The sequence below is a fragment of the Pseudomonas sp. NPDC087639 genome (assembly GCF_044743385.1).
GTDB lineage: Bacteria > Pseudomonadota > Gammaproteobacteria > Pseudomonadales > Pseudomonadaceae > Aquipseudomonas.
Genome location: NZ_JBIUWI010000004.1, coordinates 87111 through 144781 on the forward strand (window position 1 = coordinate 87111; position 57671 = coordinate 144781).

A 57671-nucleotide genomic window follows, 5' to 3' on the forward strand; every position below is an offset into this window, starting at 1 on the left:
CACAGTCAACCTCTCTGCATGGCTTGTTACAGAGCGTCTGTTATGATCTGTGCGACTGAACGTTTCAAACCAACAGGAGTGTCGCCATGCGCGAACAGGATTACGCAGTTAATAACGGCGTGCAGGCTGAGCAGCTAGAGGTTAGCCGCGTCCTGCGCAACACATATGGTCTACTCGCTCTCACCCTCGCATTCAGCGGCGTGATGGCGTTCGTTGCCCAGCAGATGCGTGTTGGCTACCCGAACATTTTCGTGGTGCTGATCGGCTTCTACGGGCTGTTCTTCCTCACCAACAAACTCCGTGATTCCGCGTGGGGCCTGGTGTCGGCGTTTGCCCTGACCGGTTTCATGGGTTTCCTGCTCGGCCCGATACTCAACCGTTACCTGGGCATGCAGGGCGGCGCTGAAGTGGTCAGCTCGGCGTTCGCGATGACTGCACTGGTGTTTGGTGGTCTGTCGGCCTACGTGCTGATTACCCGCAAGGACATGAGCTTCCTCGGTGGTTTCATCACCGCCGGTTTCTTCGTCCTGCTGGGTGCAACGCTGGCGAGCTTTTTCTTCCAGGTCAGCGGCCTGCAACTGGCGATCAGCGCAGGTTTCGTGCTGTTCTCGTCCGTCTGCATCCTGTTCCAGACCAGCGCCATCATCCACGGCGGCGAGCGTAACTACATCATGGCGACCATCAGCCTGTATGTATCGATCTACAACCTGTTCGTCAGCTTGTTGCAGATCTTCGGCATCATGAGCCGCGACGACTGATTACACTCGTTGAAACAACAAAAAACCCGCCTAGGCGGGTTTTTTGTTGGCTGCAGAAAAGGCTATCAATTGATGACGATACTGCCATCGGCCTTTTGCTTGTAGATTGTATAAGGCAACAGCAACGTGTCGAGTACCCCTGAAAATGCAGCATCTACCAGTACGCCGGGTGTCGCGTTGTTGTAATTGAACGCATCGACATCATCCGGACGCTCTGCGTGGAGCAAACAGAAGTCATAGGTCACGCCGCTGTAGATTCGCGGAACAGCGCCGCAGTGGGATTTTTTCTCTTTCAGATAGGCCGCGGCGTCTTGATCGCTGCGAACGACTGTCTGCACCGTCCCGCAACCAACGAGCATCAACGCCGCCAGAATTACTGCCTGAATCTTCATACCGCGAATCCTTCGCTGGAAAAACGTCAATCTAAGCCGAATTTGCAGAAAAAGCACCTAAGCCATCGGTGGCAAGCGGCGTTTGACCGGGGTCTTCTTGACTATTGCTGTATTGGTTTCGGCCAAGGTATTGAGGCGGTCGAGCAGGGTGTCCAGTTGTTCCATCGAGCGCACGTGCAGACGGGCGATAAAGCAGTCCTCGCCAGTGACCTTGTCGCACTCGGTGAACTCGGGAATCGACTGAATCTGACGCTCGACTTCCTGCAGTTGCCCCGGTAGCGGTCTTACCCGGACGATCGCCTGCAATTGATAGCCGAAGCACTTGGGATCGATCTCGACGGTGTAGCCCTTGAGCACGCCGCGCTCCTCCAGCCTGCGCAAACGCTCGGCCACGCTGGGCGATGACAGCCCGCTGATCTGCGCCAGCGCCTTGAGCGAACGCCGCGAATCCTCCATCAATGCGCTGATGAGGATCTGGTCGATATCGTCGGTCATGAACAAACTCCCGCATTAGGCGATTGGTGAGAACTACCCCCGATAAAAAAGGCAGAAAGTGAGTTTAGCCTGCTTTATGCGCTGGAGTGGCCCTGTGGCGGCTTGGCATACTTTTGCCACAAACACAGGAGAATAATGATGGACAACACACTGCGTCGCGGGTCATTTGAAATGACCGCTGCCATGCTCATATCCGGGACGATCGGCTGGTTCGTGCTGGTGTCCGGGCAACCGGTGCTGGATGTGGTGTTCTGGCGCTGCGTGTTCGGTGCCGGCACCTTGTTATTGATCTGCGCAGCATTCGGCTTTCTGCGCCCAGGCATTCTGACTCGCACGACATTTTTGCTGGCCGTGCTCAGCGGCGTGGCGATTGTCGGTAACTGGGTGCTGTTGTTCGCCTCGTACTCTCGGGCCTCGATTGCCATTGGTACAGCCGTATACAACGTGCAGCCGTTCATGCTGGTCGGATTGGCGGCGCTGTTTCTCGGCGAGAAGATCACTGTGCAGAAGCTGTTCTGGCTGGCGATTTCTTTCATGGGGATGCTGGCGATCGTCAGCGCCCATGGCCAGCAAGGCGAGGGCGGTAACGACTATCTGGTGGGGATTGCCTTGGCGTTGGGCGCGGCGTTTCTCTATGCGATTGCGGCGTTGATCATCAAACGACTGACCGGCACGCCACCGCACTTGATCGCACTGATTCAGGTCTGCACCGGTGTGCTGTTGCTCGCACCGTTCGCACACTTTTCTGCACTGCCGCAGGCACCGAGTGCATGGGCCAGTCTGATTACGTTGGGCATTGTTCATACCGGCCTGATGTACGTGCTGCTGTACGGCGCGATCCAGAAGCTGCCGACGGCATTGACTGGCGCACTGTCCTTCATCTACCCGATTGCCGCGATTTTCGTCGACTGGTTTGCCTTCGGTCATCGCCTGGAAATCCTGCAATGGGTTGGCGTTGCGGCGATTCTGCTGGCGGCGGCCGGCATGCAACAGGGCTGGGGCTTCAAGGCGCGGCGGCAGGCCGCGCAGTAAGCCTCAGATGTTCCAGCGCGGGGCGGTTTTCGCCAGGCACTGGCGCATCTCGCCGATGTTCGCGGCGAGTTGCCGGGTCAACAAACGATAGCCATCGAGCGCGCTGTAGACCGGTGCGTCAAGGCTGGTCTCCTGCAACTCCACTGGCCGATCCAATCGCTGTGCCGCGCCGGATTTCAGGGCGCGGGCCATGCCGATCAACTGCACGCGAATGACCCGATGTTCAGCTTTTAGCGCCGATTGCAGATGAGCCATGGCCTCTGGGTCGTTGGCGTCGGGGCGGGTGTTGCCGAGGATCTCCAGGGTGCTGATGCACATGCGCAGGTTGCGCTGGATGGCATCGAGTTCGGTCATGGAGATTTTCACTTCCTTGGACACCGATGGCATCAGCGAACGCAATTGCACCATCACTGCGCCCAAACGGCTCATCAATTTAAGATGCTCGTCAGCGCTGACCGGTTGGCCGCTGATGATCCGTCCGTACACCGTGGCGCAGTCGCGCAAGGCATCGGCCAGGTTGTAGCGCCACGAGTACACCGCGTACAACGGCAGGGCGAAGGAAAAAGCCAATGCCAGCGCGATACCGATCAGGATGTCGACCCCACGCCACAAGCCATCGGTGATTGGGTTGTCGCCGTGCCCGGCAACAATGAATACGGTGATCGCCGAGAGCAGCGCGGTATAGCCGCCCTTGCCGATCGCGTGATACGAGAAAAAGCCGCAGACCACGGCCATGGCGAAGTAGGTCAGCCACGGCATGCCGAGCCAGGCCTGCTGCGCCACCAGCAATAATCCGACGCCGGCACCGATCAAGGTGCCGGTAGCGCGTTCGGCGGCTTTTTTGCCGATGTTGCCGTGGTGCTGCAAACCGCCGATTACTACCAGCATGGTCACCGACGCCCATTCACCGTGGGGTAGATTGATGCCGGTGGTCAGCAAAATCGTCGCCAGCAACCCCAATGCCACCCGCACCGCGTGGATCAATCGGGCGTGGCGGTAGCGACGGTATGGGTCCAGCAGCGGACGCAGGATTCGGCGCAACAACGGAGGCAATCTGTGGGTGCTGAACGTACTCAGTGCAAGGCCCTCGTCAGAAGATGTAGTCGGTGGTCAGGAAGCTCGAATCGCGTCCGCGAATGATCTCGCTGATCAGATCCTTGTTGCTGTCCTGGAACTTGGTCGCCACCAGCGTGCGGATCGAAAACACCCGCAACGCATCGTGTACCGACAGCGTGCCTTCGGCGGAATTCTTGCGACCGTTGAACGGGTACGTGTCAGGGCCGCGCTGGCATTGAGCGTTTAGGTTAATCCGGCCGACCTGGTTGGCAAAGGTGTCGACCAGTCGGCCGACCGCCACCGGGTTGGTACCGAAGATGCTCAACTGTTGGCCGAAGTCCGATTCCAGCACGTAATCGATCACGGTATCGAGGTGACGGTACGGCACGATAGGCACGACCGGGCCGAACTGTTCTTCCTGATAGACGCGCATTTGCGGATTCACCGGGTACAGCACCGCCGGATAGAAGAACGACTCGCGGGATTCACCGCCATTCGGGTTGACCACCTCGGCGCCCTTGCTGCGCGCGTCCGCCACCAGACCGTGCAGATAATCGACCTTGCCCGATTCCGGCAGTGGCGTCAGCGATACACCGCTGTCCCACGGCATGCCCGGTTTGAGCGTGGCCAGTTTGGCGTTGAATTTTTCGATGAAGCTTTCAACGATATCTTCATGGACGAAGAGGATCTTCAGCGCGGTGCAGCGCTGGCCGTTGAACGACAGCGAACCGGTGACGGCTTCGCTGACGGCGTTGTCCAGATCGACTTCCGGCAGGACGATGCCGGGGTTCTTCGCGTCCAGACCCAGCGCGGCACGCAAGCGGTGCGGTTTTGGGTGCAGCTTCTTCAAGTCGCTGGCGGCCTTGTTGGTGCCGATGAACGCGAAAATGTCGATCTTGCCGCTGGCCATCAGCGCGCTGACGGTTTCACGTCCGCTGCCGTAGATGACGTTGATGACGCCGGTCGGGAAGCTGTCACGGAACGCTTCGAGCAACGGGCGGATCAGCAGCACGCCGAGCTTGGCCGGTTTGAACACCACGGTGTTGCCCATGATCAGCGCCGGGATCAGCGTGGTGAAGGTTTCGTTCAGCGGATAGTTGTAAGGCCCCATGCACAGCGCAACGCCGAGCGGCACGCGGCGGATTTGGCCGAGCGTGTCCTGCTCCAACTCGAAACGGCTGGAGCGGCGGTCGAGTTCCTTGAGGGCGTTGATGGTGTCGACGATGTAATCGCAGGTGCGGTCGAACTCTTTTTCCGAGTCCTTTAGGTTTTTGCCGATTTCCCACATCAGCAGCTTCACCACAGCGTCGCGTTGCTGACGCATGCGGCCAAGGAAGGCTTCGACGTGCTGGATGCGCTCGGCAACGCGCATGGTCGGCCACAGGCCCTGGCCACGGTCATAGGCGCGAACGGCGGCGTCGAGGGCGGTGAGGGCGGTATCGGCATCGAGTAGCGGCGTGCTGCCGAGAATCACTTGTTCGTCGCCATTTTCACCGTGCAGATAAACCGGGCTGCGTACAGTGGCGAGCGGGCCGTCCCAGCGGCGCAACTGGCCGTCGACGAGGTATTCGCGTTGCTCGACCTGAGCGCCTGGGCGGTATTTTTCCGGGATGTCGCTGACAGAAGGGAACAGGTTGCCAAGGATGTTTGCTGTGGTCATGTCGCTACCCCGTGATTGGAAATCGTATGCAGGTTGAAAACAGAAACCTGTGGGAGCGAGCCTGCTCGCGAAAGCGGTGTGTCATTCACTGGAAGGTTGACTGATGAAACGCTTTCGCGAGCAGGCTCGCTCCCACATTGAAAGAAGGGGATGTCTTGGAATTGTGCTTCAAGCCTAGACCTCTTTAGACCCGCTTGTGAACCCCAACTGTCCCCGTTTGCCCCCCTCACTGTCCCGCAATGCCCTCAACCCGCTGCGTTCGCTGCCTTAAGGTGTGATCACAACAATAAGCCGCACCCCACGCGAGGATCGTTATGCGGGCAATCCGATTCACTTTACTGCTGGCTGTGGTCGCTGCGATGGCGGGCTGTGGCGACGAAGCAAAACCGTCAGTGACATCCAGCAGCGCCACACCCTCCGACTCGGCACTGGCACAGATCTACACCAACAGTTGCCAGCTCTGTCACGCCAATCCGGCGGCCAACGCACCGCTCACTGGCGATCGCAAAGCCTGGGCGCCGCGCATCCAGCAGGGTGTGGACACGCTGCTCGACCACACCATTAACGGCTACAACGGCATGCCGCCGATGGGCCAGTGCGTCGAGTGCTCGCAAGAGCAGTTCCTGCAATTGATCGGCTTCATGGCCGACCAGCCTCTCCCTCAATAAGGTGCGCGCATGACGATGGATCTGACACGGCGTCAGTTATTGCAACGGGCAAGCATCGTCGGCGCGTTCAGCGCGCTGGCGAGCAACCCGGCCCTGGGTCAATTGATGCGCGCGCCACGGCTGATTCCCTGGCGCAACTGGTCGGGCGCGCAGAGTTGCCTGCCGGCAGCACGGTTGGCGCCGAAAAATCTGGATGAGCTGACGACGGTGATTCGTCAGGCCCAAGGCAAAGTTCGTCCGGTCGGTTCGGCACATTCCTTCAGCGCCTTGGTGCCCACCGACGGCACATTGTTGTCGCTGAGCTACTTCAACGGTTTGCTCGACCACGACCCGAAAACCCTGCAAGCCGAATTCGCCGCCGGCACGCCGATGTCGCGCATGGGCGTGCCGCTCAAAGACGTCGGCCAGGCCCTGCAAAACATGGCCGATATCGACTACCAGACCCTCGCAGGAGCGATTGCCACCTCGACCCACGGCACCGGCAAAAACTTCCAGTCCTACTCGGCCCATGTTTGCGGTCTGCAAATGGTCACTGCCAATGGTGAGGTGCTCGACTGCGACAGTCAGCGCCACCCTGAGGTGTTCAACGCCGCTCGCGTCTCCCTGGGTGCACTCGGCGTGGCAACGAAAATCCGCCTGAAAAACCGTCCGGCCTATCGCCTGCGTGAAACCCAATGGATCGCCAAGACCGAAGAACTGCTCGAAGACCTCGATAAGAACACCCGGGAAAACCAGCACTGGGAAATGCTCGTCGTCACCCATTCCGACTACGCCTTGTCCATCGCTCTCAACGAAACCACTGACCCGGCGACGCCGCCGATCAGCCCTGAAGAGGAGGGCGGCAACGAGTTCGTCAACCTGATCGAGAAGATCGACAAGTACGGCAGCGACTTTCCCGACCTGCGCCGGACAATGCTCAACAGCCTGCGGCATCTGGCGAGTTTCGATGACCGGGTGGGCGACTCGTTCGACATCTACGCCAACGTGCGCACGGTGCGGTTCAACGAGATGGAATACTCCGTGCCCACCGAACACGGCCCGGCCTGCCTGCGCGAAATCCTCAAGTTGATTCAGGACAAGGACCTGCGCACCTGGTTTCCCATCGAGTACCGCTACGTCAAGGCTGACGACATTCCGTTGAGCATGTTCGAGGGGCGCGATAGTTGTTCGATCTCGGTGCATCAGCACTATCAGATGGACCATCACAACCTATTCGCTGCCATCGAGCCGATCTTCTGGAAGTACAACGGCCGGCCACACTGGGGCAAATTGCACACGCTCAATGCGCGAACGTTGCAGCCGCTGTATCCACGCTGGCGCGAGTTTGTCGAGGTGCGCCAGGCGCTTGATCCGAGCGGCAAGTTTTTGAATGCGCATCTGTCGTCGATTCTGGGGGTTAGCTGATGGCGGTCAATCGACGTAATTTTCTGCTTGGCACGCTGGGTGTCGGCGCTTTACTGGTGGGCGTTGGTGCCTGGCTGAGACCGGGGGATCGCGGCGGGCCGTACAGCGAATACTTCCAGGCACTGAACCGTGAACTGAAGGAAAAAGGCCCGATGCGCCCGGTGCTGCTGATCGATCTGGATCGCCTCGATCACAATATTGATGTGGTGATGCAGTCGGTGAGACGCGGTGGCAAGCAACTGAGATTGGTGGAAAAGTCGCTGCCGTCGCCGGGGTTGCTCAGTTACATCGCCCAAAAAGCAGGAACGCAGAACTTGATGTCATTTCATCAGCCGTTTCTCAACCACGATGCCGTGAAGTTTCCGCAATCCGACATCTTGCTCGGCAAGCCGCTGCCGGTGCGCTCGGCTGAACTGTTCTACCAAACCCACAAAGGCCCGTTTGATCCGGCGAAGCAACTGCAATGGCTGCTCGACAGCCCTGGACGTTTGCAGCAATACCTCGCACTGGCGAAGGGGTTGGGCACGCGGATGCGCATCAACATCGAACTCGATGTGGGCCTGCATCGTGGCGGAGTGAGTGACGTTGAAGCGCTAGGGCAGATGCTCACACTGATCAGCGCCAACCCGCAGCATCTGGAGTTTGCCGGGTTCATGGGCTACGACCCTTTCGTGGGCATGGGCGTGCCGGGGATTCTCGGTTCGCATGAAGAGTTGTTCGCCAAGGTCATGGTGATCTATCAGCGCTGCGTCGATTTCACCCGCCAGCAGTTTCCGCAGTTGTGGCACGACGGCTTGTGCCTGAACACCGCCGGCAGCCCAAGTTATCGCATTCATGAAAGTGAAAGGCTGAGCACGGAAGTGTCGGTGGGCACAGCGATGCTCAAGCCGACGCATTACGACTTGCCATCGCTGGTCGATCATGTGCCCGCCACCTACATCGCCACGCCCGTTTTGAAAAGCACGGGCGCGGTGAACATCCCGGCGCTGGATGACAAGTCGAAGCTGTTTTCGTGGTGGGATACGAACCAGCGCCAGACCTTTTTCATTTACGGCGGTAACTGGATGGCCGAGTTCGAATCGCCGCCGGGTCTGCAAAGCAACAGTGTCTACGGGCGCAGTTCCAATCAGGAGATGGTCAATGGCTCGAATGCCGTGGGTCTGACCGTGGAAGATCAAGTCTTCCTGCGCCCGACCCAGACCGAAGCGGTGCTGCTGCAATTCGGTGATTTGCTGGCTGTGCGCGGCGGCAAGATCGTCGACACCTGGCCGGTCTATACCTGACCCCAACCCACCGTAAATCTCCCTGTGGGAGCGAGCCTGCTCGCGAAAGCGTCCTGTCAGTCACCATCTACTTGACTGGCACACCGTATTCGCGAGCAGGCTCGCTCCCACAGGTTTAGTGTCGTCTGTTAAATCTCGAGCAATCCTGTAATGAAGCTTTTATGACAAAAGTTCGGTAGCACATCGCCAGTCCGGTCATGCCTATGTAACGCGCTTGAGGGGCCCGACAGGGCGCTTTTCACAAGCCGAGGCGGGACGCCGGGAGTGAGGCAGTGGGGACTATGGAACGCTACTCGAAAGTGGGCATGCAGGAACTCGATCAACGTCTGTCGAAGATCGTCGAAGCCGCGCGCAAGAAGCCGGTTTCGGTGTATCGCTACGGCGCGCCGTGGGTCTGGATCGTCTCGCAGGATGACTGGCAGGGCGCCTTGAAAGAGGTCTCCAGCTACATTCCGCCAGGTCATTCGCTGGTCTTGCTACGCCCGCAGATCGACGATTTGCTCGACGCCCATCGCGACCTTCTGCACGACCTCAATGCCGAGCCCGGCCGGCTGATCCCCGCGCAAACGGTCATGCACATCCTGCTCCTGCAACTGCTGTATTCGGTGCCCAGCGAGCAGCAGCTCTATGAACAGCTCAGTTACAACCTGCTGTTTCGCTGGTTCGTCGGCCTTGGTCTGCAACAGAAAGTCTGGAGCTTCAACGCCCTCAGTCGCGACATCGCCACGCTGCTCAACAACCCGCGTGCGGTGCAACTCATTCAGAAAATCATCGGCGAAGTGTTCTGCGGTGCCTTGCTGCAAATGCCCGAGTTCTCGTTGAACTTCGCGCTATTGCACACATGGCTCGGTAAACACGCCTGCGCTTCGACAGCCAGCAACTGACGCAACACACAAGGCGCGCAACAGCGCCAACAGGTCATCGCGAATTCAGGGGGTAGTGTGGAACAGATTTTTACGTCACGGCTGGCGCTGTGGGGCTGGCTGCTGGTGACGGCGGGCGTGCAGCCGGCGCTGGCCGAAGAGGCCGCCGAAACCACCGCCGCGCAGCGTCTGGTCGACGTCAACGAATACTTCGTGCGTGGTAACACCGTGCTCGATGCTCGGGCGATCGAAGAGGCGGTATACCCGTTTCTCGGCCCGCAAAAAGCCCTGAGCGATATCGAAGGCGCGCGCGACGCGTTGCAGAAGACCTATCAGGAGCGCGGCTATCAATCGGTGTTCGTCGAGTTACCGGAGCAAGCGGTGGCGGACGGTATCGTCTATCTGCAAGTCAGCGAAACCAAGGTCGGCCGCGTGCGCGTGGTGGGCGCCAAGCACTATTCGCCACTGGACATCCGCGACGAAGTCCCGGCGCTCAAGGAGGGCGAGGTCCCGGACTTTGCCAAGGTTCAGGGTGAACTGGCGCAACTCAACAAAACCCCGGGCCGCCAGGTCATGCCACTGGTTCGCGAAGGTCAGCGCCCCGGCACCATGGACGTCGACTTGCAGGTCGAAGACCAGAACCCGTGGACGGCCAGCGTCGGCCTCAACAACGACTACAGCGCCGACACCGAAAAACTGCGGGCCGTCACCAGCCTCGGCTACAACAACCTCTGGCAACTCGGCCACAGCATCTCGCTGACCTACTTCACTGCGCCGCAGGACACCGACAACGCCAAGGTCTGGTCCGGCTCGTATACCGCGCCGCTGACTGATCGCTGGAGCGTGCAGTTCTCCGGTTATCAGTCCGACAGCAACGTCGCCACCATCGGCGGCAGCAACGTGCTGGGCAAGGGGCATTCCTATGGGGTATCGGCGATCTACACATTGCCGTCCAGCGGCAGTTGGTCGAATTCGCTGTCAGCGGGCATCGACTTCAAGGACTTCGACGAACGCCTGACCCTGTCCGGCGAAAGCGACAAGGTGCCGCTGCAATACGCGCCGTTCACCTTCGCCTACAACGGCTATCGCTACACCGAAAAGAGCCAGCTCGGCCTCGGCCTGAGCCTGGTCGCGGCCACCCGCAGCCTCTTCGGTTATGGCAGCTCCGACGAAGACTTCGACTACAAACGCTACCGCGCCAACCCGAGTTTCGCCGTGCTCAAGGGCGACACCAGTTTCACCTGGACCTTCGCCAACGACTGGCAGAGCGCGAGCAAAGCGGCGTTCCAGTTGGCTTCGGGGCCGCTGGTTTCCAACGAGCAATTCTCCGCCGGCGGCGCGACCTCGGTGCGCGGCTATCTGGCCGCCGAACGCACGGCTGATGACGGTTACCTGCTGAGCCAGGAACTGCGCACGCCGTCGCTCGCCAAGTACACCGGCACCTGGATGCAGGATTGGCGCTTCTACGCCTTCGCCGAAGGCGCGCAACTGTACCTGCGCGACGAACTGCCGGATCAGGACGCCAATTTCGCCCTGGCCAGTGTCGGCCTCGGCACCCGCGCCAGCCTGAGCAAATGGCTGTCCGGCAGCCTCGACTGGGGCTATCCGCTACTCGAAGGGCCGAACACCTCGAAGCAGGAATCGCGCCTGCACTTCAACCTTCAAGCCACTTTCTAAAGGAGCACGTACATGCAGCGCCTCTTCCTTTCGTTGTTGATCTGCCTGGGCTTCGTGCTCCCGGCCACGGCTCAGGCCTGGTGGCAGGACGACTGGCATTACCGCAAACAGATCGCCGTCGACACCACGCCGCAGGGCGCGGCGATCAATCAGGCCCTCGGCCGCACCGCGCTGCTGGTGCGCCTGCACACCGGCAATTTCACCTTCGATGGCGTTAAAGAAGACGGTTCGGATCTGCGCTTTGTCGGCGCCGATGACAAGACCGTGCTCAATCACCAGATCGAAAGCTTCGATGCGCTTATGGGCATGGCGCTGATCTGGGTTGATTTACCGAATGTCGAGGGCGGTCAGCGTCAGGACATCTGGATGTATTACGGCAACCAAAAAGCCCCGGCCACCGGCAACGGTCAACTGACCTTCGACCCGAATTACACCGCGCTCTATCACTTCGACGGCGCCACCGGCACCCCGGCCAAAGACACCACCGCGTATGGCAACACCGCGCAAAGTGTGACCGGCGCGGCGATTGACGGCGTAGTGGGGCGTGCCTTGCAGTTCAGCGGTCAGCCATTGCTACTGCCGGCCAGCCCCTCGTTGCAACACAACGCCGGCAGCGCATTCACCTTCAGTGCCTGGCTGCGTCTGGATCAGGCTAATGGCGAGCAACTGATTCTGGCCCGCCGTGAAGGTGCCAACAGTCTGTTGGTCGGTGTGAATCAGGGCGTGCCGTTCGTGGAAATCGATGGCCAACGCGCAATCGCCACGCAGCCGCTGAATCCGGGTCAATGGCAACACGTCGCGCTGACCGCCGAAGGCTCGAAAGTCACGCTGTACATCAATGGTCGCGAAGGCACGACACTGGCGGTAGCGATGCCGGCGTTCAACTCGGTCATGGCCATCGGCGCGGACCTTTCCGCGGGCGCCTTCCAGCCATTCGTGGGCGCTGTCGACGAGCTGCGTCTGTCGAAAGTCGCGCGTGCTGCACCGCTGATTCTGGCCGACGCCACCTCGCAAGGCGCCGAGTCGAAACTGGTGGCCTACGGCGTTGATGAAGAACAGTCCGGTTATGGTTTCGGCAGCCTCGGTTTCCTGCTCAACGCGGTGCCAGTCGACGCTTGGGTGATCATCGCGGTGCTGGTGCTGATGATGTTCCAGTCGTGGATCATTATGCTGCGCAAGAACCGTACCCTCGGCCGCGTCAGCAAGGCCAACGAAGCCTTCCGCGAGCAGTTCGCCAAGGTTGGCACGCGTCTGGAGATGTTTGCCGATGACGCGCAGCTCGCTCAGCGTTTGCAGCATTCATCGCTGTGGCGCCTGTATCTGGTGGCGGTAAAAGAAATCCGTACCCGCCGCGAGCAGGGCGCCGACACCTCCTCGGTTTCAGCGGCGACCATCGAAGCGATCCGTTGCTCGATGGACGGCGTGCGAACCCGGGAAAACCAGGCCCTCAGCTCGAAACTTTCGACCCTGTCCAACGCCATCGCCGGCGGTCCTTACATCGGTCTGCTCGGCACCGTGCTGGGGATCATGGTGGTGTTCCTCGGCACGGCGATGGCCGGCGACGTCAACATCAATGCGATCGCTCCCGGCATGGCCGCCGCGCTGCTGGCCACTGCCATGGGCCTGTTCGTCGCGATCCCGGCGCTGTTTGGCTACAACCGTCTGATCACTCGCAACAAGGAAGTCAGCGCCGACATGCGCGTGTTCGTCGACGAGTTCATCACCCGTCTGGCCGAGATGCACGGCGAAAGCCAGTTCAGTGAGGCGTCGCATTCGCGCGGCCATCACGCCAACCATTCCGTACCGGCCTGAGGAGCATTGACATGGCGTCCGTAAATGCCTCCCACGACGATGAAGAAGATGCTGCGGTGGACAGCATCAACATCACCCCGCTGGTCGACGTGCTGATGGTTGTGTTGGTGATGTTCATCCTCACCGCCACCGCGCAGGTTTCCGGCATCCAGATCAATCTGCCCAAGGCCAGTGCATCGGTGTCGCTGTCGGAAGCCAAGACCAAGGCGATTTCGGTCAACGACGGCGGCCAGGTGTTCCTCGATGCCTACCCGGTGACGCTGGCCGAGCTGGAAGAGCGCCTGCGCATCGAGAAAGCACAGAGCCCGGACTTCCCGGTGATCGTGCGCGGTGACGCGACGGTGCAGTACCAGAAAGTCATCGAAGTGCTGGATCTGCTGCGCCGGCTCGAACTGTCCCAGGTCGGTCTTGTGACCGGCAAACCGAGTCAGGGCTGAGTCATGACCGCACAACTCCCGATCGAGCCGCTGCCGGTGAAAAAGTCGCCGATGCGCTTTGTGAAGTGGGGCGCCGGGCTATTGGTTGGCGCGCTCGCCGCATGGTTCCTGTGGCAGTGGGCCAACGACATGAGTGGCATCCGCCGCGAAGCGCCGAAGGTGCCGACGATCATTCCGTTGCCGCCACCGCCACCGCCGCCACCCGAGAAACCGCCGGAGCCGGAAACCCCGGTGGAAGAAAAAATCGTCGAACCGGAACCAACGCCCGAGCCGCAGGAGGTCAAGCCTGAAGAAGAGGCGCCGCCATCGCCAGCGGACGATCTGGCCAACCCGATGCAAATGGACGGCGATGCACAGTCGGGCAACGACGCCTTCAACATCGGTGCGGGCAAGGGCGGCGGTATGGCCGGCGCTGGAGGCGGGCGCGTGGGTAACGGCACTTACAGCCAGTTCCTTGCGTTCACCTTTCAGAAGCTGCTGCGCGAGAACCCGGAGCTGCGCAACCTCGCCTTCACCTTGCAGGCCGATGTGTGGCTGAGCAGCGTTGGCGAGATCACCCGGGTCGAGCTGATCAAGTCCAGCGGCAATCCCGAGATTGATACCCAGGTTTTGGCGGCGCTGCGCAATGCGCCGCACTTAAGCGAACGGCCACCGGCCTCCATGACTTTGCCTGTGCGCCTGTCCCTGCAAGGGCGGCGTCCGGGTTAACCGAATTCTTAAAGTTTTGCCAAAAGGAGTTGTGTGCAGATGATTTCCAACGTGAATCGATTGTCCCTGGCGGTCGGCATGGTCATCGCGACCCTGGTCGGTCAGGCCGTGGCAGCGCCTGCGCCCTCGGAGAACGCCACGATCAATCTGATCCGCTTGCTGGTCGAGCAGGGCATTTTGAAACAGGACAAGGCCGACGCGCTGATTGCTCAAGCGCAGAACGAAGCGGCGCAGGCCAAACAGGCTGCCGCAACCACGGCAGTGGCGGCAGGGCCTGTTGCCGCCCCAGGCGATGTGCGCGTGCAGTATGTACCAGCAGCGGTGCGCGACCAGATCCGCGATCAGGTCAAAGCCGAAGTCATGGCCACCGCCAAGCAGGAAAACTGGGCAGCGCCCAACACCTTCCCGGACTGGGCGTCGCGCATCAGCTTTGACGGCGACATTCGCCTGCGTAACGAGTCGCGCTATTACTCGGACAGCAACAGCAACGAAATCGTCGACTTTGCCAAACTCAACAACAACGGCCCGTACGACGTAAACCCCAACAGCAGCACCAGCCTGCCGCCGCTACTCAACACCCGCGAAGACCGCACCAACCAGTTCCGCATTCGTGCTCGGCTGGGCATGAAAGCGGTGATCTCGCCGGAATGGACTGCCGGCATCCGCATCGGCACCGGCTCCGACAACAACCCGGTATCGACCACGCAGAGCCTGGGCGGCGGTTTCGCCAAGAAAGACATCTGGCTCGATCAGGGTTACCTGAACTGGAAGCCGACGGACGAGTTGACCCTGACCGGTGGCCGCTTTGCCAACCCGTTCATGTCCACCGACATGCTCTATTCCCATGACCTCAACTTCGACGGCGTGGCGGCGATTTTCGATCACAAGCTCAACCGTGATTGGGGCGTGTTCGGCACCGTCGGCGCGTTCCCGGTGGATTACACCAACGACACCACCAGCAGCAATGGCTTCGACAAGGAAGAGAGCGACAACAAATGGCTATACGGCGCGCAGATCGGCGCCAAATGGGCGATCAACAGCAACAACCGCTTGAAGGGCGCACTGGCTTATTACCGGTTCGACGACATCGAAGGCCAGCGCTCCGGACCCTGCGAGCCGTGGGCCGGCGCACCGGGCTGCGACAGCGATGGCAGTCGCGCGGCGTTCATGCAGAAGGGCAACAGCGTGTTCCTGCTACGGGACATCACGCCGAACCCGCTTAACCCGACCACCACGCCGCAACCGCAATTCGTCGGTCTGGCGTCGGAGTTCAACCTGCTCGACTTGAACATGGTCTGGGATGCCGATCTGCCGCAAGACTTCAAACTGCGCAGCCAGGGCAACTACATCCACAACCTCAGCTACGACGAAGGCGACATGCGCAAGCGTTCCGCCGGGCAGATCGTCAACAACCTCGACAGCAACGGCGACATCGAAAGCGGTGCCAATGCATGGATGGTGCAGTTCACCCTCGGCAACGCGCTGGACCTGAAGAAGCAGGGCGACTGGAATATGTTCGCCGGCTACAAGTACATCCAGCCGGATGCCTTGCCGGACGGCTTTAACGACTCGTCGTTCCACCTCGGCGGCACCAATGCCAAGGGCTATTTCATCGGTGGTAATTACGGCTTGGCGAAGAACGTTTACGCCACCGGTCGCTGGATGAGCACCGAGGCAGTGTACGGCGCGCCTTTCGACATCGACGTCTTGCAGCTTGAGATCAACACGCGCTTCTAAGGCGCCGGGAGAACGATCATGCACGCACGAGTTTTACTGTTGGGGCTGAGTTTTTTCATCGCGCACGGGGCGAGCGCCGAAGGCATTGAAGAGCGCCTGCGCACCCAGTTGCGCAGCACTACCCAGCAGTTGCAGGCCCTGCAAAGTCAGCAGGCCCAGGCCAGCGCCGCGCAACTGGCGGCGCAGAATGAGGCCAAAGCCGCCCAGGCGCAAATCAAGCAATTGAGCGCCGAACTGGCCAAGGCCAAAGGCGTCGCCGAGCAACTCGCCGGGCAGCAGCAGAGCCTGCACAGCCAGGCTCAGGCGCAAGTGACGGCCAGTAACGAGCAAACCGGCAAGTTCAAAAAGGCCTATGACGAGCTGTTGGTCATGGCCCGTGCCAAAGAGGCAGAACGGTCTAAGCTTCAAGCGCAATTGGCTGAACGTGACACACAAGTGCAGCAATGTTCAGTCAAGAATCAGCAGATGTACGGCGTCGCGAAACAGATCCTCACTGCCTACGAAAACATCGACGTGGCCGAGGTGATGAAGATCCGCCAGCCCTTCGCGGGCAGCGCCCGGGTCAAGTTCGATGAACTGGCCCAGGGGTTGGGTGACGACCTCTACAAGACTCAATTCGACGCGCCGCAAGCCGCGCTCTTGCACTGATTAAAAAGCCTGATTTAAAAGACTGATAAACAAGGAAGAAACAATGACTCAATTGATCAGCCACGTTTCCCCGCAATCCCTGACCGACGTTCTGCAAGCCGCCGGTTATCGCGTCGACCAGACCGAACAGAACGGCATCGTTCAGTTGCTCAGCGCCAGCCAGGGCATCGGCTACGCCGTGCGCTTCGGCAACCCGGCGGCGGAGCAGGGTAGCTATGTCGATTTCACTTTCAGCTGTGCGCTGCGGGTGCAGGGTGAGTTGCCAGTCGGTGTGGCCGAGCAGTGGAACGCGACTCGACGTTTTGCCCGGTTGTCGTTGCAGGGCGAGTTTCTGGTGATGGAAATGGACGTGGTGCTGGCCGCCGGCGTCAGCAACGATCACCTGCGCGGCAATCTGGAATTGTGGGATCGCCTGTTGCAGGAGTTCATCGTTTACCTGCGTGACTTCAGTCAGGCCGCTCAAGCCTCTGCTGCAAAAGTGGCCGTCGCCGAGCAAGAGGAAGTCGCCCTGTGAAAAAGCCTGCCATGGTGATTGGCGCTGGAGCAGTGGCGCTGTTGGTGGTGGCCGTGGCGCTGGTGGTGCGACCGGGCAGTGACCCGGTCGCCGCCCAGCAATCGTCGCCGGTGGCGGCGGTTGCTACGGGGCCGGCGGTGGCGCGGTTGGGTAATCAGCAGGTGTCGCCGCAGGAATTGCAGACATTGCTGGCCACTGTCCCGCCAGAAACCCGTGAACAACTGCGCGGTAATCGTGAAGCGCTGGAGCGCTGGATTCGTACGCGTCTGGCCGAGAAAGCGGTGCTGGAACAGGCCGATGCGCAGGGGTGGGCACAGCGTCCGGACGTCGCGCGACAGACCCGTGCGGCGACTGAGCAGATTGTTTTTCGCGATTATTTGCGTTCGGTCAGCGAAGTGCCGGCGGATTACCCGAGTGCGGCCGATTTGCAGAAAGCCTATGACGCGGGCAAGGCGAACTGGCAGACCCCGGCTTTGTATCGGGTCAGCCAGATTTTCCTTGGAGTGAATGAACCGCAGAATTTTGAAGCAGTACGCAAACTGGCGGCGGAACTGAGCAAAAAGGCTCAGGCGACACCGGGGGATTTTGCGGCGCTGGCGACCCAGTATTCGCAGGATCGCGTGACGGCTGAACGTGGCGGCGATACCGGTCTGCAACCCTTGCAGCAACTGGTACCGGAAGTGCGCGGCGCGGTGGCGCGACTGAAGGTTGGTGCGGTTTCCGATCCGGTGCAAAGCGCGGCCGGGTTTCATGTGATCAAACTCACCGAGCAGCAACCGGCGCGTACCGCGACCCTCGATGAACTGCGCGATCAACTGACCCAGGCTTTACGAGCCCAGCGTCAGGAGCAGATTGCCCAGGCGTATCTGGACGGGATGCTCAATACCGCGACGTTGAGTATTGATGGGGCTGAACTCAATAAAGTCCTTGAGAGTAAACAATAGGCCCCGGCTAAACACATAACCCCTGTAGGAGTGAGCCTGCTCGCGATAGCGGTGTGTCAGGCAAAGAGTTGTCAGGTGTGCCGACCCCATCGCGAGCAGGCTCACTCCTACAGAGGATCTGCGCAACGACAAACAACAAAGATCGACAGGGAGTCATCGATGTCATTCACCGAACCCGCAGGACGACAGGGCAGCGCCGAATTTCGCTGGGCGCAGGACGAAAGTGAACCCTGGCTGGCGCAAGCCGCGATGATCGACACCGAAATCGCGCAATACTTTCTGGTCAGCGCCCGCTGCGGCTGCTTTATGCAAGCGGCGCGCAGCCTTAACGTGCGATCGACCCTGCTGCGCAAACAACTGGCGCAGTTGGAGCAAGAGCTTCAACATTCCCTGTTCAGCTTTCATGGCAGCGCCTTGAGCCTGACCCGCGAAGGCCAGCAACTTCAGGCAAAACTGGTTGCTCTGGCCAACGAACGCAAACTGCCAGTGGTCGAGCAACCGCTGATTCGCCTGGCGGTCGCCGAATCGATCCTGCACGACATCCTTGGCCGCGACCTGATTGCGCTGCTGCGGCGTAACGCCAGCGTGCGTCTGGAAATCATCGCCCTCGACAGCGAACTATCGCTGCGCGCCGTCAGCGCCGATGTCGTCCTGTGGCTGGCCCACGGCGAAACCCCGCATCCCGGCCCTACCTTCGCCACCAGCGAACCACAGCGACTCGCGAGCCTGGACTACCTGCCACACATCGCCAAACGCTACTCTCGCGTTACCGCGCGCCCCGAAAGCCCTGACGACCTCGCCGATTTCATGCTGGTGCAATGGCAACATGATCAGCAGATCGACAGTTTTCGCCCTTGGAACAATCTGGTCGAACAGCGCCTTGCCGGCGTGGTGCAGATGCAATCCTACGAGCTGATGCTGGAGATGATCCGGTGCAGTGCCTGCATTGGTTTGCTGCCGATGTACATGAGCCGCTATGACCGTGGACTGGTGGCGCTGCCAGGGTTGTTCGAGGAGCCGATGCGATTGCAGGCGTGGCTGGCGGTGAATGCCGATTCGCAACACATCGCCGAAGTACAAACCCTGCTCGACCTCATTCACCACACCTTCGACGAGCGCCAGGAATGGTTCCACCCAGGTTGATCGTTACCACGCAGAGCGCGGGAACGATCAAAGATCAAAAGATCGCAGCCTTTGGCAGCTCCAGTTTGAATGTGTCGGGTCGTGCGGTTTAGAGTGGTCGGCCACACATCGATCCAGGACGGATCTGCCATGCCCGACCACAACCCTGCCATTCATATCGAACGCTTCAACGAATCCCACGTCGAGGCCGTTACTGCGCTGTACAACGATCCAGCCGTGGCCCGCCAGGTGTTGCAGATGCCGTTTCAGTCCGTCGAGGTCTGGCGGCAACGCGTGATGGCGGATAACGAGCGGGCGGTGAAACTGGTGGCGCTGCATCAGGGCGAGGTGATCGGCCATTTGGGCCTGGAACATTATTCGCGGATTCGCCGCAGCCACGCCGGCAGCATCGGCATGGGCGTGGCGGTGGCCTGGCAGGGCAAAGGCGTGGGTTCAAAATTGCTGGCGGCGGCGCTGGACGTTGCCGACAACTGGATGAACCTGCACCGCGTCGAACTCACGGTATACGCCGATAACGAAGCGGCCATCGGCCTCTACCGCAAGTTCGGCTTCGAAAACGAAGGCCTGTTTCGCGACTACGCGGTACGCGACGGGCAATGGGTGGACACTCTGAGCATGGCCCGCCTGCGCCGCTCGCCTAAAGTCTGACTCCGTCGCCCAGCGCAAACGCCACCGCCGACTGCGCATGCAGTCCGGTGGTGTCGAGCAGGGGCAGGGCGCTGTGTTCGGGTTTCACCAGCATGCCGATTTCCGTGCAGCCGAGAATGATCGCCTGGGCGCCACGCGCGGTCAGTGATTCGATCACCTGCTGATAAATCTTGCGCGAAGCCTCACTGATCACCCCGACGCACAGTTCTTCGTAGATGATCCGATGCACGTCTTTGCGCTCGGCCTCGTCCGGCACCAACACCGTCAGGCCTTGGGCAATCAGGCGTTGCTTGAGGAAGTCCTGCTCCATGGTAAAGGCCGTGCCGAGTAGCCCGACGGTACGGGCGTCAATCGCCAAAGCCGCGTGCGCTGCCGGTTCGGCAATGTGCAGGAACGGAATGCTGATCGCCGCCTGAATCTGCTCCGCTACCTTATGCATCGTGTTGGTACACAGCACCACGCACTCCGCACCGCCGGCCTCAAGCCTGCGCGCCGCATCCACCAGAATCGCCGCCGCATCGTCCCAGCGCCCGGCGTGCTGGGCTTGTTCGACCGGGCCGAAATCGACGCTGTACATCAACACTTGTGCCGAGCGCAGTGGACCGAGACTGTCACGCACCTGTTGATTGATGAGTCGATAGTATTCGGCGCTGGACTCCCAGCTCATGCCGCCGATCAGGCCGATGGTGCGCATTGAAATTCCTCGGGAAATCGCCTGTATCAGTCGATTCAGGCGTGCCCCGAGTGTCCTTCGGTTCAATGACGGATGCCAGCGTCAAATCAACTGTATGGGTCAACTTTCACGCAGGTGTCTGGGTGCGGCCGTCCAGACGTTATTGGGCGATTGCCTGATCGGCTTCGACGTAGGCAAACGAGGCTTTACCGGTCTGGACTCCGGGAAGTGTGAGGCGAATGATCGGTACAACAACTTTCGGATTGGTCGAGTTATAGAAATCGCGCTGGTTGTATTGCGCATCTGCCAGTGCTTGAGGGTTGTTATTTGCAGGCAGATAGAAAAACGCCAGGATCGGTCTCGTGTCTGGATTCGCGGCACGCCAGGTTTTCACCAGTACATCGTTCCATTCGCCGAAGCCTGTTGCGCCGAGTAACGATTTGGCGCGCAACGACTGATAAAAGGCCGGGGCCGCGAGCGTGTTGCGTTCGTCCCTGACATCGAAATCGCATTGACGCCTGTTCTGGTCGCCAGGTGCCGCTTTCCAGGCATTTACGAACTGCTCGGCGGTGAAAATGCCCGCGTCCTGGCAATGTCCACTTTTCGGGTAGGACGGGTGGCTGATGCAGACAGCCGTTGAACTGCGATACCACAACCATGAATCCATTGGATAAGCGCACAGCACTTGCAGCTGCTCGGTATTGGCAGGCCTTTCAAGTACGGGATAAACAATGTAGCCATTGGTGTTGGGGCTGTTCCAGGCCAACTTGTTAAAGTTCGCATCAGCCCGCAGGTAGGAGAAATTCACGCCACCGTTCTGAATCGATTTCGGGCTGGGATCCCAGACCTTGTAGGTGTTCTGCGGATCCTTGATGGTGACCCTCAGCATCACGCCGGAACACAGGAACGCCGGTTGCGAATTCGATTTGTTGCAATTGGGAAACTGGCGACTGTACAGCGACTGGAGATAAGCGGCGGTAGCGGGGCCACTCAGTCTGCGAACCTCAGATCCAGTCTCGCTAATCACATCCAGTGGTTGTGCCAGGGTCTGCGAGCCCACCGCCAGCAGGGGGATGAGTAAAAACACGGTTAACTGACGCACGACGATCTCCTTGTCTGGTTGCGTGCTTACTTCTAACGCATCCAGCCTCGCCATGACTACTGTCATATCTGACAGGTAATCCCCTGAAAATCCTACCGTTCGTCGGCTCGGGCATGTGTGAGCTGATGATGCTCAACTGTAGGTTAAACGTACGTCGGTGCTTCGATCTGTCACTATCGACCATCGCAGGCTCTCTCCCGAGGAACGTACCCATGAACGACGTACAACAGCTGGGCGAAATGCTTCGTCACTATGCCGAGAGTGAGGCACACAAGAAGCAACTGTTCGAGACGCAATCGGCGGCGTGGGCTACACGGATTACCGAACTGTTCGGCCATATCCAGCAATGGCTGGCGCCGGTACAGGCACCGAATCTGCTGGAGGTGAGCCGTGAAGCGTATGTCGCCTTCGGGCCGAGCACGCCGGTCGAGACCTCGACCTTCAAGACAGAGAAACTAACAATCGTGATTGCCGGCAAACCCGTGGAGTTCGTGCCCGATGTGATGGGCAGCGCGGGGCAGATTTCGTTGGCGGTGATGGGCCTGACGGCGGCGCGGTATGGCAGCATTTCGCTGGTTGGATTGCCGGGCGGAGAGTGGCAGTGGCGCAAGACCAATGGCTTGAAGGATCCGGATACGTTTGTGTTTGATGCGGATTTTCTGGCGCAGCAGTTGCAAAGCCTGATTCCCCGAGATCGCACCTAGATTCCACGGCTTGCACAAACCTTGGTAGGAGCGAGCCTGCTCGCGATTGCGGTCATTCAGTCAATATCAACGGTGACTGGTGTACCGCTATCGCGAGCAGGCTCACTCCTGCAGACGGACGTTGGTGAAGCTACATTTCCAGGTTGATCCAGCCTTTTTTGGCCTCTTCCGGCGCCACCGCTTTTACGGTTTTCCCGGTCGCCAACTCAACCCGCCGCGCCACCTCCGGATCATCGGCAAACGGCACCATACTCGCGTCATCTAGGCTTTCCGCGGTTTGATGCCGCAAGCAGTACTCCACCGCCAGCCACAAAAACACCACGCCCAACACATTCAAGAAAACATCGAACATGACCGGCTCCCTGCCTCAGGCGATCTGCGCTTCGCTGTGCGCCAGTGCAACATCCGCCACCCGCACCGTACGCCAAACGTTGTAAGCCATCAGTAACATGCCGCTGAGGAAGAACACCCCACCGGCAAAGCGCACGATGAATCCCGGATGACTGGCTTGCAGTGCCTCGACAAACGAATACGTCAGCGTGCCGTCCTCGTTGATCGCCCGCCACATCAGGCCTTGGGTAATGCCGTTGACCCACATCGAAGCGATGTACAGGACGGTGCCAATGGTCGCCAGCCAGAAGTGCAGGTTGATCAGCGGCGTGCTGTACATCTGCTCGCGGCCGAAGACTTTCGGCACCATGTGATAAGTCGCGCCGAAAGTGATCATCGCCACCCAGCCCAATGCGCCTGCGTGAACGTGGCCGATGGTCCAGTCGGTGTAGTGGGACAGGGCGTTGACTGTTTTGATCGCCATCATCGGCCCTTCGAACGTCGACATGCCGTAGAAGGCCAGCGACAGCACCAGGAAGCGCAAAATCGGATCGGTGCGCAATTTATGCCAGGCACCCGACAGCGTCATCATGCCGTTGATCATCCCGCCCCAGCTCGGCGCCAGCAGGATCAGTGACATCGCCATGCCCAGCGACTGCGCCCAGTCCGGCAGTGCGGTGTAGTGCAAATGGTGCGGGCCGGCCCAGATGTACAGGGTGATCAGCGCCCAGAAATGCACGATCGACAACCGATACGAATACACCGGCCGATTGACCTGCTTTGGTACGAAGTAATACATCATTCCGAGGAAACCGGTGGTCAGGAAGAACCCCACCGCGTTGTGCCCGTACCACCACTGCACCATGGCGTCGGTGGCGCCGGAATACACCGGATACGACTTGAACCAGTCCACCGGGATCGACAGGTGATTGACCACATGCAGCATGGCGATCACCAGAATGAACGCGCCGAAGAACCAGTTGCCGACGTAGATGTGTTTGGTCTTGCGCTGCACCACCGTGGTGAAAAACACCACGGCGTAAGCGACCCAGACCACGGCCATCCACACCGCGCCGGAGAATTCGATCTCGGCGTATTCCTTGGTGGTGGTGTAGCCCATTGGCAGGGTGATCAGCATGATCACAATCACCGATTGCCAACCCCAGAAAGTGAACGCGGCGAGCTTGTCCGAATACAGCCGCACCTGGCAGGTGCGCTGCACCGCGTAGTAGCTGGCGGCGAATTGCGCGCTGCCGGCGAAACCGAAAATCACCAGGCTGGTGTGCAGCGGCCGCAAACGGCCGAAGGTGGTCCACGGCAGGTCCAGATTCATCTCTGGCCAAACCAGTTGCGAGGCGATCCATACCCCCATCGCCATCCCCACGACACCCCAGAAAACCGTCGCGATAACGAATTGACGGACGACCTTGTAGTTATAAGCCTGTCCGATTGTTGCTGTGCTCATGGTCAGTTCATCCACGGTTGCAAAGTCTTGCCAGGCCACCCGGTCTGGCACGAGCTCCACTGTAGGAATACCGCTGGAAACAAAACAGGCTCAGGAATCTTTCATTTGTGCGGATCAGATTGAAGTGCTGCCTGCGGCGTTCTGCCGCGTCCTGATATGGTTTTTATACATTCAGGTGAATCTGTTGCGTGCTGCGCTGCAAGGTCATAGTGCAGTTACAAAACTGTGGGAGCGAGCAGGCTCGCTCCCACAGAAAATTGATGAGGGCAGTAGCATGTATCAATACGACGATTACGACCGCGCACTGGTGTTCGAGCGCGTCGCGCAATTCCGCGATCAGGTCGAGCGCTTCATGGCGGGAGAGTTGAGTGAGGAGGAGTTCCTGCCGCTGCGTCTGCAAAACGGTCTGTACATGCAAAAGCACGCCTACATGCTGCGGGTGGCCATTCCCTACGGCACGCTGAACGCCGAACAGATGCGCACGCTGGCGAGCATCGCCAGCGACTACGACCGCGGATACGGCCACTTCACCACGCGGCAAAACATGCAGTTCAACTGGATTGAGCTGAGCGAGGTGCCGGACATCCTCGAACGCCTGGCCCAGGTCAACATGCATGCGATCCAGACCTCCGGCAACTGCGTACGCAACATCACCACTGAAGCGTTTGCCGGGGTCGCGGCGGACGAAATGATCGACCCGCGCCCGCTGGCAGAGATCCTGCGGCAATGGTCGACGATCAACCCTGAATTCCTGTTTCTGCCACGCAAATTCAAGATCGCCATCTGCTCGGCCAAGCAGGATCGGGCAGCGATCATGATGCACGACATCGGCCTCTATCTTTACCCCGGCCGCGATGGGCAAATGCTCCTGCGGGTGATCGTAGGTGGTGGCTTGGGGCGCACGCCGATCCTCGGTTTACAGATTCGCGAAGGTTTGCCGTGGCAGCACTTGTTGTCCTACGTCGAGTCGGTGTTGCGGGTCTACAACCGCCATGGCCGGCGCGACAACAAGTACAAGGCGCGGATCAAGATTTTGGTGAAGGCGCTGGGCATCGAGGCGTTCGCCAAGGAAGTCGAAGAGGAATGGCAACACCTCAAGGACGGCCCGGCGCAACTGACCGTCGACGAGTATCAACGGGTCGCCAGCGCTTTTGTGCCGCCGACCTATCGCACGCTGGCCGATACCGATCTGGACTTCGGCACGCACCTGGCCGAGAGCCCGGCGTTCGCCCGTTGGGTGGCGCGTAACGTGCAGCCGCATAAGGTGCAGGGTTACACCAGCGTCGTGCTGTCGACCAAACCGGGCCTGGCCGCGCCGCCGGGAGATGTCACCGGCTTGCAGATGCTTGCGGTCGCTGACTGGTCGGAGCGTTTCGGTTTCGGCGAGATTCGCATCGCCCATGAGCAGAACATCGTCCTGCCCGATGTGCCGAAAGCCGATCTATATGCGCTGTGGCAGTTGGCGTGTGAGCTGAATCTGGGGACGGCCAACGTCGGCTTGTTGACCGACATCATTGCCTGCCCTGGTGGGGATTTCTGCGCACTGGCCAATGCCAAGTCGATCCCGATCGCCCAGGCGATTCAGGCGCGCTTCGACAATCTCGATTACCTGCATGATCTGGGTGACATCAGCCTGAACATCTCCGGCTGCATGAACGCTTGCGGTCATCACCACATTGGCAATATCGGCATCCTCGGCGTCGACAAGAACGGCAGCGAGTGGTACCAGATCACCCTCGGTGGCGCGCAGGGCAAGCACAGCGCGCTGGGTAAAGTCATCGGCCCATCCTTCAGCGCCGCCGAAGTGCCGCAGGTGATCGAGCGGATCATCGGTACCTTCGTGCGCTATCGCGAGAGCGAGGAATTGTTTGTCGATACGTTGACACGTATCGGCCTGGAGCCGTTCAAGGAGCGGGTCTATCCGAAGGCGCTGGAGGTATCGGCATGAACAATCTGTTGCGACTTGAGCAGGGCGTGGCGCGGATTGAAAGGGATGATCCGTGGATGCTGGTGCGTGAGCCGTCGACGCCAAGGCCCGCAGGGTTGTTGATTCTGCCGCTCGCCCATTGGCTGGAATCGCCGTCCACCCACGCGGTGTGGCTGGGGCCGGACGATGAGGTTGAAAGCCTGATTCCGTGGCTGGCATCGCTGCCGCTGATCGCGCTGGACTTCCCGAGTTTTCGCGACGGCCGTGCCTACAGTCAGGCGTACCTGCTGCGCAGCCGTTTCGGTTGGGCAGGGGAGTTGCGCGCGATTGGCGATGTGTTGCGTGATCAACTCAGCCATATGCGCCAATGCGGTTTCGACAGTTTTGCCGTGCGCGAAGACAAGTCGGCCGAAGATGCACTCAAAGGACTGGCGGGGATGAGCGTGCTGTATGGGCGCTCGGTGATCGAGCCAAGGCCGTTATTCCGCCGCCGCTAACCCTTTGCCAGTGCAGGGGAAACCCTTAGAGCGCCGACGAATCGGGGATTTTTCCTTGGGTCGATGCTGGCCTTTTGGTAGAGTCGCCGTCGCCAGCGGGTTTTCGGCTGGCCGATGGAACCGAAGAAGGGAGTCTGATCAGTGAGTCCGGGCAAGAAAATCCTGGGCCTCACCGCGTTGCTTTTGATGCTGACGCTGTGGGCCAGTTACTTTTATGTATTCAAGGAAAACCGCGACGGCCAACTTGGCGGGGCCGGCCAAAGCACTGCGTGGTGCGGCACTCCGCCGACCAACGAAGCGGCGTTGCTGGGCAAGGATCAACTGACCTTGCGTGTCACCAACAACCTGCGCGGCGAGTTCATGCTCAGCGGTTCGCTGGTGGTGTCCGAACGCACCTTCAACCGTTATGACCTGAGCCGCAACGAATTGCGCCTGCGTCTGGAACCGTTGCAGTGGTCCTATGGCGTCACGCCAATCTTCCTCGAGCAGGTCAAGGTTCAGCCACTGAGCCGCAATCTCTCGGCCACCAACAAAAGTGCCTACGCCGACCTTGAGCCTCGCCCGATCGGCGTTCAGGGCCAAGTCGCCGAGTTTCCGTTCGACACTTACCGCTATGGCTACAAACCGGTGCTCTATTACCTCAAGGGCAGCGAGCGCATCGACCTGCGCTTCAAGAACATCACCACGCTGATGGAGATGTCCAACACCTTCACACCGATCCAGAAGTACAACCGCGTCGATTACATCAACGAGAAAACCTCGATGATCCGCGACGAAGACTACAAGGCCTACGGCCCGCACGAATGCGCGTTCAGCGTCGAGCGCAAGGGGTCGTTCAAGGTCGTCGTGTTGTTGACGCTGCTGGTGCTGTGCCTGCCGTTGATGCTGGTGTTCTATCGCGAAGAGCCGGGGATCGACTTCCTTGCCACTTTGATGGGCGTTGCGCTGGTCCGAGTGCTGTTGATCGGGCCGGTGGAGGACTTCCGGCTGTACAACATCGACTTCCTGTTTGGTGCGGCGATTTTGTTGGTTGGGACGGTGTCGTTGTACAAGGCAATGCGCGCCAATACCCGGCGCGAGATAAAGCTTCGTAGTGGCGAGACGTCTTCCTGGTAAACCACTTACCCTGTAAGAGCTGCCGTAGGCTGCGATCTTTTGATCTTGGTCTTTGCAATCAAAAGATCGCAGCCTGCGGCAGCTCCTGCACGGGGCACCGCAGGTAGCGGAGCAGGAATTATTTCAACGCCGGATCGCCCCCCAGTCATCCTCTTCCTCCCCCGTAACAGCACCTGCGCCTTCGGCCGTTGTGATGCGCCGCCCAGCCTTGGGTGAAGATTATGTTTTGCCATCGCAAATGCTCAGGTTTTAGCTATACCTGTAACTCCCCCCTACGCAATAAACCCAGGCCTTCTGACAGGAGTTACAGCATGAAGCCAGCAGTAATGATGGGCACACTGTGCATTGCCACTCTCGCACTGGTGGGTTGTTCCAGCAAAACCGTTGCTCCCGATGAGTATTCCGGGTTTCTCAAGGACTACAGCCAACTCAAGGAGGCCAAGTCACCCTCCGGTGCTGAGGTAATGCGTTGGATCGACCCCAAAGCCGACATCAATAAATTCACCAGCGTCTATATCGAACCGACCCAGCTCTATCCACAGCCGCAACCGACCACAAAGATTCCACAGCAGACTCTCAACGGCATCACCAGCTACTACGATCAGGCACTCAAACGTGAAATCGGCAAGTCTTTGCCATTGGCCAACGGGCCAGGCCCCGGTGTGATGGTGGTGCGTGCGGCGATCACCGCCGTCAGCAGCAAGACCGAAGGCCTCAAACCCTATGAAGTGATCCCTGTTGCGCTGCTGGCTGCGGCTGTCAGCACAGCCAGCGGCATTCGTGATCAGGAAACCACCCTGGCCACCGAGGCGGTGTTCCTTGATGGCGGCAACAACAAAGTGGTTGCTCAGGTAGTACGCAAAGGCACCGGCAAGCCGCTGGCAAACGAATCGCAGGTGATGAAGGCTGATGACGTGAAAAACGTGATCGATGGCTGGGCGTCGGATCTGAACCAGTCTTATCTCAAGCTCAAGTCCAAATAAGCCAATGCTGCAGGCGTTGCCTCAGGCGTGATCTGAGGCAATGCCTAAGGGCTTGGGATCCGAGACTCAAGCACCGACGCCACAACTGACAAACGTCATCGCCGGCAAAAGTGCCGCCGCCAATAGCCATGCATGCATTCTCATTTTCTTCGCCATGACGTCACGATTCTCTGGTGTGCATTGTCGATGCCGGCACGCCTGTGCCGCTGATAAGAAATCCTGTTTTTACCAAAGCCTTCAGGACACCTTCGATTGAAGCTAGCAGCTAATCGGGGCTTGGCCAGCGCAGGGCGGGTGGGGCTGTAGATATTTACACCCTGTCAGGTTTGACAGTTGTTGGAATGGGAGGGTGGGTGTTTGATTGTTGGGCGACGCGCAAGATTATTTGGCTTGTGTGCAGACCAGCAACGGGAAGGCAAATATGGCAACGGGAACGGTGAAGTGGTTTAACGATTCAAAGGGGTTTGGCTTTATCACGCCGGATGACGGCGGGGAGGATCTTTTTGCGCATTTCTCTGCGATTCAAAGTGCAGGGTTCAAATCGCTTCAAGAGGGTCAAAAAGTTTCGTTCGAGGTAGCGCAAGGCCCCAAAGGCAAACAAGCTGAAAACATACAGCTCATCTGAACAGCAACTTTTTTTGGAGCTGCCGCGGGCTGCGATCTTTTGATCTTGATTTTTAGATGCAAGATCAAAAGATCGTAGCCTCCTATCACTCGACAGCTCCTACAGTTGAGCGCGTTGCGGGGGCGGTCAGGACTTCTTGGCCTGCTCGCGAACGCGTTCCTCCTGCTCCCGCAGTTCCGGAGTGAATTCGGTGCCGAAATCCTCGGCGGAAAATATCTGGCGAATCTCGATATCAGAGTCCGTGCCCGGCATCGGGTTGGGGCAACGCTTGACCCATTCGATGGCTTCTTCTTTCGACTTCACGTCCCAGATCCAGTAACCGGCCACCAGCTCTTTGGTTTCGATGAAGGGGCCGTCGATTACCGTGCGTTTATCACCCGAGAATTGCACGCGGGCGCCTTTGCTGCTCGGGTGCAGGCCGTCTGCCGCGACCAGGATGCCGGCCCTGACCAGTTCTTCGTTGAAATTGCCCATGGCGGTAAGCAGTTCTTCGCTGGGCATGATGCCGGCCTCGGAATCGGCGCTGGCTTTTACGAGGATCATGAATCGCATAGTGGTAACTCCGTGGAGTGTGGGGGATTCACTGCTTAGTCGAATGGGCACATCACGAATCGACAGGGACTCTAAATAAATGATGCAGACCCGAAGTCCGCGAAGATCCCGCAGGACTTGCAGTTGTATGCAGTTTTGCGTTTCGGTACATGACAATTTCGGTCAAAGCATAGGTTGTCGAACAATTTCGTGGTTAACTTCGGCCCTTGCGTGATTTTCTAAAACAACGTTCAGAAGGACTCAAGTCATGGCTCAAGTCACCCTTAAAGGCAATCCGGTTCAAGTCAACGGCCAGTTGCCACAAGCCGGTTCCAAGGCGCCAGCCTTTTCTCTGGTTGCCGGCAATCTGTCCGACGTCACCCTGAAAGACTTTGCCGGCAAGCGCAAAGTGCTGAACATCTTCCCAAGCGTCGACACCCCGACCTGCGCGACCTCCGTGCGTAAGTTCAACGCTCAGGCCAACGACATCAGCAACACCGTGGTGCTGTGCATTTCGGCTGACCTGCCGTTCGCTCAGGCGCGTTTCTGCGGCGCTGAAGGTCTGGACAACGTACAGAACCTGTCGACCCTGCGCGGTGCCGAGTTCATCGAGAATTACGGTGTGGCCATTGCTGACGGCCCGCTGAAAGGCCTGACCGCCCGTGCCGTTGTGGTGCTGGACGAAAACGACAACGTCCTGCACAGCGAATTAGTCAAGGAAATCGCTGAAGAGCCTGATTACGAAGCGGCACTTGCCGTCTTGAAGTAAGTGTTCTGAAACAAGCGCTTTACAATTGTTAACGGCCTGGCCCTGTCCAGGCCGTTTTCATTTGTGTATCAGTGTTTTGCCTCACACACCTTGAAACGTAAGTTGAAGGTAAATAGCCGGTAAAGCTGCTTTGCTTAATCCCCATCAGTGCTTATCGTTCAGCCTCCCGTAAAAGAAGCCCACGCGCCCAATGGTTAATCACTCCATGCAATCGTCCCCACGCAACTCCCGTCGCTGGCTGATCAGCCTGCTTGTCTTGTTGGTTATCGCCGTCCTGTGCTGGAAATTCTGGCCTGCCGGTTCAGCCCAGAAAGAGGGCGCCGACAAGGCAGCGGCCGGGCATGCCGGGCGTTCGGGGATGATGCGACCGGGCTTCGGTGGCGGCACCGGGCCGATTCCGGTGCGGGTGGCGCCGGCCGTCACGGGCGACTTCCCGCTGTATTACAAGGCGCTGGGCACCGTGACTGCACTCAACACCATCAACGTGCGCAGCCGGGTGGGTGGTGAGCTGGTCAAGATCAATTTCGAAGAGGGGCAGATGGTCAAGGCTGGCGACTTGCTGGCAGAGATCGATCCGCGCCCGTACCAGAACGCCTTGCTTCAAGCTGAAGGCACCTTGTTGCAGAATCAGGCGCAACTGAAAAACGCACAGGTCGATGTCGAGCGTTATCGCGGGCTGTACAAGGAAGACAGCATCGCCAAACAGACCCTGGACACCGCCGAAGCGCTGGTCGGCCAGTATCTGGGCACGGTCAAGACCAATCAGGCGGCGGTCAACGACGCCAAGCTCAATCTCGAATTCACCAGGATCCGCGCGCCGATTGCCGGTCGCGTCGGTCTGCGTCAGGTCGACGTGGGCAACCTTGTAACGGCCAATGACACCACGTTCATCGCGGTGATCACCCAGACCCAGCCGATCAGCGTTGCATTTACCCTGCCGGAAAACAGCCTCGAAACCGTGCTCGCCCGCTATCGCAGCGGCGCCAAACTGCCGGCCGAAGCCTGGGATCGTGGCGACAGCAAACTGCAAGCGACCGGTGTGCTGCAAAGTCTCGACAACCAGATCGATGTGGCCACCGGCACATTGAAATTCAAGGCGCGTTACGAAAACCGCGATCAGTCGCTGTTCCCCAATCAGTTCGTCAACGTACACCTGCTGGCCGACACCCTCAAAGGCGTGGTGCTGGCACCGTCCGCCGCCATTCAGTTCGGCACCAACGGCACTTTTGTCTACGCGCTTGAAGGCGACAAGAAAGTCACCATCCGCCCGTTGAAGATCGGCGCCAGTGACGGCGAGAACACTGTAATCACCGAGGGCTTGGCCGCCGGCGATCGCGTGGTGCTGGAAGGCACCGACCGCCTCAAGGAAGGCAGCGAAGTGGAAGTGGTCAACGACAGCAACCAGGTGCCAACCACGCCGACCGAACACCTGCAAGGCAAGTCCGCCGCCACCCCGACTGACGCCGCTGTCACCGACAAGGCCAAGAAGGGCGCATGAACATTTCGCGGCTGTTCATCCTCCGTCCGGTAGCCACCACCCTGAGCATGCTGGCCATTATCCTGGCCGGCCTGATCGCTTATCGCTTGTTGCCAGTGTCGGCGTTGCCTCAGGTTGATTACCCGACCATCCGCGTCATGACCCTGTATCCCGGCGCCAGCCCGGACGTGATGACCAGTGCCGTGACCGCGCCCCTTGAGCGCCAGTTCGGGCAGATGCCGGGCCTGACGCAAATGGCCTCGACCAGTTCCGGCGGTGCTTCGGTACTGACCCTGCGGTTCAGCCTCGACATCAACATGGACGTCGCCGAGCAACAGGTGCAAGCCGCGATCAACGCCGCGACCAATCTGTTGCCGACCGATTTGCCGGCGCCGCCGGTGTACAACAAGGTCAACCCGGCGGATACCCCGGTGCTGACCTTGGCCATCACTTCGAAAACCATGCTCCTGCCCAAGCTCAATGATCTGGTCGATACGCGCATGGCGCAGAAAATCGCCCAGATCAGTGGCGTCGGCATGGTCAGCATTGCCGGCGGCCAGCGTCAGGCCGTGCGGATCAAGGTCAACCCGGAGGCCCTGGCCGCCAACAGCCTGAACCTGTCGGATGTGCGCACGTTGATCAGCGCCTCCAACGTCAACCAGCCGAAGGGTAACTTCGACGGCCCGACGCGGGTGTCGATGCTCGACGCCAACGATCAACTGACGTCGCCCAAGGACTACGCCAACCTGATCCTCGCCTACAAGAATGGCGCACCGCTGCGGCTCAAGGATGTCGCGGAGATCGTCGACGGTGCCGAGAACGAACGCCTTGCCGCGTGGGCCAACCAGAATCAGGCGGTTTTGCTCAACATTCAGCGTCAACCTGGCGCCAACGTGATTGAAGTGGTCGATCGGATCAAGGCCTTGCTGCCGAGCATCACCGACAACCTGCCGGCCGGTCTTGATGTCACCGTGCTGACCGACCGCACCCAGACCATTCGTGCCTCGGTCACCGACGTGCAGCACGAGTTGCTGATCGCCATCGCGCTGGTGGTGATGGTGACCTTCCTGTTCCTGCGCCGTTTCAGCGCGACGATCATTCCTTCCGTGGCGGTGCCGCTGTCGCTGATCGGCACCTTCGGCGTGATGTACCTCGCCGGGTTCTCGGTCAACAACCTGACCCTGATGGCGTTGACCATCGCCACCGGTTTTGTGGTCGACGATGCCATCGTGATGCTGGAAAACATCTCGCGCTTCATCGAGGAGGGCGACAGTCCGATGCAAGCGGCGCTCAAGGGCGCCAGACAGATCGGCTTCACCCTGATTTCCCTGACCCTGTCGCTGATTGCGGTGCTGATCCCGCTGCTGTTCATGGCCGATGTGGTCGGGCGCCTGTTCCGCGAATTCGCCATTACGCTGGCAGTGGCGATCCTGATTTCCCTCGTGGTGTCGCTGACCCTGACGCCAATGATGTGCGCGCGTCTGCTCAAGCGCGAACCCGAAGAGCACGAACAGGGCCGTTTCTACCGGGCCAGCGGCGCGTGCATCGACTGGATGATTGCGAAATATGGTCGCGGTTTGCAGTGGGTACTCAAGCATCAGCCGCTGACCCTGCTGGTAGCCATTGGCACACTGGCGCTGACCGTGTTCCTTTATATGGTCGTGCCAAAAGGCTTCTTCCCGGTGCAAGACACCGGGGTGATTCAGGGCATTTCCGAAGCGCCGCAGTCGATTTCCTTCGCCGCCATGGGCGAGCGTCAGCAGGCGTTGGCCAAGGTCATTCTTGAAGACCCGGCAGTGCAAAGCCTGTCGTCCTACATCGGCGTCGATGGTGACAACGCCACGCTCAACAGCGGCCGCCTGCTGATCAATCTCAAGCCCCATGGCGAGCGTGATCTCAGCGCCACCGAGGTGATCGCGAGACTGCAACCGCAACTGGACAAACTGGTCGGCATTCGTCTGTACATGCAACCGGTGCAGGACCTGACCATCGAAGACCGCGTCAGCCGTACTCAATACCAGTTCAGCATGTCGTCGCCGGATTCAGAACTGCTCAGCCAGTGGAGCGGGCGGTTGGTCGAAGCGCTGGCACAGCGCCCGGAACTGACCGACGTCGCCAGTGATTTGCAGGACAAGGGCTTGCAGGTGTATCTGGTGATCGACCGCGATGCGGCCTCGCGCCTCGGCGTTTCGGTGGCGAACATCACCGATGCGCTGTACGACGCCTTCGGTCAGCGGCAGATTTCGACCATCTACACCCAGGCCAGCCAGTACCGCGTGGTGCTGCAGGCGCAGGCGGGGGAAAGAATCGGCCCGCAGGCGCTGGATCAGATTCACGTCAAGACCACTGACGGCGCGCAGGTGCGCCTGTCGAGTCTGGCCCGTGTCGAGGAACGCCAGGCGCAACTGGCGATCACTCATATCGGTCAGTTCCCGGCGGTGATGATGTCGTTCAACCTCGCACCGGGCGTGGCGCTGGGGCATGCGGTGGACGTCATCGAACAAGTGCAGAAAGACATCGGCATGCCGGTCGGCGTGCAGACCCAGTTCCAGGGCGCGGCCGAAGCTTTTCAAGCGTCGCTGTCGAGCACCTTGCTGCTGATTCTGGCGGCGGTGGTGACCATGTACATCGTGCTCGGCGTGCTTTACGAGAGCTACATCCACCCGATCACCATTCTCTCGACTCTGCCATCGGCGGCGGTTGGCGCGTTGCTGGCATTGCTGCTCAGCGGCAATGACCTGGGCATGATCGCGATCATCGGCATCATTCTCTTGATCGGTATCGTCAAGAAAAACGCGATCATGATGATCGACTTCGCCCTCGACGCTGAACGCAACCAGGGCATGGCGCCGGAGGAGGCGATCTATCAAGCGGCCCTGCTGCGTTTCCGGCCGATTCTGATGACCACGTTGGCCGCGCTGTTCGGCGCGGTGCCATTGATGCTGGCCACCGGTTCCGGGGCTGAGTTGCGTCAACCGTTGGGTCTGGTGATGGTTGGCGGGTTGTTGATGAGTCAGGTGTTGACGCTGTTTACCACGCCGGTGATTTACCTGTACTTCGACCGTTTGGGCCGTCGCTTTGGCAAAACCAATGCCGACACCGAAGAGGTGGTGGTATGACGCAGCGCAAAACCTGTAGGCGTGAGCCTGCTCGCCATGAGGCCGGCACCTGCAACATCCATGCGAACAGATACACCGCTATCGCGAGCAGGCTCACTCCTCCAGGGGAGTGGTGTGAATTCGGAGATTGCGGTCAATGAACCTCTCCGGTCCTTTCATCAAGCGCCCGGTAGCAACCATGCTCCTGAGCCTGGCGATCATGCTGTTGGGCGGTGTCAGCTTCGGTCTGCTGCCGGTTTCACCGTTGCCGCAGATGGACTTCCCGGTGATCGTCGTGCAGGCGAGCCTGCCTGGCGCCAGCCCGGAGGTCATGGCCTCCACGGTGGCCACGCCGCTGGAGCGTTCGTTCGGTGCCATTGCCGGCGTCAACACCATGAGCAGCCGCTCCAGTCAGGGTTCAACCCGGGTCATTCTGCAATTCGACCTCGACCGTGACATCAACGGCGCGGCGCGGGAAGTGCAGGCGGCGATCAACGCTTCGCGCAACCTGCTGCCGAGCGGGATGCGCAGCATGCCGACCTACAAGAAGGTCAACCCGTCGCAGGCGCCAATCATGGTGCTGTCGTTGACTTCGGATGTGCTGGAAAAAGGTCAGCTCTACGACTTGGCGTCGACCATCCTGTCGCAGAGTCTGTCGCAGGTTCAGGGTGTCGGTGAGGTGCAGATCGGCGGCAGTTCGTTGCCGGCCGTGCGTATCGAACTCGAACCGCAGGCCCTGAACCAGTACGGCGTGGCGCTCGATGATGTGCGCAAGACCATCGCCGATGCCAACGTGCGCCGGCCCAAGGGCTCGGTCGAGGACGGCCAGCGCTTGTGGCAGATCCAGGCCAACGACCAGTTGGAGAAAGCCAAGGATTATGAATCGCTGATCATCCATTACGCCGACGGTGCCGCGTTGCGCCTGAAGGACGTGGCCAAGGTCAGCGACGGCGTCGAAGACCGCTACAACAGCGGTTTCTTCAACGACGACGCGGCGGTGCTGCTGGTGATCAACCGCCAGGCCGGGGCCAACATTATCGAGACGGTCAACGAGATCAAGGCGCAACTGCCTGCGCTGCAAGCGGTGCTGCCGGCCAGCGTGAAGCTGAATCTGGCGATGGACCGTTCGCCGGTGATCAAGGCAACGTTGCACGAAGCCGAGATGACCCTGTTGATCGCCGTGGCACTGGTAATTCTGGTGGTGTTCCTGTTTCTCGGTAACTTCCGCGCCTCGCTGATTCCGACATTGGCGGTGCCGGTGTCGCTGGTCGGTACTTTCGCGGTGATGTACCTCTATGGCTTCTCACTGAACAACCTGTCACTGATGGCGCTGATTCTCGCCACCGGTCTGGTGGTGGACGACGCCATCGTGGTGCTGGAGAACATTTCGCGGCACATCGACGAAGGCGTCAAACCGATGCAGGCCGCGTATCTGGGGGCCAAGGAAGTCGGGTTTACCTTGTTATCGATGAACGTCTCGCTGGTCGCAGTGTTCCTGTCGATTCTGTTTATGGGCGGGATTGTCGAGAGTTTGTTCCGCGAATTCTCCATCACGCTGGCTGCGGCCATTGTGGTCTCGCTGGTGGTTTCGCTGACGCTGACGCCGATGCTCTGCGCCCGCTGGCTCAAGCCGCATACGCCGGGGCAGGAAAACCGTCTGCAACGCTGGAGTCGCAAGACCAACGACTGGATGGTGGCCAAGTACGCCACCAGCCTCGACTGGGTGCTGCGTCACCGCCGCCTGACGTTGCTCAGCCTGTTCATCACCGTTGGCGTCAACGTCGCGCTCTATGTGGTGGTACCGAAGACTTTCATGCCGCAGCAGGATACCGGCCAGTTGATCGGTTTCGTGCGCGGAGACGACGGCCTGTCGTTCAGCGTGATGCAGCCGAAAATGGAAACCTTCCGCCGCGCCGTGCTCAAGGACGAGGCGGTGGAAAGCGTCGCCGGGTTCATCGGCGGCACCAACGGCACCAACAACGCCTTCATGCTGGTACGTCTGAAGCCGATCAAGGACCGCCAGTTGTCGGCACAGAAAGTCATCGAGCGCCTGCGCAAGGAAATGCCTAAGGTGGCCGGCGCACAATTGATGCTGATGGCCGACCAGGATCTGCAGTTTGGCGGTGGTCGCGAGCAGACCACTTCGCAGTACAGCTACATCCTGCAAAGCGGTGATCTTGGCGAGTTGCGTGAGTGGTACCCGAAAGTGGTCGCCGCGTTGCGGGCGTTGCCGGAGTTGACGGCCATTGATGCCCGTGAAGGCAAAGGCGCGCAGCAGGTGACTTTGATTGTCGACCGCGATCAGGCCAAGCGTCTGGGGGTGGACATGAGCATGGTGACTGCGGTGCTGAACAACGCTTACAGCCAGCGGCAGATTTCAACGATCTACGACAGCCTGAACCAGTACCAAGTGGTGATGGAGGTCAATCCGAAATACGCCCAGGATCCGATTACCCTCAAGCAAGTCCAGGTGATCACCGCCGACGGCGCACGGATTCCGCTATCGACCATCGCTCACTATGAGAGCAGCCTGGAGGACGATCGCGTCAGCCACGAAGGCCAGTTCGCCTCGGAAGATATTTCTTTCGACATGGCTGAAGGCGTGACGGTAGAGCAGGGCAGTGCCGCCATCGAGCGGGCGATTGCCAAGCTCGGCTTGCCGGAAGACGTGATCGCGAAAATGGCCGGTACTGCCGATGCGTTCGCCGCGACCCAGAAGAGCCAGCCGTTCATGATTCTTGGCGCGCTGTTGGCGGTGTATCTGGTGTTGGGCGTGCTGTATGAAAGCTACATTCATCCGCTGACGATTCTGTCGACGCTGCCGTCGGCCGGTGTCGGCGCATTGCTGTCGATCTATGCATTGGGCGGCGAATTCAGCCTGATCTCGTTACTCGGGCTGTTCCTGCTGATCGGGGTGGTGAAGAAAAACGCGATCCTGATGATCGACCTCGCACTGCAACTGGAACGGCATCAGGGCATGTCGCCGCTGGAATCGATCCGCAGTGCCTGCCTGCAACGTCTGCGCCCCATTCTGATGACCACATTGGCGGCCATCCTCGGTGCCTTGCCGTTGCTGCTCAGCCGGGCGGAAGGCGCGGAAATGCGCCAGCCATTGGGCCTGACCATCATCGGCGGACTGGTTTTCAGCCAGGTGCTGACGCTTTACACCACCCCGGTGGTCTACCTCTATCTCGACAAGCTTCGCCATCGTTTCAACAAATGGCGTGGCGTGCGTACTGACGCTGCTCTGGAAACTCCGCTATGACTGACCGTTCGCTTTTCAATCTGGCCACTGTTCGCGGCTCGCGTCTGTTGAGCCTGTCGCTGTGCGTGGCAATGCTCAGTGCCTGCGCCGTCGGCCCGGACTACCAGCGCCCGCAGACGGCTGAAATTCCTCAATACAAGGAAGCTGAAGGCTGGCGTCAAGCTAACCCGAGCGATTCGCTGGCGCGTGGCGCGTGGTGGGAGTTGTATGGCGATCAGCAACTCAACGGGCTGATCGAAAAACTCAACAGCTCCAACCAGACCGTCGCCCAGTCGGAAGCCCAGTTTCGACAGGCGCAGGCCCTCGTCCGCAGTGCGCGCGGGGCGTTCTACCCAAGCGTCGACCTGAGCGTGGGAAAAACCCGCTCCAGCCAAGGCACCGGCAGCAGCAGTTCGAGTTTGAGCAGTTCTTCCAGCGGCATTCGCGACACCTACAGCGCGGAGTTGGGCGTGAGTTGGGAAGCCGATGTCTGGGGCAAGTTGCGTCGCGGTCTTGAGGCCGATCAGGCTAGCGCACAGGCGAGTTTCGCCGATCTGGCCGCGATGCGTTTGAGTCAGCAATCGGAGCTGGTGCAGAACTACCTGCAACTGCGGGTGATCGATCAGCAGAAGCGTTTACTCGAAGCGACGGTTGCGGCGTATGAGCGCTCGCTGAAAATGACCCAGAACCAATACCGCGCGGGTGTTTCCGGGCGTGACGCGGTGGCGCAGGCGCAGACGCAACTGAAAAGCACCCAGGCTGATCTGGTCGATCTGATCTGGCAGCGCGCGCAATTCGAGAATGCCATTGCCGTGCTGACCGGTCAGGCGCCAGCGGACTTCAATCTCGCCGAAACCCAGACCATCCCGAACCTGCCGCAGGTGCCGTTGAGCCTGCCGTCGCAGTTGCTGGAGCGCCGTCCGGACATCGCCTCGGCCGAGCGCTCGGTGATCGCCGCCAACGCCAATATCGGTGTGGCCAAAGCGGCGTACTACCCTGATCTGTCCCTGAGCCTGAGCGGCGGTTACAGCAGCAGTACCTCACAAAACCTGATCAGTTTGCCGAACCGCTTCTGGTCCGTCGGACCAAAACTGGCCTTGCCGCTGTTCGACGGCGGTATCCGTTCGGCGGAAGTTGACCGCACTGAAGCGGTGTACGACCAGACGGTCGCCAAGTACCGGCAGACCGTGCTCGACGGTTTCCGCGAAGTAGAAAACTATCTGGTGCAGCTCAAGGTGTATGAGGATGAAGCGGCGGTACGCCAGGAAGCCCTCGATGCTGCCCGCGATTCCTTGCGCCTGACGGAAAACCAGTACAAGGCCGGGCTGATTGCCTACATCGACGTGGTCGTGGTGCAGGCCACGGCATTGAGTAATGAGCGCAGTGTGTTGACTATTCTGCAGAACCGTTTGATTGCCAGTGTGCAATTGATTGCCGCGCTGGGCGGCGGTTGGGATGGCCAGCTCGACGTGAGTGACAAACGCTAAGGCAACGCGAGCGCAAAAACTGTGGGAGCGAGTTGTCGTCAGCTCTGTCGCTGGATAGTCCCAATTCAGAGCATTGTCGGGCCATCAAACAAGCGTTTCATCGGACTGATGGCAATTTGATTACTTAGTCAGTGCGTTCTGCTGTGCAATCAGTACAATCGCCGCATTTGCCCGACCGAGAATGGACGCGATCCGGTTTGGGTAGTCGTGAGAATCCGCATGCTCATCGGTAGTTATTCCTCCACCCTGGTTTTCATTTCGTTGTGTGTAGCGATCCTCGCGTCCTACACCGCCCTCGACCTTACCGGACGCATTGCAACAGCCAAGGGCCGTGCCGTGCATTTCTGGACAGCCGGGGGCGCGTTCGCCATGGGTGTGGGTGTCTGGTCGATGCACTTCATCGGCATGCTCGCCTTCAAGTTGCCGATCTCTCTGGGCTACGACATCACGCTCACCGCGCTGTCGCTGTTGATCGCGGTACTGTCCTGCGGTTTTGCCTTGTGGCTGGTCAGTCAGCCGAAATTGCCGATTTTGCAGTTGGCTTTTGGCTCGCTGATCATGGGCGCCGGTATCAGTGCCATGCATTACACCGGCATGGCGGCGATGCGCATGACGCCCGGGATCGATTACGACCCGACGCTGTTTGGCGCCTCGTTACTGATTGCCATCGGTGCCTCGGCTGCGGCGTTGTGGATTGCTTTTCGCCTGCGCCAGCATTCGCCCTATGTACGCCTGATTCGCGCCGGTGCTGCGGTGATCATGGGCATCGCTATTGTCGGCATGCATTACACCGGCATGGCCGCTGCGCAATTTCCTGACGGCAGTTTCTGCGGCGCTGCGCTCAATGGTCTGAAGGGCAATGGTCTGGACAGCCTGGTGCTGATCACCACGCTAGCGGTGCTGACGATTGCCTTGTTGACCTCAATCCTCGATGCACGGCTTGAAGCGCGCACCGCCGATCTGGCGCACTCGTTGACGGTGGCCAACCGCGAACTCACGCAACTGGCGCTGCACGACACCCTGACCGGTTTGCCAAACCGCATGCTGCTCGACGACCGGATCAATCAGGCAATCAAGAAAGTCCAAGAGCAGGGCGGCTGTTTTGCCTTGATGTTCATTGATCTGGATGGCTTCAAACCAGTCAATGATGCTTTTGGCCATCACATGGGCGATCAACTGCTGCGCGAAGTCGGTGTGCGCTTGCGCGAAGATTTGCGCAGCCTCGACACGCTGGCACGCATCGGCGGCGATGAGTTTGTGTTGCTGGTGCGCCTGGCCGAGCCCGATGATGCATTGGGATTGGCTGCACGCCAGGTCAGCCTGATCGCGCAGCCGTTCCGCGTGGCCGAACATGACTTGCAGATATCCGCCAGCGTCGGCATTGCCCTGTATCCGGGCAATGGCCAGAACGCCCCGGAACTACTGATGAACGCCGACGCGGCGATGTATCACGCCAAGGGTGGCGGCAAGAACGGTTACAGCTTCTTCGATGCGTCGATGAACACCAACGCACGCAAACAGCTGCAACTGTTGCAGGACTTGCGCGCGGCACTGGAGCACAGCCAGTTCAGCCTGCATTACCAACCCAAGTTCGACGCCGCCAGCGGTCATCCGGTGGGCGCCGAAGCGTTGTTGCGCTGGCAACATCCGGTCCACGGCATGCTGATGCCGGACAAGTTTATCGATATGGCGGAGAAAACCGGCCTGATCATTCCAATCGGCGAGTGGGTGCTCAACGAAGCCTGCCGGCAGATGCGCGAGTGGTACGTGCTCGGCTACACCGACTGGCGTATCGCGGTGAACCTCTCGGCGTTGCAGTTCTGCCATGCCGGATTGGTCCGAAGTGTTGCCAAAGCCTTGGCTACGCACCATTTACCTGCGAATAGCCTGACCCTGGAAATCACCGAAACCACGGCAATGAGCGATGCCGATGCAAGCATGACGGTGTTGCAGGATTTGTCGGACATGGGTGTCGACCTGTCCATTGATGACTTCGGTACCGGTTACTCGAGCCTCATGTACCTCAAGCGTTTGCCGGCCAATGAGCTGAAGATCGACCGTGGGTTTGTGCGGGATCTGGAGCATGACAGTGACGATGCGGCCATCGTGTCGGCGATTGTTGCGTTGGGGCAGGCGCTGGGGCTGCGGATTGTGGCTGAAGGCGTGGAAACGGGTTCGCAGCAGGATTTCCTGACGCAATTGGGCTGTGATTCGCTGCAAGGGTATCTGCTGGGGTATCCGAAGCCGGCAGACAAGTTCATGCAGGACATTGTCAGTGCACAGTGCCTGCCGACAGTCTGATAAACCGCGCCATCAGCTCGCTCCCACATTTGAAATGCAATCCCCTGTGGGAGCGAGCTTGCTCGTGAAAGCGTCGGCCCAGTCAAAAACAGACCTCATGCAAAACCCGCCAATGGCGGTTATTCTTCCCCCCGACTGTTACGTGTGCATTCAGGGGAAAGGCCAGCATGGATAAAGTCATTGTGATCACCGGTGGCGGGCGCGGGATTGGCGCCGCTACGGCGCTGTTGGCCGCCGAGCAGGGCTATCGCATCTGCATCAACTACCAGTCAGACGAACAGGCCGCGCAAAGCGTGCTGGAGCAAGTCCGCGCGTTGGGCGCACAGGCCATCGCAGTACGCGCCGACGTCAGCATCGAAGACGAAGTGATCGCACTGTTTCAGCGGGTCGACACCGAGTTAGGGCGAGTCACCGCATTGGTGAACAACGCCGGCACTGTCGGGCAAAAGTCGCGAGTCGATGAGATGTCCGAATTCCGCATCTTGAAAATCATGAAAACCAATGTTCTGGCGCCGATCCTTTGCGCCAAGCACGCGATCCTGCGCATGTCGCCCAAGCATGGCGGGCAGGGCGGCAGTATCGTCAACGTGTCGTCGGTCGCATCGCGTCTGGGTTCGCCGAACGAGTATGTTGATTACGCCGCCTCCAAAGGCGCGCTCGACACGTTCACCATCGGTTTGTCCAAGGAAGTGGCGGGCGAGGGGATTCGCGTCAACGCGGTGCGTCCGGGTTACATCTACACCGATTTCCACGCCCTGAGTGGCGATCCTGATCGGGTCAGCAAGCTTGAGTCGGCGATTCCGATGGCCCGTGGCGGGCGCCCGGATGAAGTGGCGGAGGCGATTATCTGGTTGTTGTCGGACAAGGCTTCCTATGCCACCGGGACGTTTGTTGATCTGGGTGGTGGGCGGTAAAAGAAGCAAGATCAAAAGATCGCAGCCTTCGGCAGCTCCTACACAGGATTAGGCGTTTCCCTGTAGGAGCTGCCGAAGGCTGCGATCTTTTTGCTGTCAGAACGACCGCACAATCCGCCCCAACGTCTCCATCGCCTTTTCCGAATCCTCGGTCCACGGGCTGCCGTAGTTCAAGCGAATACAGTTGCGGAACCGCTGAGTCGGCGAAAAGATCGGCCCTGGCGCAATGCTGATGCCCTGCGCCAGCGCCATCTGAAACAGCTTCAACGAATCCATCTGCGGTGGCAGTTCCAGCCACAAGAAGTAGCCGCCCGCCGGTTGGCTGACCCGCGTCTGCGCCGGGAAGTAACGGGCAATCGCCGCGAGCATCGCACTTTGCTGTTCTTCCAGCGCATAACGCAATTTGCGCAGATGCCGATCGTAGCCGCCGTGTTGCAGGTAGTCGGCAATCGCCGCTTGCGCCGGCATCGAGGCACAGAGTGAGGTCATCAGTTTCAGCCGTTCGATCTTCTGCGCGTAACGCCCGGCGGCGACCCAGCCGATGCGATAGCCGGGGGCCAGGCTTTTGGCGAATGAGCCGCAATGCATCACCAACCCTTCGGTGTCGAAGGCCTTGGCCGGTTTCGGCGCTTGCTGGCCGTAATAGAGTTCGGCGTAGACATCGTCTTCAATCAGCGGCACCTGATGGCGGCGCAGCAGTTCGACCAGTTCCTGCTTCTTGGCCTCGGGCATGGTCGCGCCCATCGGGTTCTGAAAACTGGTCATGCACCAGCAGGCCTTGATCGGGTGGCGCTCGAGTGTCTGGGCGAGTACGCCGAGGTCGATGCCATCGCGCGGATGTACGGGGATTTCCACCGCTTTGAGTTTCAGCCGTTCCAGCACTTGCAGGCTGGCGTAGAACGCCGGGGCTTCGATGGCGACCAGATCGCCCGGTTCGGTTACGGCTTGCAGGCACAGGTTCAGCGCTTCGAGGGCGCCATTGGTGATCAGCAGTTCTTCCATCGGCAGCATCAGCCCGCCGACCATATAGCGCAGGGCAATCTGCCGGCGCAGTTGCGGGTTGCCCGGCGACATGTCGGTGACCACCATGCGCGGGTCCATCTCCCGAGCGGCGCTGGCCAGCGAGCGAGACAGGCGTTGCAGCGGGAACAGGGTCGGGCTGGGGAACGCCGAACCGAACGGTACGGTGCTGGGATCCTTGATCGATTCCAGGACCGAGAACACCAGTTCGCTGACGTCAACCTCAGTCGAATCGTTTACGTGGCTACTGATCACCGGCTCCGAGAACGGGCTCGGCGCGTGGGTGTTGACGAAGTAACCCGAGCGCGGGCGCGCTCGGATCAGGCCGCGGCGTTCCAGCAAGTAATAAGCCTGGAACACCGTGGACGGGCTGACGCCGTAGGTCTGGCTGGCGTAGCGCACCGAGGGCACGCGCTGGCCGGGGCCAAGGACGCCGGAGCGGATCAGTTCAGCGATGTCGTCGGCGAATTTTTCGTAGCGTTTCATCGAGGAGCCTTGGTGCTTGTTGATTGTGTGGGGTGTCAGGGAACTGCCCCTCACCCTAGCCCTCTCCCGGAGGGAGAGGGGACTGATTGGGGGATGCTGGCGAAGTACACCGACCTGAAATTGTTTTGCTGAATCCATAATCGACTCGGTTTTTCAGGTCGATGTAGGGCACAAGACAGCTCGGTCGGCCCCTTCTCCCCCCGGGAGAGGGCTGGGGTGAGGGGAAACGATTCTAACGGCTCAGCGATTCATCGGCGCCACAAACCTGCTCTTCGCCACGCTGTAAACCTCAGGCTCATCGCTGTCGGCAATCTTGAAGCTCAAGGTCTGCGAGCTGCTGCTCGGCCGATCTGTGGTCATCGCCACCGACACCGGCACATCGACAATCTCACCCGCTGCCAGGCTCAGTTCGGTCTTGCCTTGCAACTGGAAGCCGTCGCCGTCCACCAGAGTCAGGTTGTAGTTCTGACGCTGCTGGGTCTTGTTGATGACTTTCAGCGAATAGATGTTTTCGATCTGGCCCTGACCGTTTTCACGGAACAGCCCGCGATCCTTGGTCACGTCCAGCGACACCATGGGACGTTCGATCAGGGCCAGGGCCAGCGCGCCGATCATTGCCAGCAACACCGCAACGTAACCGATCAGCCGTGGGCGCAGCAGATGAGTCTTGCCACCCTGCAATTCGCGCTCGGAACTGTAGCGGATCAAACCGCGTGGGTAGTTCATCTTGTCCATGATCGAATCACAGGCGTCGATGCACGCCGCGCAACCAATGCACTCCATCTGCAAACCGTCGCGGATGTCGATGCCGGTCGGGCACACCTGCACGCACAACTGGCAGTCGATGCAATCGCCCAGCCCGGCCTCAACCGGTTTCAGATCACGCTTGCGCGGGCCACGGTTTTCGCCGCGGGCCACGTCGTAGGCAATCGTCAGGGTGTCCTTGTCGAACATCACGCTCTGGAACCGCGCATATGGACACATGTGCATGCACACCGCTTCACGTAGCCAACCGGCATTAATGTAGGTGGCGGCGGTGAAGAAAAGCACCCAGAACAGGCTGATCCCGCCGATTTGCAGGGTCAGCAGTTCTTCGGCCAGTGGCCGGATCGGGGTGAAGTAGCCGACGAAGGTCAGCCCCGTCATGACGCTGATCGCCAGCCATAGCGTGTGTTTGGCGGCGCGGCGCGCGAGTTTGTTCAGGCTCCAGGGCGCCGCTTGCAGTTTGATTCGCTGGTTGCGCTCGCCTTCGGTGATTTTCTCGCACCACATGAAAATCCACGTCCACGAACTCTGCGGGCAGGTGTACCCGCACCAGACGCGCCCGGCGAACACGGTGATGGCGAACAGGCCGAACGCGGCAATGATCAACAAGGCCGAGAGCAGGATGAAATCCTGTGGCCAAAAGGTTGCACCAAAGATGTGGAATTTGCTCTCCGACAGATCCCATAACACGGCCTGACGACCGCCCCAGTTCAACCACACCGTGCCGAAGAACAGCAAAAACAGAAACCCCGCGCCGCTGATGCGCAGGCTACGAAACAGGCCGGTGAAGCTGCGGGTGTGGATCTGGTTGTCGCTGGATTTGGCCGTCGCCTTCATTGGGCGTGCGGGCACCTTCTTTATATGAGGAGCTATCGTTGGCGTTGCTTCTACGGTTCGGACGGGGATTTGTTCGCTCATGGTCGTTCGCTCATCAGCCTCCATCAGGCCGATGCACTATGAGCGCCGATCTGTTTGCATAACAGACTCAGCTATTTTAATAAAAAGCGGATCAGATGGTATCGGGCTCAGACCCTGCGACAACTTGAAGCAGCCCACAGACAAGGGCGCAAACGCCTATCCCAGACGTTTGCGTGGGCTGTTGACCAGGGTCAGTCAAATCACCGAATCACTCTCTTCTGCCTTCAGGTGCTTACGCCCGTCTTTGGCGCCGGCGACGGTCAATGCGTCGGCTTCTGCTTCGGTGATGTAAATGCGCTGGCCTTCGATTTCCACGGCCGACATGGATTTTTCACTGTCGGTGATCACTGTCACGTCTTCGCACAAGCGGATCTGCTCGCCGTTTTCAACGGTGAAAAAGCAGGTCTGGTTTTCAATTCGAACGGTCATGTTGGCTGTCCTTTTTTCAGGGGTGTCTGAAACGTTAGGGCGCACGCATCGCTGATCGTTCTGCGCAACTGATTAATGGTCGCCGCTGTCCATCTTCTATAAGCCTCTTGGAAGGACTGCAGGATGAACGCGTGGTGGCATGAAGTGTGGGTAACCCTGCAAGCGGAATTTGCCGACATCGGCGATGCCTCGCAACTGACGCGGATTACCGTGCGCCTGTTGATGGCGGCGGTGCTGGGCGGGATTCTCGGGTTTGAGCGCGAACACAAGGGCAAGGCAGCCGGAGTGCGCACCCATATGCTGGTGGCACTGGGGGCGGCGCTGTTTGTGCTGGTGCCGCAGACTTCGGGAGCCGAGTCGGACGCGATGAGTCGGGTGTTGCAGGGGGTGATTGCCGGGGTTGGTTTCCTTTGCGCCGGCACCATTCTGAAAAACCAGGAAGGCGATCAAGGCCACGTCAAAGGCCTGACCACTGCCGCCGGGCTGTGGATGACGGCGGCGATTGGTGTGGCGGCGGGGTTGGGCAGGGAGGCGACGGCGTTGCTCAGCACTTTTCTCGCGCTTGGCATTTTCAGCGTGATGCCACGGATCGTGAAGCTTTTCGAAAAAGAAGAAGAGAAGACTGATGACCACTGATCATTCCTGCGCCTAATGATCGTTCCCACGCAGAGCGTGGGAACGATCAGCAAGAGTAACGCGAGCTTAAAGGATGACCGGTGGCATGGTCGTCGGTGGCTCCTCCTTCGGTGGCGGCGTGGTGCCGGGCGGTTCCTGCTCGGGAATCGGTTGAGGTTCGGTCTCGGGAATCGTCGGGTTGTCGATGTTCGGATCAGGGGTTTCAGCCGGGATCGGGATGTTCATCAGATAGACCTCCGTGTGGCACATGGCGTGAGAAGTGCTTAAGTGAGTTGACCACCTCTCGGCGAATTCGATCCGCTTTTTCACCCAGGCAAATTTCGCTGAACTTTTCCCGGCGCCGGCTGCTCGGAACCTAAGTGAGTTCATTGCGGGGCAGGCGCTTCGTTGCGAAAACTGATCCGCTACAAGAGCGTCCTTTGGGCGTTAAGGAGAGATGCTCAATGACTGCTGAAAAACCCTCAGAGCTGAGCTACAACCCCCACATGCCGCTGTCGCAGGCATTGCTGTTACCACGCATTGTCATCGAAAACACCATGCCGACCCTCGATGGCGGGCAGTTCGCCGTGAAGTCGATTGCCGGACGCGACGTGGTCGTCACCAGCAAGGTATTTGCCGACGGTCACGACAAACTGGCGGTGCGCATTCGCTGGCGTGAGGAGGGTGAAGACACCTGGCAAAGCGAGGTCATGGCCGATCAGGGCAATAACGGCTGGAAAGGTCAGTTCCGCCCTGAGCATCAGGGTCGTTTTCTGTACTGCATCGAAGCGTGGATCGATCATTTCGCCAGTTTCCAGTACGAACTGGAAAAGAAACACACCGCCGCCGTGCCCGTCTCGCTGGAACTGCAAGAAGGCCGAACCATGGTGCAACAGGCCGCCGAGCGCAGCGAAGGTCAGCTCAGCGAACAACTCGCCGCCCTGCATCACGAACTGTCCGGCCTGCTCGAAACCGAGCAGGTGGCGCTGTTTCTGCACTCGCGCAGTGCGCAATTGATGGCCCAGGCCGATCACCGCGCTTATCTGAGCGTGAGCCCCGAGTTCCCCATGGACGTCGAACGTGAGCTGGCTGAATTCGCCAGCTGGTACGAACTGTTTCCGCGCTCGATCACCGACGATCCCAACCGTCACGGCACCTTTAACGACGTGCATTCGCGGTTGCCAATGATTCAGGACATGGGTTTCGACGTGTTGTACTTCACGCCGATCCACCCGATCGGCCGCGCCCACCGCAAGGGTCGCAATAATTCCCTCACCGCAGGTCCCGATGATCCGGGCAGTCCTTATGCCATCGGTAGCGAGGAGGGCGGCCACGAGGCGATTCACTCGCAACTCGGTACCCGCGAAGACTTCCGCCGTTTGGTGGCTGCCGCCGCCGACCATGGTTTGGAAATCGCCCTCGATTTCGCCATTCAGTGTTCTCAGGATCACCCGTGGCTCAAGCAGCATCCCGGCTGGTTCAACTGGCGCCCCGACGGCACGATCAAATACGCCGAGAACCCGCCGAAGAAATATCAGGACATCGTCAATGTCGATTTCTATGCGCCGGACGCGATCCCGAGCCTGTGGGTCGAGCTGCGTGACATTGTTGTCGGCTGGGTCGAAGAGGGCGTGAAGATTTTTCGCGTCGATAATCCGCACACCAAGCCGCTGCCGTTCTGGCAATGGCTGATTGCCGATGTGCGGGCGCTGCATCCGGAAGTGATCTTCCTCGCCGAAGCGTTCACCACGCCGGCGATGATGGCGCGGCTCGGCAAGGTCGGTTACACGCAGAGCTACACCTATTTCACCTGGCGCAATACCAAATCCGAACTGGCCGCGTATTTCACCGAACTCAACGAATCGCCGTGGCGTGAATGCTACCGGCCGAATTTCTTCGTCAATACGCCGGACATCAACCCGGCGTTCCTGCATGAGTCCGGGCGCGCGGGTTTTCTCATTCGCGCGGCGCTGGCGACCATGGGTTCGGGCCTGTGGGGCATGTATTCCGGTTATGAACTGTGCGAAGCGGCGCCGGTGCCGGGCAAGGAGGAATACCTCGATTCGGAGAAATACGAGATCCGCGTCCGCGATTTCACCGCACCCGGCAACATCATTGCCGAGATCGCTCAACTCAACCGCATCCGTCGACAGAACCCTGCGTTGCACACGCATCTGGGCCTGACGATCTACAACGCCTGGAACGACAACATTCTGTATTTCGGCAAGCGCAGCGCGGATGGCAGCAACTTCATTCTGGTGGCGGTGAACCTTGATCCGCATAACGTGCAGGAAGCGAATTTCGAACTGCCGTTGTGGGAAATGGGCCTGCCCGATGACGCGACTACCCACGGTGAGGATTTGATGAGCGGGCATCGCTGGGACTGGCACGGCAAGTATCAGTTCATGCGTATTGATCCGGGTCATCAACCGTTCGGGATCTGGCGGATCACCGCCGCCTGAAGCTGACAATCAAATCTGTGGTTAGAAATGAATTCACTGTGGCGAGGGGATTTATCGAAACGTCGCACCGCCCCGCTGGGCTGCGAAGCGGCCCCGCTGTTTACCATTTAAACCGAGTTGCGCGATTTTACGACTGCTGCGCAGCCGATCGGGGATAAATCCCCTCACCACAAGAGCCCTCTCATCACAGGGTATTCGTGTGGTCTCAGCGAATTGAACAGGAGTTTCACATGGCGAAGAAACCCAAGGCAGCCACCTTTATCAAAGACCCGCTCTGGTACAAGGACGCGGTGATCTATCAGGTTCACGTCAAATCGTTTTTCGACTCCAACAACGACGGGATCGGCGACTTTCCCGGCCTGATCGCCAAACTCGATTACATTGCCGAACTCGGCGTCAACACCATTTGGCTTTTGCCGTTCTACCCGTCGCCACGCCGTGATGACGGCTACGACATCGCCGAATACCGTGGCGTCCACAGCGATTACGGGACCATGGCCGACGCCAAGCGCTTTATCGCCGAGGCGCACAAACGTGGGTTGAGGGTCATCACCGAGCTGGTCATCAACCACACCTCCGATCAGCACCCGTGGTTCCAGCGCGCGCGCAAGGCCAAGCCCGGCTCGGCAGCGCGGGACTTTTATGTGTGGTCGGATGACGATCAGAAATACGATGGCACGCGGATCATTTTCCTCGACACCGAAAAGTCCAACTGGACCTGGGACCCGGTCGCCGGCCAGTACTTCTGGCACCGTTTCTATTCGCACCAGCCAGACCTGAATTTCGACAATCCGCAAGTGATGAAAGCCGTGCTGTCGGTGATGCGTTACTGGCTGGACATGGGCATCGACGGCCTGCGCCTCGATGCGATTCCGTACCTGATCGAACGCGACGGCACCAACAACGAAAACCTGCCCGAGACCCACGACGTCCTCAAGCAGATACGCGCCGAAATCGACGCCAATTACCCCGATCGCATGCTGCTGGCCGAGGCCAACCAATGGCCGGAAGACACCCAGTTGTACTTCGGCGACACCGATGCCGCAGGCCTGAATGGCGACGAATGCCACATGGCGTTTCACTTCCCGCTGATGCCGCGCATGTACATGGCGCTGGCCCAGGAAGATCGCTTTCCGATCACCGATATTCTGCGGCAGACCCCTGAAATTCCCGCCAACTGCCAATGGGCGATTTTCCTGCGCAACCACGATGAACTGACGCTGGAGATGGTCACCGACAAGGAACGCGACTACCTGTGGAATTATTACGCCGCTGACCGCCGCGCGCGCATCAACCTCGGCATTCGTCGGCGTCTGGCGCCATTGATGGAGCGCGATCGCCGTCGCGTCGAGCTGCTCAACAGCCTGCTGCTGTCGATGCCGGGTACGCCGACCCTGTATTACGGCGATGAAATCGGCATGGGCGACAACATCTACCTCGGCGACCGCGATGGCGTGCGTACACCGATGCAATGGTCGATCGACCGCAACGGTGGTTTCTCCCGCGCCGATCCGGCGAGTCTGGTGCTGCCGCCGATCATGGACCCGCAATACGGTTATCTGTCGGTCAATGTTGAAACCCAGGCCGGCGACCCGCATTCGTTGCTCAACTGGACGCGGCGCATGCTCGCCGTGCGCAAGCAATCCAAGGCGTTCGGCCGTGGCACGCTGAAAATGCTCTCGCCGAGCAACCGGCGGATTTTGGCTTATACCCGTGAATTCACCGACGCCGACGGCAAGCACGAAATCATTCTCTGCGTGGCCAACGTGTCGCGCAGCGCGCAAGCAGCGGAGCTGGACCTGTCGGCGTATGTCGGCATGGTGCCGGTGGAAATGCTCGGCGGTAACGCCTTCCCGCCCATCGGCCAACTGAATTTCCTTCTGACTCTCGCGCCGTACGGCTTCTATTGGTTCGCACTGGCGACGGAAAACCAGATGCCGAGTTGGCACGTGGAACCGGCGCAGAGCCTGCCGGACTTCACCACGCTGGTGCTGAAAAAACGCATGGAAGAACTGCTCGAAACGCCGTCCCGCGCGACGCTGGAGCAGGGCATTCTGCCGAGCTGGCTGCAAAACCGGCGCTGGTTCGCCGGCAAGGACGCGGCTATCGACAAGGTCAATCTGGCCTATGGCGTGCGTTTCGGCGATGCGGAGCATCCGGTGCTGCTCAGCGAAATCGAAGTCACCAGCGGTGGCCAGACCAGCCGTTATCAACTGCCGTTTGGCTTTATTGCCGAAGATCAGGTCGGCGCGGCGCTGCCGCAACAATTGGCGCTGGCCCGTGTCCGCCGCGTGCGTCAGGTCGGCTTGATCACTGATGCCTTCAGCCTTGAGGCGTTTATCCGCGCTGTCCTGCAGGGCATGCAAAACAACACCGTGCTGGAATCGTCCGAAGGCGAAATCCGTTTCGAACCGACGCCGCATCTGGACAAACTCAACCTGGGTGGCGAGTCCGAAGTGCGTTATCTGTCGGCCGAGCAATCGAACAGTTCGGTGGTGATCGGCAACAGCCTGGTACTTAAGCTGATCCGCAAAGTCGCTTCTGGCGTACACCCGGAACTGGAGATGAGCGCTTACCTGACCGCTGCCGGATTTGCCAATATCTCACCGCTGCTCGGTTCGGTGATTCGCCGCGACGGCAAGGGCGAGGACAACCTGCTGATGATCGCCCAAGGCTATCTGAGCAATCAGGGCGACGCGTGGGAATGGACGCAGAACAACCTCGAACGGGCGTTGCGCGACGAACTGGCCGATGCCATGTCCGAGCAGGATCAGCACTACAACGCGCTGGGCGAATTGAAGGACTTTGCCGGGATGCTCGGCCAGCGTCTGGGGGAAATGCACCAGGTGTTAGCGGCGCCGACCGATAACCCCGACTTTGCCCCGCAAACCAGTACGGCCAAAGATATGCAGGCCACTGGCAAGGATGTCGCCGGGCAGGTCGAGCATGCGTTGAAGCTGCTCAAGCAGCATCAGGGCGAGCTTAGTTCGGCGGATCAGAAACTGGTCAAGCGACTGGTCGACGAGAAAAAAACCATCCTGGCCCATGTGCAGGATCTGGCGAAAAAAGCCGTCGGCGGTTTGCGTATTCGCGTGCATGGTGACCTGCACCTGGGGCAGGTGTTGGTGATCAAGGGTGATGCCTATCTGATCGATTTCGAGGGTGAACCGGCGCGGCCATTGAGCGAACGGCGTGGCAAGCACAGCCCGTACAAGGATGTCAGCGGCGTGCTGCGATCCTTCGATTACGCGGCGGCAATGACCATCAACGTACACAACGTCGATCACAGTCCTGAGTCCGAAGCGTCCCGTCATCGTGTGGCCGAGCGATATTTGCGTGAGGCCCGAGAGGCATTTGTTCAGGCATATCGCCGGGCGGCAGCTAGTCTTGATCATGCCTGGCAAGATCCTGACGGTGCCGACGCCGCGCTGGCGTTGTTCGGTCTGGAGAAGGCGGCCTATGAAGTGGCCTATGAAGCCGAAAATCGCCCGACGTGGCTGCCCGTGCCGTTGCACGGTTTGTATGGGTTATTGACGGGGCTTAAACCCTTTTCCGATCTTGGTGGAGAGTAGTCATGAGTTTCTCGAACAAGGAACAGGGTCAGGTCAAAGAAGCATTGCTACCGTCAGCCAGCGATATTGACGCGCTGGTACGTGCGGAACATCCAGACCCGTTTTCCATTCTTGGCCCGCACGGCGATGGCGCCGGCGGGCAGTTTATCCGCGCCTATTTACCGGGTGCGCTAAGCGTTGTGGTGCTGGACAAGGCGTCCGGCGAAGAGCGCGGCCCGTTGGAGCAAAGTGAAACGCCGGGATTGTTTGTCGGTCACTTCGATCAGGCGCGGCCGTATCTGCTGCGCACCCGTTGGGCCGGCGGCGAGCAGGTGGCGGAAGATCCCTACAGCTTTGGCCAGTTGCTCGGTGAAATGGATTTGTATCTGTTCGCCGAAGGCAATCACCGCGACCTCAGCGCCTGCCTCGGCGCACAACTGACAACTGTCGATGGCGTTGATGGCGTGCGCTTCGCCGTGTGGGCGCCGAATGCGCGGCGAGTGTCGGTGGTCGGTGATTTCAACGTCTGGGACGGGCGCCGGCATCCGATGCGTCTGCGCCACCCATCCGGGGTCTGGGAGCTGTTCATCCCGCGCCTGCAAGCGGGGGAGTTTTACAAATACGAAATCCTGAGTGCCCAAGGGATTCTGCCGCTCAAGGCTGACCCGATGGCGCTGGCCACCAGCCTGCCGCCGGACACGGCGTCGAAAGTCGCCGCGCCGCTGCAAGTCGACTGGCAGGATCAGGACTGGATGAACGGCCGCCGCGAACGGCAGAAACATTCCGCGCCGCTGTCGATCTACGAACTGCATGCCGGTTCATGGCAGTGCGAACTGGATGATCTGGGCGAAGTCGCGCGTCAGTACACCTGGCCGGAACTGGCCGAACGCTTGATTCCATATGTGAAAGAACTGGGCTTCACCCACATCGAATTGATGCCGATCATGGAACACCCGTTCGGTGGCTCATGGGGCTATCAATTGCTCTCGCAATTCGCCCCGAGCGCGCGTTATGGCACGCCGGAGCAATTCGGCGAATTCGTCGACGCCTGCCACCGCGCCGACATCGGCGTGATTCTCGATTGGGTGCCGGCGCATTTCCCGACCGATACCCATGGACTGGCGCAATTCGACGGCACGGCGCTGTACGAGTACGGCAATCCGCTGGAAGGTTTCCATCAGGATTGGGACACGCTGATCTACAACCTTGGCCGCACCGAAGTGCATGGCTACATGCTCGCGTCGGCGTTGCACTGGTTGAGGCATTTCCATATCGACGGCCTGCGGGTCGATGCAGTGGCCTCGATGCTCTATCGCGACTATTCGCGCAAGGCTGGCGAATGGGTGCCTAACCGCCATGGCGGGCGGGAGAATCTGGAGGCCATCGACTTTTTGCGTCATTTGAATGATGTGGTCGAGCTGGAAGCGCCGGGCGCGCTGGTCATCGCCGAGGAATCCACGGCGTGGCCGGGCGTCAGTCAGAGCACGCAGCAGGGCGGACTGGGCTTTGCCTACAAATGGAACATGGGCTGGATGCACGATTCGCTGCACTACATTCAGCAGGATCCGGTGTACCGCGCCCATCACCACAACGAATTGAGTTTTGGTCTGGTCTACGCCTGGTCCGAGCGTTTCATTCTGCCGATTTCCCACGATGAAGTGGTGCATGGCAAACACTCGCTGATCGACAAGATGCCCGGCGACCGCTGGCAGAAGTTCGCCAACCTGAGGGCCTATCTGAGTTTCATGTGGACCCATCCGGGCAAGAAACTGCTGTTCATGGGTTGCGAGTTCGGCCAGTGGCGCGAGTGGAATCACGATCAGCAACTCGATTGGTATCTGCTGCAGTATTCCGAGCACAAAGGTGTGCAGAAACTGGTAGGCGACCTCAATCGCCTGTACCGCGAATTGCCCGCGCTGCACGATCAGGACGACGCACCGCAGGGTTTCCAGTGGTTGATCGGTGACGATGCGATCAATAGCGTTTATGCCTGGCTGCGCTGGAGCAAGGACGGCGAACCGGTGCTGGTGGTGGCCAACTTCACGCCGGTGCCGCGCCAGTCGTATCGGGTCGGCGTGCCGTTTGCCGGGCGCTGGACTGAATTGCTCAACAGCGATGCCGACACTTACGCCGGCTCCAACTATGGCAACGGTGGCGGGGCGTTTACCGAGGAAGTGCCGAGCCATGGTCAGGCGTTGTCGCTGGAGTTGAATCTGCCGCCGTTGGCTGTGTTGATCCTCAGACCTGGGGGGTGACTTGAAAAAGATCGCAGCCTGCGGCAGCTCCTACATTGGAATGCATTTCCCTGTAGGAGCTGCCGCAGGCTGCGATCTTTTGATCTTTTGATCTTTCCTACCACCTCATCCGCACGCCCATACTGCCAATCAAGCCATTCAAATCATTGTCATCGACATCACTGCTGTAATCGGCGCTGACATACAGACTCACGGCCGGCGTCACCCGCGCCACCAGACCCAAGCCCAACTCGACGGTCGAGGACTTGCGGCTGCTGCTGATCTTGTCGACCTGATCCAGTGTCACCGTGTTGCCGGTATACACCGTGTGCCAGAGGTTGGTGCGCACGTAGGGTTCGACCGGCAAGCCATTCAAGTCATAACTGCCTTTCAAACGCGCACCGACGCGCCCGCTCCAGGAGGTCACATCCGTGGAAGAGGCATTGCCAGAGCCCGCGTAAGGGGTGTCGAGGGTGATGCGCTGATTGATCAGTTGCGCTTGAGGTTCCACCACCCAGTTTTCGCTCAAGCCGATCGGGTAGCCGCCTTCGACCGAGAAAGTCATGGCGCTGCCTTCGGTGGCTTGCCGTGCTCCTTGTTCGTTGCGGCTAAAACCGCTGACCCGGCCACCACTGGCTGACAAGTCGACGTGCCAGCCCTGCGCGCCCGTCAGGCTGTAATACGCACCCAGGCTTTGGCCCTGGAGGTTAAGCGTATCGGTGGTCGGGTCGCTGAGGGCACGGCTGGTGATCAGCCCGTTGCCATTGGCTTGAATCTGGTTCTGACCGCCGATGAGTCCTATGGTCTGGGTAGGCCCATTGCCGCTTCGCAGGGTAAGGACGGCGGGACCTTTGAAATGACCGCTGCCAGGCGTTGCGAAGCTTGAGGACAGCACGTCGGTTTGCGCCTGTCGGGCACTGCGCCCGTAAAGCTGCTCCCAGGCGCCCGGGGCGAGATCTTCTGTGATGAAGGTGGCCCCTCGCAGGTCCGGGCGCGGGTTAATGCGTTGCGGACCGGGCGTGATCACTGTCGCGGGCAGGGTCATGACCGGTACGTTCTCTCGATACCACGGGGTGGTTTCATCCGCCGCAGGGCCGGCCTGCGCCTCCATGGATGAACACAGCAAGAGAGAACTCGACACTGTGCAGAAGCTTATTTTGATCTCGTGTGTGTGGAATGAAGTTTTCATGGAGGTCTACCTTGCAAGCGCATGTGGCATCTCGATATGGCGTCTCTCCTACCCCGAACGAGGGGCGACCGAATGGAGCGGGGCGAACCGTGGCCGCTCGATTTCGCGAGTGTCCTGAGGGTCGCCCCGGAAGTAAATCTCGGGGTAGTAAGGTAGAGATAAGAAGAGCTGTGCCCGTGCGTCAAGAAATTGAACGATGAGCGGTAGTGGTAAATCGGGATTCGCAAGCGTTTGTTTTTCTGTACATAACTAAGTGTTTGTTTGTATGGAAAAACGCCATGAAAGCCCCGCGCCAGAGGTGTTTTATTACCGACGGAAGGTCTACCAGCTAATCCGGATTCCCAGGTTCCCCGTCACGCCGCGCAGGTCATTGCTGTCAATATTGCGGCTGTAATCGGTGCTGGCGTAAACGCTGACGGCGCGGTCAAGGGTGACTACCACACCCAGTCCGAGATCCGCCGTTGAGGACTTCTGTTCAGTGCTGATCACATCGCTGTCGCCAAAGGTTACCGAGTCGGTGCCGGAAAACGTGTGCCACAGATTAGCCCGCAGGTAGGGTTCTACCGGTAAGCCGCTGACTTCATATCGACCCTTGATCCGCGCGCCGAGCCGGCCGGTCCACGCACCGTCGGAGTCGAACGACACACGCGAAATGCCGTCGTCCTGACTGTCGAGGGATATTTTCTGGTGAATGACCTGTGCTTGCGGTTCGACCACCCAGGTATCGTTAATTGGCAACGGGTAGCCAGTCTCTGCCGACACGGTCAGCGCATGCCCGCGATTGTCCAGTTTTACGCCTCGATCAGAATGGTTATCGCCATCGAAGCGTGTGCCCATGACCACGGTATCGATGTACCAGCCATAGGGATCGGTCAACGTC

At 59.6% G+C, this 57671-nt stretch carries 48 protein-coding genes (1 of these 48 only partly in view); 33 read left to right on the forward strand and 15 right to left on the reverse strand.

Features of this window, described 5'->3' with window-relative positions:
- Positions 1-86 precede the first annotated feature (86 nt).
- Entirely contained in the window at positions 87-758 is a 672-nt protein-coding gene (locus tag ACIOVB_RS03865; protein ID WP_187680418.1) for a Bax inhibitor-1/YccA family protein, read from the forward strand.
- Between the two features lie 65 nt (positions 759-823).
- On the opposite strand, the gene ACIOVB_RS03870 is transcribed toward ACIOVB_RS03865, so the two are convergent.
- Both ACIOVB_RS03870 and ACIOVB_RS03875 read right to left on the reverse strand, forming a co-directional pair.
- Complete coding sequence (locus ACIOVB_RS03870; RefSeq protein ID WP_401264969.1) at positions 824-1150, reverse strand: YceK/YidQ family lipoprotein; 327 nt, start codon at positions 1148-1150, stop codon at positions 824-826.
- 57 nt (positions 1151-1207) lie between these two features.
- Positions 1208-1645, reverse strand: coding sequence for an Lrp/AsnC family transcriptional regulator (locus tag ACIOVB_RS03875; RefSeq protein WP_187680420.1), 438 nt, complete (start codon positions 1643-1645; stop codon positions 1208-1210).
- Positions 1646-1783: 138 nt separating this feature from the next.
- Between ACIOVB_RS03875 and ACIOVB_RS03880 the strand changes: the two genes are divergently transcribed.
- Complete coding sequence (locus ACIOVB_RS03880) at positions 1784-2677, forward strand: DMT family transporter (RefSeq protein ID WP_401264973.1); 894 nt, start codon at positions 1784-1786, stop codon at positions 2675-2677.
- Between the two features lie 3 nt (positions 2678-2680).
- On the opposite strand, the gene ACIOVB_RS03885 is transcribed toward ACIOVB_RS03880, so the two are convergent.
- Together ACIOVB_RS03885 and ACIOVB_RS03890 are read right to left on the reverse strand one after the other, a co-directional pair.
- Complete coding sequence (locus ACIOVB_RS03885; protein ID WP_401264976.1) at positions 2681-3721, reverse strand: FUSC family protein; 1041 nt, start codon at positions 3719-3721, stop codon at positions 2681-2683.
- A gap of 46 nt (positions 3722-3767) precedes the next feature.
- Positions 3768-5393 (reverse strand): NADP-dependent glyceraldehyde-3-phosphate dehydrogenase, encoded by a 1626-nt coding sequence (locus ACIOVB_RS03890; RefSeq protein ID WP_401264979.1) that lies wholly within the window; start codon positions 5391-5393, stop codon positions 3768-3770.
- 314 nt (positions 5394-5707) lie between these two features.
- On the opposite strand from ACIOVB_RS03890, the gene ACIOVB_RS03895 reads away from it, so the two are divergent.
- The 14 genes from ACIOVB_RS03895 (at position 5708) to ACIOVB_RS03960 (ending at position 19879) form a co-directional block, all read left to right on the forward strand.
- Positions 5708-6061: a c-type cytochrome gene (locus ACIOVB_RS03895; protein ID WP_401264981.1), complete on the forward strand. Its 354-nt coding sequence runs from the start codon at positions 5708-5710 to the stop codon at positions 6059-6061.
- A 75-nt stretch (positions 6062-6136) separates the two neighbouring features.
- A complete protein-coding gene (locus ACIOVB_RS03900; protein WP_401265077.1) occupies positions 6137-7465 on the forward strand; it encodes a D-arabinono-1,4-lactone oxidase in 1329 nt (442 codons plus the stop codon).
- 74 nt (positions 7466-7539) lie between these two features.
- The gene (locus tag ACIOVB_RS03905; protein ID WP_401265080.1) at positions 7540-8748 is read left to right on the forward strand and encodes a DSD1 family PLP-dependent enzyme; all 1209 of its coding nucleotides are present in this window, start codon (positions 7540-7542) and stop codon (positions 8746-8748) included.
- A gap of 272 nt (positions 8749-9020) precedes the next feature.
- Complete coding sequence (locus ACIOVB_RS03910; protein ID WP_187680425.1) at positions 9021-9632, forward strand: transposase; 612 nt, start codon at positions 9021-9023, stop codon at positions 9630-9632.
- A 57-nt stretch (positions 9633-9689) separates the two neighbouring features.
- Positions 9690-11288, forward strand: a complete 1599-nt coding sequence (locus ACIOVB_RS03915; RefSeq protein ID WP_401264984.1) for a ShlB/FhaC/HecB family hemolysin secretion/activation protein — start codon at positions 9690-9692, stop codon at positions 11286-11288.
- A 12-nt stretch (positions 11289-11300) separates the two neighbouring features.
- Positions 11301-13100, forward strand: a complete 1800-nt coding sequence (locus ACIOVB_RS03920; RefSeq protein ID WP_401264986.1) for a DUF2341 domain-containing protein — start codon at positions 11301-11303, stop codon at positions 13098-13100.
- 11 nt (positions 13101-13111) lie between these two features.
- Positions 13112-13537 carry a biopolymer transporter ExbD gene (locus tag ACIOVB_RS03925; RefSeq protein WP_186551381.1) on the forward strand — a complete coding sequence of 142 codons (426 nt, stop codon included), beginning with the start codon at positions 13112-13114 and terminating at the stop codon, positions 13535-13537.
- Between the two features lie 3 nt (positions 13538-13540).
- Positions 13541-14245, forward strand: a complete 705-nt coding sequence (locus ACIOVB_RS03930; RefSeq protein WP_401264989.1) for an energy transducer TonB — start codon at positions 13541-13543, stop codon at positions 14243-14245.
- 39 nt (positions 14246-14284) lie between these two features.
- A complete protein-coding gene (locus ACIOVB_RS03935) occupies positions 14285-15982 on the forward strand; it encodes a putative porin (protein ID WP_401264991.1) in 1698 nt (565 codons plus the stop codon).
- Between the two features lie 18 nt (positions 15983-16000).
- Complete coding sequence (locus tag ACIOVB_RS03940; RefSeq protein WP_401264992.1) at positions 16001-16630, forward strand: DNA repair protein; 630 nt, start codon at positions 16001-16003, stop codon at positions 16628-16630.
- Positions 16631-16673: 43 nt separating this feature from the next.
- A complete protein-coding gene (locus tag ACIOVB_RS03945) occupies positions 16674-17144 on the forward strand; it encodes a YbjN domain-containing protein (RefSeq protein WP_401264995.1) in 471 nt (156 codons plus the stop codon).
- Positions 17141-18088 carry a peptidylprolyl isomerase gene (locus ACIOVB_RS03950; RefSeq protein ID WP_401264998.1) on the forward strand — a complete coding sequence of 316 codons (948 nt, stop codon included), beginning with the start codon at positions 17141-17143 and terminating at the stop codon, positions 18086-18088. The genes ACIOVB_RS03945 and ACIOVB_RS03950 overlap by 4 nt, the downstream gene beginning before the upstream one ends.
- A gap of 159 nt (positions 18089-18247) precedes the next feature.
- A complete protein-coding gene (locus tag ACIOVB_RS03955; RefSeq protein ID WP_401265001.1) occupies positions 18248-19231 on the forward strand; it encodes a LysR substrate-binding domain-containing protein in 984 nt (327 codons plus the stop codon).
- Between the two features lie 129 nt (positions 19232-19360).
- A complete protein-coding gene (locus ACIOVB_RS03960; protein WP_401265004.1) occupies positions 19361-19879 on the forward strand; it encodes a GNAT family N-acetyltransferase in 519 nt (172 codons plus the stop codon).
- Here the strand turns inward: ACIOVB_RS03960 and ACIOVB_RS03965 are convergent.
- Positions 19869-20573, reverse strand: a complete 705-nt coding sequence (locus ACIOVB_RS03965; RefSeq protein WP_401265007.1) for an aspartate/glutamate racemase family protein — start codon at positions 20571-20573, stop codon at positions 19869-19871. The genes ACIOVB_RS03960 and ACIOVB_RS03965 overlap by 11 nt on opposite strands.
- Before the next feature lie 139 nt (positions 20574-20712).
- Entirely contained in the window at positions 20713-21654 is a 942-nt protein-coding gene (locus ACIOVB_RS03970; RefSeq protein WP_401265010.1) for a halovibrin HvnC, read from the reverse strand.
- A 212-nt stretch (positions 21655-21866) separates the two neighbouring features.
- Between ACIOVB_RS03970 and ACIOVB_RS03975 the strand changes: the two genes are divergently transcribed.
- Positions 21867-22358 carry a hypothetical protein gene (locus ACIOVB_RS03975; protein ID WP_401265013.1) on the forward strand — a complete coding sequence of 164 codons (492 nt, stop codon included), beginning with the start codon at positions 21867-21869 and terminating at the stop codon, positions 22356-22358.
- Positions 22359-22488: 130 nt separating this feature from the next.
- On the opposite strand, the gene ACIOVB_RS03980 is transcribed toward ACIOVB_RS03975, so the two are convergent.
- Both ACIOVB_RS03980 and ccoN read right to left on the reverse strand, forming a co-directional pair.
- Positions 22489-22710 (reverse strand): cbb3-type cytochrome c oxidase subunit 3, encoded by a 222-nt coding sequence (locus ACIOVB_RS03980; protein WP_187680437.1) that lies wholly within the window; start codon positions 22708-22710, stop codon positions 22489-22491.
- Between the two features lie 15 nt (positions 22711-22725).
- Positions 22726-24153, reverse strand: a complete 1428-nt coding sequence (ccoN, locus tag ACIOVB_RS03985; protein WP_401265016.1) for a cytochrome-c oxidase, cbb3-type subunit I — start codon at positions 24151-24153, stop codon at positions 22726-22728.
- A gap of 274 nt (positions 24154-24427) precedes the next feature.
- On the opposite strand from ccoN, the gene ACIOVB_RS03990 reads away from it, so the two are divergent.
- From ACIOVB_RS03990 to ACIOVB_RS04010, 5 genes are all read left to right on the forward strand, one after another.
- Positions 24428-26101: a nitrite/sulfite reductase gene (locus ACIOVB_RS03990; protein WP_401265019.1), complete on the forward strand. Its 1674-nt coding sequence runs from the start codon at positions 24428-24430 to the stop codon at positions 26099-26101.
- Positions 26098-26577 (forward strand): DUF934 domain-containing protein, encoded by a 480-nt coding sequence (locus ACIOVB_RS03995; RefSeq protein WP_187678292.1) that lies wholly within the window; start codon positions 26098-26100, stop codon positions 26575-26577. Before ACIOVB_RS03990 ends, ACIOVB_RS03995 begins: the two co-directional genes overlap by 4 nt.
- 141 nt (positions 26578-26718) lie before the next feature.
- Positions 26719-27693 carry a hypothetical protein gene (locus ACIOVB_RS04000; protein ID WP_401265021.1) on the forward strand — a complete coding sequence of 325 codons (975 nt, stop codon included), beginning with the start codon at positions 26719-26721 and terminating at the stop codon, positions 27691-27693.
- Between the two features lie 311 nt (positions 27694-28004).
- Entirely contained in the window at positions 28005-28676 is a 672-nt protein-coding gene (locus tag ACIOVB_RS04005; RefSeq protein WP_401265024.1) for a DUF3313 domain-containing protein, read from the forward strand.
- 421 nt (positions 28677-29097) lie between these two features.
- The gene (locus tag ACIOVB_RS04010; RefSeq protein ID WP_401265082.1) at positions 29098-29301 is read left to right on the forward strand and encodes a cold-shock protein; all 204 of its coding nucleotides are present in this window, start codon (positions 29098-29100) and stop codon (positions 29299-29301) included.
- A 126-nt stretch (positions 29302-29427) separates the two neighbouring features.
- Here ACIOVB_RS04010 and ACIOVB_RS04015 read toward each other — a convergent pair whose 3' ends face one another.
- Entirely contained in the window at positions 29428-29853 is a 426-nt protein-coding gene (locus ACIOVB_RS04015; protein ID WP_401265027.1) for a YciI family protein, read from the reverse strand.
- Positions 29854-30100: 247 nt separating this feature from the next.
- Between ACIOVB_RS04015 and tpx the strand changes: the two genes are divergently transcribed.
- The 7 genes from tpx to ACIOVB_RS04050 all read left to right on the forward strand — a co-directional run bounded on the left by tpx (position 30101) and on the right by ACIOVB_RS04050 (position 43122).
- On the forward strand, positions 30101-30601 hold the full coding sequence (gene tpx / locus ACIOVB_RS04020) for a thiol peroxidase (protein ID WP_187678297.1): 501 nt from the start codon (positions 30101-30103) through the stop codon (positions 30599-30601).
- Between the two features lie 190 nt (positions 30602-30791).
- Positions 30792-32099 (forward strand): MdtA/MuxA family multidrug efflux RND transporter periplasmic adaptor subunit, encoded by a 1308-nt coding sequence (locus ACIOVB_RS04025; RefSeq protein ID WP_401265030.1) that lies wholly within the window; start codon positions 30792-30794, stop codon positions 32097-32099.
- Positions 32096-35197, forward strand: a complete 3102-nt coding sequence (locus ACIOVB_RS04030) for an MdtB/MuxB family multidrug efflux RND transporter permease subunit (RefSeq protein ID WP_401265033.1) — start codon at positions 32096-32098, stop codon at positions 35195-35197. The genes ACIOVB_RS04025 and ACIOVB_RS04030 overlap by 4 nt, the downstream gene beginning before the upstream one ends.
- A gap of 136 nt (positions 35198-35333) precedes the next feature.
- Positions 35334-38441 carry an efflux RND transporter permease subunit gene (locus ACIOVB_RS04035; protein ID WP_401265036.1) on the forward strand — a complete coding sequence of 1036 codons (3108 nt, stop codon included), beginning with the start codon at positions 35334-35336 and terminating at the stop codon, positions 38439-38441.
- Positions 38438-39907, forward strand: coding sequence for an efflux transporter outer membrane subunit (locus ACIOVB_RS04040; RefSeq protein ID WP_401265039.1), 1470 nt, complete (start codon positions 38438-38440; stop codon positions 39905-39907). Before ACIOVB_RS04035 ends, ACIOVB_RS04040 begins: the two co-directional genes overlap by 4 nt.
- Before the next feature lie 219 nt (positions 39908-40126).
- Complete coding sequence (locus ACIOVB_RS04045) at positions 40127-42208, forward strand: putative bifunctional diguanylate cyclase/phosphodiesterase (RefSeq protein ID WP_401265041.1); 2082 nt, start codon at positions 40127-40129, stop codon at positions 42206-42208.
- 167 nt (positions 42209-42375) lie between these two features.
- Positions 42376-43122 (forward strand): SDR family oxidoreductase, encoded by a 747-nt coding sequence (locus tag ACIOVB_RS04050; RefSeq protein WP_401265044.1) that lies wholly within the window; start codon positions 42376-42378, stop codon positions 43120-43122.
- 96 nt (positions 43123-43218) lie between these two features.
- On the opposite strand, the gene mapR is transcribed toward ACIOVB_RS04050, so the two are convergent.
- The 3 genes from mapR to ACIOVB_RS04065 form a co-directional block, all read right to left on the reverse strand.
- The gene (mapR, locus tag ACIOVB_RS04055) at positions 43219-44628 is read right to left on the reverse strand and encodes a GntR family transcriptional regulator MpaR (protein WP_008087199.1); all 1410 of its coding nucleotides are present in this window, start codon (positions 44626-44628) and stop codon (positions 43219-43221) included.
- Between the two features lie 240 nt (positions 44629-44868).
- Positions 44869-46311, reverse strand: coding sequence for a cytochrome c oxidase accessory protein CcoG (gene ccoG / locus ACIOVB_RS04060; protein ID WP_401265046.1), 1443 nt, complete (start codon positions 46309-46311; stop codon positions 44869-44871).
- Positions 46312-46506: 195 nt separating this feature from the next.
- A complete protein-coding gene (locus ACIOVB_RS04065) occupies positions 46507-46740 on the reverse strand; it encodes a DUF3203 family protein (RefSeq protein ID WP_401265049.1) in 234 nt (77 codons plus the stop codon).
- Positions 46741-46863: 123 nt separating this feature from the next.
- Between ACIOVB_RS04065 and ACIOVB_RS04070 the strand changes: the two genes are divergently transcribed.
- Positions 46864-47376: an MgtC/SapB family protein gene (locus ACIOVB_RS04070; RefSeq protein ID WP_401265051.1), complete on the forward strand. Its 513-nt coding sequence runs from the start codon at positions 46864-46866 to the stop codon at positions 47374-47376.
- 66 nt (positions 47377-47442) lie between these two features.
- Here ACIOVB_RS04070 and ACIOVB_RS04075 read toward each other — a convergent pair whose 3' ends face one another.
- Positions 47443-47601 carry a hypothetical protein gene (locus tag ACIOVB_RS04075; protein WP_401265054.1) on the reverse strand — a complete coding sequence of 53 codons (159 nt, stop codon included), beginning with the start codon at positions 47599-47601 and terminating at the stop codon, positions 47443-47445.
- A 218-nt stretch (positions 47602-47819) separates the two neighbouring features.
- Between ACIOVB_RS04075 and ACIOVB_RS04080 the strand changes: the two genes are divergently transcribed.
- The 3 genes from ACIOVB_RS04080 (at position 47820) to glgB (ending at position 55623) form a co-directional block, all read left to right on the forward strand.
- Entirely contained in the window at positions 47820-49817 is a 1998-nt protein-coding gene (locus tag ACIOVB_RS04080; RefSeq protein ID WP_187678308.1) for an alpha-1,4-glucan--maltose-1-phosphate maltosyltransferase, read from the forward strand.
- A gap of 230 nt (positions 49818-50047) precedes the next feature.
- Complete coding sequence (treS, locus tag ACIOVB_RS04085; RefSeq protein ID WP_401265057.1) at positions 50048-53389, forward strand: maltose alpha-D-glucosyltransferase; 3342 nt, start codon at positions 50048-50050, stop codon at positions 53387-53389.
- A gap of 2 nt (positions 53390-53391) precedes the next feature.
- The gene (glgB, locus tag ACIOVB_RS04090) at positions 53392-55623 is read left to right on the forward strand and encodes a 1,4-alpha-glucan branching protein GlgB (RefSeq protein WP_401265060.1); all 2232 of its coding nucleotides are present in this window, start codon (positions 53392-53394) and stop codon (positions 55621-55623) included.
- Between the two features lie 97 nt (positions 55624-55720).
- Here the strand turns inward: glgB and ACIOVB_RS04095 are convergent, their stop codons facing one another.
- Positions 55721-56791: an autotransporter domain-containing protein gene (locus ACIOVB_RS04095; protein WP_401265063.1), complete on the reverse strand. Its 1071-nt coding sequence runs from the start codon at positions 56789-56791 to the stop codon at positions 55721-55723.
- A 321-nt stretch (positions 56792-57112) separates the two neighbouring features.
- Positions 57113-57671 carry the 3' end of an autotransporter outer membrane beta-barrel domain-containing protein gene (locus tag ACIOVB_RS04100; protein WP_401265065.1) on the reverse strand. The gene runs 1949 nt beyond the window's last position, so 559 of the gene's 2508 nt are visible here — the last part of the coding sequence; its start codon lies beyond the right edge, outside the window — the gene reads right to left on this strand; the stop codon is at positions 57113-57115.

Excerpts from the sequence above, each read along its gene's own strand:
- ACIOVB_RS03865 (WP_187680418.1), top strand. The coding sequence starts at position 87 with ATGCGCGAACAGGATTACGCAGTTAATAACGGCGTGCAGGCTGAGCAG.
- ACIOVB_RS03870 (WP_401264969.1), bottom strand. The coding sequence starts at position 1,150 with ATGAAGATTCAGGCAGTAATTCTGGCGGCGTTGATGCTCGTTGGTTGC.
- ACIOVB_RS03875 (WP_187680420.1), bottom strand. The coding sequence starts at position 1,645 with ATGACCGACGATATCGACCAGATCCTCATCAGCGCATTGATGGAGGAT.
- ACIOVB_RS03880 (WP_401264973.1), top strand. The coding sequence starts at position 1,784 with ATGGACAACACACTGCGTCGCGGGTCATTTGAAATGACCGCTGCCATG.
- ACIOVB_RS03890 (WP_401264979.1), bottom strand. The coding sequence starts at position 5,393 with ATGACCACAGCAAACATCCTTGGCAACCTGTTCCCTTCTGTCAGCGAC.
- ACIOVB_RS03895 (WP_401264981.1), top strand. The coding sequence starts at position 5,708 with ATGCGGGCAATCCGATTCACTTTACTGCTGGCTGTGGTCGCTGCGATG.
- ACIOVB_RS03920 (WP_401264986.1), top strand. The coding sequence starts at position 11,301 with ATGCAGCGCCTCTTCCTTTCGTTGTTGATCTGCCTGGGCTTCGTGCTC.
- ACIOVB_RS03925 (WP_186551381.1), top strand. The coding sequence starts at position 13,112 with ATGGCGTCCGTAAATGCCTCCCACGACGATGAAGAAGATGCTGCGGTG.
- ACIOVB_RS03930 (WP_401264989.1), top strand. The coding sequence starts at position 13,541 with ATGACCGCACAACTCCCGATCGAGCCGCTGCCGGTGAAAAAGTCGCCG.
- ACIOVB_RS03935 (WP_401264991.1), top strand. The coding sequence starts at position 14,285 with ATGATTTCCAACGTGAATCGATTGTCCCTGGCGGTCGGCATGGTCATC.
- ACIOVB_RS03940 (WP_401264992.1), top strand. The coding sequence starts at position 16,001 with ATGCACGCACGAGTTTTACTGTTGGGGCTGAGTTTTTTCATCGCGCAC.
- ACIOVB_RS03945 (WP_401264995.1), top strand. The coding sequence starts at position 16,674 with ATGACTCAATTGATCAGCCACGTTTCCCCGCAATCCCTGACCGACGTT.
- ACIOVB_RS03955 (WP_401265001.1), top strand. The coding sequence starts at position 18,248 with ATGTCATTCACCGAACCCGCAGGACGACAGGGCAGCGCCGAATTTCGC.
- ACIOVB_RS03960 (WP_401265004.1), top strand. The coding sequence starts at position 19,361 with ATGCCCGACCACAACCCTGCCATTCATATCGAACGCTTCAACGAATCC.
- ACIOVB_RS03965 (WP_401265007.1), bottom strand. The coding sequence starts at position 20,573 with ATGCGCACCATCGGCCTGATCGGCGGCATGAGCTGGGAGTCCAGCGCC.
- ACIOVB_RS03975 (WP_401265013.1), top strand. The coding sequence starts at position 21,867 with ATGAACGACGTACAACAGCTGGGCGAAATGCTTCGTCACTATGCCGAG.
- ACIOVB_RS03980 (WP_187680437.1), bottom strand. The coding sequence starts at position 22,710 with ATGTTCGATGTTTTCTTGAATGTGTTGGGCGTGGTGTTTTTGTGGCTG.
- ccoN (WP_401265016.1), bottom strand. The coding sequence starts at position 24,153 with ATGAGCACAGCAACAATCGGACAGGCTTATAACTACAAGGTCGTCCGT.
- ACIOVB_RS03990 (WP_401265019.1), top strand. The coding sequence starts at position 24,428 with ATGTATCAATACGACGATTACGACCGCGCACTGGTGTTCGAGCGCGTC.
- ACIOVB_RS03995 (WP_187678292.1), top strand. The coding sequence starts at position 26,098 with ATGAACAATCTGTTGCGACTTGAGCAGGGCGTGGCGCGGATTGAAAGG.
- ACIOVB_RS04005 (WP_401265024.1), top strand. The coding sequence starts at position 28,005 with ATGAAGCCAGCAGTAATGATGGGCACACTGTGCATTGCCACTCTCGCA.
- ACIOVB_RS04010 (WP_401265082.1), top strand. The coding sequence starts at position 29,098 with ATGGCAACGGGAACGGTGAAGTGGTTTAACGATTCAAAGGGGTTTGGC.
- ACIOVB_RS04015 (WP_401265027.1), bottom strand. The coding sequence starts at position 29,853 with ATGCGATTCATGATCCTCGTAAAAGCCAGCGCCGATTCCGAGGCCGGC.
- tpx (WP_187678297.1), top strand. The coding sequence starts at position 30,101 with ATGGCTCAAGTCACCCTTAAAGGCAATCCGGTTCAAGTCAACGGCCAG.
- ACIOVB_RS04025 (WP_401265030.1), top strand. The coding sequence starts at position 30,792 with ATGGTTAATCACTCCATGCAATCGTCCCCACGCAACTCCCGTCGCTGG.
- ACIOVB_RS04030 (WP_401265033.1), top strand. The coding sequence starts at position 32,096 with ATGAACATTTCGCGGCTGTTCATCCTCCGTCCGGTAGCCACCACCCTG.
- ACIOVB_RS04035 (WP_401265036.1), top strand. The coding sequence starts at position 35,334 with ATGAACCTCTCCGGTCCTTTCATCAAGCGCCCGGTAGCAACCATGCTC.
- ACIOVB_RS04040 (WP_401265039.1), top strand. The coding sequence starts at position 38,438 with ATGACTGACCGTTCGCTTTTCAATCTGGCCACTGTTCGCGGCTCGCGT.
- ACIOVB_RS04045 (WP_401265041.1), top strand. The coding sequence starts at position 40,127 with ATGCTCATCGGTAGTTATTCCTCCACCCTGGTTTTCATTTCGTTGTGT.
- ACIOVB_RS04050 (WP_401265044.1), top strand. The coding sequence starts at position 42,376 with ATGGATAAAGTCATTGTGATCACCGGTGGCGGGCGCGGGATTGGCGCC.
- mapR (WP_008087199.1), bottom strand. The coding sequence starts at position 44,628 with ATGAAACGCTACGAAAAATTCGCCGACGACATCGCTGAACTGATCCGC.
- ccoG (WP_401265046.1), bottom strand. The coding sequence starts at position 46,311 with ATGAGCGAACAAATCCCCGTCCGAACCGTAGAAGCAACGCCAACGATA.
- ACIOVB_RS04065 (WP_401265049.1), bottom strand. The coding sequence starts at position 46,740 with ATGACCGTTCGAATTGAAAACCAGACCTGCTTTTTCACCGTTGAAAAC.
- ACIOVB_RS04070 (WP_401265051.1), top strand. The coding sequence starts at position 46,864 with ATGAACGCGTGGTGGCATGAAGTGTGGGTAACCCTGCAAGCGGAATTT.
- ACIOVB_RS04075 (WP_401265054.1), bottom strand. The coding sequence starts at position 47,601 with ATGAACATCCCGATCCCGGCTGAAACCCCTGATCCGAACATCGACAAC.
- ACIOVB_RS04080 (WP_187678308.1), top strand. The coding sequence starts at position 47,820 with ATGACTGCTGAAAAACCCTCAGAGCTGAGCTACAACCCCCACATGCCG.
- treS (WP_401265057.1), top strand. The coding sequence starts at position 50,048 with ATGGCGAAGAAACCCAAGGCAGCCACCTTTATCAAAGACCCGCTCTGG.
- glgB (WP_401265060.1), top strand. The coding sequence starts at position 53,392 with ATGAGTTTCTCGAACAAGGAACAGGGTCAGGTCAAAGAAGCATTGCTA.
- ACIOVB_RS04095 (WP_401265063.1), bottom strand. The coding sequence starts at position 56,791 with ATGAAAACTTCATTCCACACACACGAGATCAAAATAAGCTTCTGCACA.